Genomic DNA, 52,916 nt, shown 5'->3' with positions numbered 1-52,916 from the left:
TTTTTTCCAAAACGATTGTTTCATGGCAGGGCCTCCAAGCGACGTTTTCAACGTCGTGCGGAAGAAAAATAGGTTCGCCAAACTAAGGGTGAAAAATGTCCATTTTATTGACAGAAGTTCACTATCCGCTAAATATAGAGTGCAATCCGCCAAATAACTTAGTCAATCCGCCAGTATAAGTTAATCTAATAGAATGTCAGTATCTTCACTAGAATTATTGTTTTTAAGTTTCAGAAAATCATTTAATAAAAATAATCCTTCTTTTTGAAGGTTGAAATTCAACTCGTATTTACGATGTCTGTTTTCACCTTGGTGAGGAAAGTTAGCTTTTTTAAAAAGTTTCTGAATGATATCTGGTGAATCGAGTCGTAATAACTTACGAGCTTGTCTATTCGTTATAAACTGCGAAAACAGTAATGTGTACTCTATAAAGGCTCTCATATGAGCTTTTGGGTCTGAGTTTTTACAATGTGGACATAGCCAAGTCCCGAATGGCCGTTGCATCGGTAGTTTCATACAAGTAGGACAGATGACTCCATATAGAAGTTCATTCGGCATAATCCCTAATTGTTTTAACATGTTTGAATGAAGAGGCGTATTTAGTTTAATTAGGGCTGACTGAAGTTGTTTGATTGCCGTTTGACTAATTGTTGAATTAGGATATTTTTTAAGAATCTCTTCAAATTTTTGCATTAATTGAAATCCATAAATGATACTGTCGTCTCGGTCATCAGATAATCTGGCATTTTGGTTTACGAAAACGATTAATGATTCAACTGGAACGTGCCCAAGTCCTCTATTGTGTAAGAAAGATTTAAATTGATGCAAGTGTGTGTTTGATTGGAGGAGAGGGTCTTGGTAAGACTTTTCTTCAAATTCTGTTTGTTGATACATTCGTCCCTTCTCATGGTTGAAGCGAATGTGACCAGTGAGATTTTTCACCTCAATCATAAGGAAAAAGTTAGCTGATAATAAAAGTGTGTCTATTTGGTAGAAAGTGTTTATAAACGGAAGGCGCAAACTGTGAAGGATAGATCGACTTTTTTGGTCGATAAACTTTAAATAGTAATCTAAAGCGAGCTCGCCTTTATACCCTGAATAGTAAGTTAATATTTCATTATAAACTGATTGGAGGTTGGGGTAAAGTTCGGAAAGCCTTAAATAAATACTAATCGCAGATAAAAGATTCAGTGGAACTTCGTGATCTTTAACAACCATATGTGCACCTCTTTTTTGCTATTAATATATATTGAATTATATTTAATGTCAAAGTATGGTAAATCAAGTTTTCAGCTTCGTTTTGAATGATTTTTATCTTGATTTAGTTAGAAAATTTGATTAATAAATACTGAACCAAGGTTTACATAAATTTTTAATTCGCCACTAATTGGGATCTTGGCGTCATCAACGCTTGTCTATTTCCCCACACTCACTTATACTGTTATCTAAACACTACATAGGAGGGGAACGTTATGCAACGTAAGATGTGTAAAGGGAAGATTCATAGAGCAACCGTGACTGAAGCGGACCTAGATTATGTCGGCAGCATCACGATTGATTATAAGTTAATGAAGGAAGCGAATATTAAGCCGTACGAAATGGTACAGATTACGAACGTTCGTAATGCCACGCTTTGGAAAACTTATGCGATTCCAGCGCCTGAAGGTTCGGGTAAAATTTGTTTGAATGGACCGCCTGCTCACCTGTTCTCCCCAGGGGATATCGTGATTATCCTAAGCATGGGCTTATACACGGAAGAAGAGATCAAGGACTTGAAGCCGAAAGTTGTCTTTGTTGACGGTGAAAACCAGATTACGAGTGTTGAAAAACATGATCTACACTGGCCAGAAGGTGTAGAAGTAGAGTAATAGTGGAGCCTTACACGATTAAAAGTGTAAGGCTTTTTTCTGCTATAATAGAAAAAAAGCTAAAAGTCGGGGGAAGACAATTGAAAGTAAACATCAAGTGGTTGGCTTTGGGTATGGTCGTGAGTGGGGCATTATTAGTTGGAATGCTGATGATCAGAAGTCAACCAGCTGATAATCTACAAAGCTATGAATATAATATGAAGCCGAAATCGTCTCTAGTGTCTTCGGTTGCGATTTTATCTGAAAGTGATGTCATTACTACGGAGCCAATCGTTAATCCAAGGCAGGTCTATACATATGAAAATATGGTCGAGGATATTTATAGATTAACGGACCGTTATAATGGATTAGTCACTAACGAAGTGATAGGTGAGTCGGTTGACGGACGTGACATTTATGCTGTGCGGTTGGGGTATGGTGAGCGGGAAATTTTTATTCATGCTGCGACACATGCTCGTGAATGGATTACGACGAATCTCGTGATGAACCAGATAGATTCATATAGTGCGGCGTTTGTTAATAGTGAAAAGGTCGATGGATTTGATGTGCGTGAGTTACTGCAAAAAGTATCTATTTATTACGTTCCAATGGTTAACCCGGATGGTGTGACGTTGGTACAAAAAGGGGCAGATGCGCTTAGCAATAGTGAGTATTTGCTAAAGATTCACGATGGTAATCCTGACTTTTCTCGATGGAAGGCGAATGCGAATGGTGTGGACTTAAATCGTAATTATTCAGTAGGTTGGGAGCAGGCACACGCGGACACTGGTGAGCCTGGTTTTCAAAATTATAAAGGGCCTTCACCGATGAGTGAGCCAGAAACGCAGGCAATTGCAGCGTTTGTGAAGAATCATAATTTTGAACTGGCGCTCGCATATCATACATCAGGTGAGCTTGTCTATTGGGGAAAAAATTTACCTGAAGATCTTGAAGACGTTAGTTATGAATTAGCTACTGTGTTTGGAGAGGAAACGGGATACCCTTTACATCGCGGAGGATCTGGGGGAATGTTTTCCGATTGGTTCGCGCATGAAATTGGAGCGCCAAACTTAACACCTGAGATCGCGCCTTATGCAGGGCCGGGGCCAGTACCTTTAGAAAACTATAACCGAATTTGGCAACAGAACTTTTCAATGGGTTTATTAATGGCTGATTATATTTTAGAAGATACAAAAAAGTGATTCGCATGCACGAATCACTTTTTTGATGCGTAAATTTAGGGGGAGGTTATGTGTTACTTGTTATATTCCCGATTTGATGGGGGTTAAACATGATTAGACATAATTTTTTAAGCCCTCGTTCGTTCATTCGTTTTCTTAGTCTGCCAGATGGTAAATGAAATTGAAATCACCGTTAAAATCAAAAACGTTAATGAGATTGGTCTGGTTAAAAAAAGCGTCCAGTCTTGATCAGTCATGAATGCGCGTCTCAAGTTTACTTCTGCAATAGGCCCAAGAATGACACCGATAATAGCGGGGGCCAATGCAAATTTATACTTGGTAAATAAATAACCAATGATTCCCATGGCGAGTAAAATATAAAGGTCGGTCACTCGGTTATTCAAGACGTATGCACCAATTACGCAAAGGACCAGAATAATGGGAACGAGTAAATGCGTTGGGACTTGCGTGACTTTTACGAAATATCGCATACCGATAAATTGGGTGATGAGCATACCGAATGATGCTATGAAAAACGCTACGAAAATTCCACCAACAATACTTGGTTCATCTACAACGAGTAAAGGTCCAGGTGTAATGCCGTGCACCATTAATGCAGATAGCAATACAGCTGTAACAGCAGATCCTGGTATTCCTAATGCTACTGTTGGGATTAAGTCACCGCCTACAGTTGAATTATTGCCTGCTTCAGACGCAACGACGCCTTCTTCACATCCTGTCCCAAATTTATTAGGATCTTTTGACCATTTTTTTGCTTGATCGTAAGCTACGATGTTGGCGATGCTACCACCTGCGCCAGGTATCGCTCCAATAACTGCGCCAATAACCGAAGAACCAAATAATGTGCCTGGTTTCTTAAGTACTGTTTTTAGTGTTTGAATCGGTTTAAGTACAAAACTGACTTCGGATGCATTTTCTTTTTGTTTGGCTTCTAAATCTTTTTTCATTTCACTACGCTCAAGCGACTCCATTAAACGTGAAATGGCAAACATACCGATCAATACGACAAGGAATGGAACGCCAGCTCTTAAAACTTTTAAGTCAAATGTAAAACGTGCAAATCCCATGATTGGATCGGCACCGATGGTTGAAATTAGTAAGCCAAAGAGTCCGGCGATTAGACCTTTAATAATGGAAGACCCTGTAACACTGGCAATAATGGTTAATGCTAAACAAATTAAAGCGAACATTTCCCATGGGCCGAACTTCAATGCAAATCTAGAAATTTGAGGAGCAATCGTCACTAAAATAAATAAGCTGATGATAGAACTAAGGAATGATGACCATATTCCAATAGATAGCGCCTTGCCTGGGTTCCCTTTTTTCGCCATAGGATATGCATCAAACGTTGTTGCCACCGATGAAGGGGTACCAGGGATTCCTAATAGTGCAGCACTGATTAGACCGCCAGACATACCTCCGACAAATACACCAATCATAGCTGCAATACCAGAGACGGGATCCATGCCAAACGTTAGAGGTAGGGTTAACACGATGGCCATTGCCACAGTAAAGCCTGGAATTAGACCTGCGATGACCCCGAAGACTACGCCTACAAAAATGATTATTAATATATCTAACCTGAAGATTTCGCCAAAACCTAGAAATAATAAATCAAACATAATTCAATCCTCCTCTTAGAAGAAAACTCCTGATGGGAATCTGACTTGTAAAACATTCTGGAAAAAGAAATATAAACCGATTGTTAAAATTACTGCAATACTTGAGATGGTAATAACGTCTTTCTTCTTCCTTGGTCCAATGACTAATGCTGTTATGATCATAAATGCAATAGATGAAATGATGAATCCTATAATTTGAATCAAAATTATGTAAAGGAATATCAAACTAAGCGTGATCAGTACTAGTTTGTGCTCGCGATAAACATCTAAAAGTGTCTCTTTAATATTGGCTGACTGTTCTTTATTTTGATTTTGTTTTAATAAATGAATAGATTGCTTAATAACTAGAATCAGAGAAAGAAGCCCTAATAAAATGGCTATGAATTGAGGGAATGATCCTGCATCAAGCTGAGATTCATTCATCGATGGCAGATCTCCCGTTTGCGTATAAATTAAAATGGAAAGTAAGACTAGCAGGAGTCCTAGAATTAGTTCACCCAATTTGATTCCTCCTAACATGGAATAATAGAGGAGCTTTAAGCCCCTCTATGGTTAACATTATTCAGCTGAAATTTCTTCAATAACATCACTGATTACTTGGTCTTGCTGATCTAAGTATTCTTTATATTCTTCCGTGTTCATGAAGTTGACGCTCGCTCCGACTTTCTCTACAGCTTTAATGTAATCTTCATCGTTAGCTGTTTCTTTTAAAGCTTGTTCCAGCTTTTCAATAATTTCAGGAGGTGTCCCTTCAGGTGCTACGTAACCACGATTGATACCCATCGTTAAGTCATAGCCTTTTTCAACAAAAGTTGGTAAGTCAGGTGTACGCTCTGCACGTTCTTTTGTACCAATAGCAATAAACTTCATGTCTCCAGATTCAACGAAATCATTTCCAGAAGGGTAGTCGACAATGGCTGCATCAATATGGCCGCCAGCCAGGGCTTGAATAGCTTCTGCAATTCCTTCATAACCAACTAAGTTATACTGGATGTCTAATTCTTTACCGATTTGTTCAACCCAAACTCTTGGAATACCAGCAACAGTACCACCGAATTGAATTTCGTTTTTTTGTCCATACTCCACAAATTCTTCTAAAGTATCAACACCTAGGTCATCTGATACAGCTAAAATTTGATCAGATGAAGACATCGAAGCGATTGGTTCGAAGCTATCATAATTGATGTCCGTTACATCAGAATGGTGTGAAACTAAAAGACCTTCGTGAATTTGACCAATACTATATCCGTTTGCTTCTTTATTAGATAGTTCTTCTAAGCCAACTGTACCTCCAACGCCAGGGACGTTTACTGGAACAAGGTCAACACCAACATGTTCCGATGCATGATCTGCTACCAGTCTTCCCTCGATATCACTTCCTCCGCCAGGCGACCAAGGGATGGTCATTTCAATTTCTTGCGATGGGTAATCCTCAACTGATTCTTGGCTACCTCCACCGCAGGCTACCAACGATAAAGTTATGATAGACAAAAGTGCAGCTGTTAATAGACGCTTTGATTTCTTCATTAGATCTCTCCTTTTATTATTTTATGTAGTAAAGGTTTTCTAACAATTTTGATTGTTTCAAATATTATAATTGACACACATTTGTTAGTCAACCATGTTTTTTGCTTTCTTTTAGAAAATTTATATATGAAAAATAATTCTTTTTGTAAAATATTTTGATGAAAGCGTTAACAAAAAGTATTAAGGTTAACGAGCCATAGCGATAATTAACTATTTTTCAGTACGTTATTCATTTCTATTGTGTTATGCACATAATGTATAATGAAATTATTTATATTTACTTTTTTGTAAATTATCAGATGATTTTAATTACTTTTTGTGATAATATGATTATCAATTAAGACTATATTGTACTGAAGGGGAGATAATGATGGTTCAATTTGATCCGATGTATTACCCTTATGCATCTCGCCGAAATGCGGTTTACGGTAAAAAGGGAATGGTGGCCACGTCTCAGCCATTAGCAGCTGAAGCGGGGCTTGAAATAATGAAAAAAGGTGGTAATGCCATTGACGCAGCGATTGCGACAGCAGCTGCTTTAACAGTGGTCGAACCTACATCTAATGGAATTGGCTCGGATTCATTTGCTTTAGTCTGGGTGGATGGAAAAATTCATGGCCTTAATGCAAGTGGTTACGCACCGAAAAATATTTCAATCGAAAAGTTAAAAGAACAAGGCTATGATGAAATGCCTACATTTGGCAAAGTGCCTGTAACGGTTCCGGGTACACCAAAAGGTTGGGCAGAACTGTCTGATCGTTTTGGAAAACTTCCTTTTAAAGAGTTATTTGAACCAGCGATTCGCTACGCTGAAGAAGGTTTTCCATTATCACCGATATTAGGTTTTCACTGGAAGAGTGCTTATAAGAAGTTTAAAGAAATTTTTAAAGATGAGATTTTTGAAGAATGGTTTAATGTATTTGCGCCGAATGGTCGTGCACCTGAAATCGGTGAAATGTGGTCATCACCAGGGCATGCACGTGGTTTACGTCAAATTGCTGAAACAAAGGCAGAGTCCTTTTATTCTGGGCAAATTGCAGATGAAATTGATGCGCTGTTCAAAAAGCATGATGGTTTTTTAACAAAAGAAGATCTATCAAGCTATCAACCGCAGTGGGTTGACCCTATTAAAGTGAATTATCGTGGCTACGACGTGTGGGAGATTCCACCGAACGGTCAAGGAATCATTGCTTTAATGGCGTTGAATATCTTAAAGGGATATGAGTTTAAGGAAAAAGATAGCGTTGATACGTATCATAAGCAGATAGAAGCTATGAAACTATCGTTCGCAGACGGACTTGAATACATAACGCAGCAGGATAAAATGGCCGTTGCAGTGGAAGAGTTACTGTCGGAAAAATACGCTGATGCGCGTCGTGAGTTAATTGGAGATGAGGCGTTAGATCCAATACCTGGTGAACCTCAACGTGGAGGAACAGTTTATTTATCAGCAGCTGATGGTGACGGGAACATGATCTCCTACATTCAGAGTAACTACATGGGCTTCGGATCTGGTGTAGTCGTGCCTGACACTGGAATTGCGATGCAAAACCGTGGTCATACGTTCTCACTTGATTCTGAACATGTGAATTCATTAGAGGGCGGTAAGCAGACTTATCATACGATCATCCCTGGATTTTTATCAAAAGGAGATCAAGCAGTTGGTCCATTTGGTGTGATGGGTGGTTTCATGCAACCACAGGGTCATGCACAGGTCGTCATGAATATGGTTGATTTTGACTTGAACCCTCAAGCCGCACTGGATGCGCCACGTTGGCAGTGGATGAAGGATAAAACAGTGAAAGTTGATCCGTCATTCCCGGAACATTTAGCCCAGGCGTTGCAACGTCGTGGTCACAAGATTGAGCGAAGTCTTTACCACGCAGAGTTTGGCCGTGGACAGATTATTCTGAGGGATCCGGAGACTGGAGTTTTATGTGGTGGTACTGAACCAAGAACGGACGGTCATGTATCCGTTTGGTAATTATAAAAAAGCTTCCTTCGCTTGATTGCGAGGAAGCTTTTGTTTCACTTTGGTTGTGCTGCAAGGCTGTTTATAGCTTAAGGCCTGTACGGCTTTTGAAACGTCTAAGAAGAATATGACTCTCAACTCGCGTAATTCCGTCTAAGGCATATAGCTCTTCGTTAATAAATTTTTCTAATTCGTTAAAGTCTTCAACTAAAACGTGTGTATGTAAAGTACTTGGTCCCGTCATCTGATAGCAGCTTGCGACCTTTGGGTTTTCGGCAAGTTTTTCTGCTACATACACGAGGTGGGTTGGGTCACAATCCACATTAAAAAAGGCAGAGACGCCTTTGCCGACTTTTTCTGAATTAATAACAACACTAAATTTTTCAATAATGCCAGCTTCTTTCATTTGGTTAATTCGATCCCGGACCGCAACTCGGGATAAGTCGAGCTCCTTAGCTAAGTCAACATAAGACATTCGACCTTCATCACTAAGGATGTTTAGAATTTTTATATCTGTCTCTGTAAGCTTCATACTTTTTCACCACTTTTATTAAATAGAATATATTTCACATTATAGAAGAAAAATTCAATTATGTCACATTGATGTTTGAAAAATTTGACGATTAATAGGATGTTAGTGGGGTGATCATCATGAGTTTGTCGTTACAAAAGAACATATTTATAGGCTTTTTCCGTTCGGGAATGTTGGGGTTCGGTGGTGGACCATCAACCATTCCTTTAGTACATAAAGAAGTAGTTGAAACTTATGGGTGGATGAGTGAAGACGAGTTCGGCGATGTATTAGCAATTGGGAATACGTTACCGGGTCCTATTATGACGAAAATGGCAGGGTATATTGGCTATCGTGTCGGCGGTTTAGTTGGAATGGCAACGGCTCTCGCGGCTGCGGTTCTGCCGACTGTGTTAATAATGATTACGTTGATCGGTGTCTTGGTAGCTTATCGAGACACTGCTGTTGTTCAGGGGATGACACAGGCCATTGCACCAGTTGTAGGTGTGATGTTGTTTGTTTTAGCTTATTCATTTATTAAAAAATCAAAAGCTGATTTAGGTTGGCTGTGGGCTGGCGTGCTGGCTGTGGTGAGTTTGGTTACTTATGTTTGGCTGAATTGGCATCCGGCGATCTTAATTGGAGCGTTGATTTTGTTTGCATTATTAGGAAAGCGTAGGGAGTCATCATGATGAGGGGGAGAGCAGTATGATTGATTTGTGGTATTTATTTTTAGCTTTTCTTATACCTGGAATCGTTGGGTACGGAGGTGGTCCAGCCTCCATTCCGTTAATTGAACATGAAGTTGTTAAAAACTACAGTTTTTTAACGACAACTGAATTTGGTGAAGTGCTGGCTTTAGGGAACGCGCTACCAGGACCGATCGCGACAAAGATGGCAGGCTACATAGGATATGATGTAGCGGGAATTCCTGGAGCCATTGTAGCTTTGATTGCTACGGTCGTCCCATCTTTAGTTGCTATGATTATGTTACTCGGATTAATTATGAAATTTAAAGATTCACCGCGCGTGAAACGTATGACTGCGTTGATTCGGCCGACAATAGCAATACTTTTATTTGTTTTAGCCTTCCAATTTTTTGATACATCCTATGAATCTGCTGGGGTGGTGCAGACTGCTATATTAGTAGTAGCTAGCTTCTTGCTTTTGGAAAAATGGAAGATCCACCCCGCCTTCGTTATCGCAGGTGCTCTATCTTATGGAGCGATTTTTCTTAGTTAAAGAAATAAGGATGCCCCTTCGCAGTGGCGAAGGGGCTTTTCATATGTTAATTGAGCGCTCATGGGAATAAATGAGCGCTCACGGGAATAAATGAGCGCTCACGGGAATAAATGAGCGCTCACGGGAATAAATGAGCGCTCACGGGAATAAATGAGCGCTCACGGGAATAAATGAGCGCTCACGAGAATAATTGAGCGTTCACGGGAATAAATGAGCGCTCACGAGAATAAATGAGCGCTCACGAGAATAAATGAGCGTTCACGTGAATAAATGAGCGCTCACGGGAATAATTGAGCGCTCATGGGAATAATTGAGCGCTCATGGGAATAAATGAGCGCTCACGGGAATAAATGAGCGCTCGCGAGAATAATTGAGCATTCACGAGAATAATTGAGCGCTCACGAGAATAATTGAGCGCTCACTAGAATAATTGATCGTTCGCGAGAATAATTGAGCGTTCACGGTAATAATTGAGCGCTCACAGAAATTCAATCCAATCTACAACTCTTTTAAACTATATACCGTTCCTTTCGTGGTTCCATAGGACTTTAAATGAGATAATAATCTTTTGGTCACATGCCTACTCGGACTACCCAAAAACTCCGTAGCTTCCTTATTCGTAATCGTATCTCCAAATATCTCGCGGTATTCTATTAATGCTTGGATGTGTGCATTTGGGTCGGAATGGTTGCATGGTTTGCAGTGCCAGCTGCGGGCTTCGCGGACCATCATTCGTTTTTTGCATTTGGTGCACCAGACCCCGTTTCGAATCATCACACGATCAATGTTAAATCGCTCTATAATTTTACGGTTATAAGGTTTGTGATGTTGAGCGAGGGTTTTACCGAGTGACTCGAGTTCGGAAATGCTTAAATAGTTCTTCTTGTAATATTTACGTAGTTCTGGGATTCGCTTCAATAAGCGTTGGGATAAGATTAAATCGTTTGTTTTTCCTTCAATTTGGAGAATGCCTTTAGGGTTGGAAAAAACGGTTAAGGTGTGAATCGGAACTTGGGGGTAGTGTATAGAAAGTAGGTATTTCAAGAGTTGATGCCTCTGAACCCGGGCTTGAGCAACGGGGTCATCAAATCGCTCAATCACCCCATCCTTTTTCTCGCGGGTGAGGAGACCGCTATCTACGTCATATCGTATTAATCCTGAGTAATTTTTCACTTCAATAATTAAGAAGAAGTTAGGAAATAAAATTAGTGTATCCATTTGGAAAAATTGATCGCCGTTATTTAATCTAAGCCCGTGCAAGATTGGAAATTCCTTTAAATCTAGCAAACCATAATAGTAATCTAGAGATTGTTCGCCTTCATAACCAGAAGCTTCACGAACAAGTAAATCGTTTAATTTTTCCCTGAGGGTGCGTGTTGCATGATATCGTGGGAGTAAACATTCGAGTTGAGTCAGAGTTGAAGGTTTCGTTCGAGGTAATAATACCACTTTATAATTTCCTCCTATATTTTTTGATAATATTATAATCTTTAATTCAAATAAAAACCAGTAGGTGACGACCTACTGGTTTCCGCTTATTTTAATCTAAAGTTTTCACTTAATGAACGAGCTAAAAATACTGCGAATTGTTCACGTGTAATTGTAATTTGTGGGCCAAATGTTGTTTTTGTGATTCCAGCAGCTATGCCAGCATTATATAAACGCACGATTGCATCTGAATACCACTTATCAGCAGTAATGTCGCTAAAAGGGTGCCCTGTTGGATCAGAAGTAAAGTTATAAATTCTTTCAAGTACAACGGCCATCTCTGCACGAGTTAAAGTTTTATTCGGCTTAAAAGTACCGTCTTCATATCCGCCGAAAAACCCTTCATCAACAGCTGCAGCGATATGATTATAATATTGATAGTCCGTAGAAATATCTGATAGCTCTGGGTCAGGCCTATCGGTTAGTGGCACATCGTTAGCACGATTAAGTAAAATCGCAGCTTGCCACCGAGTCAGCTCCTGGCCCAATCCAAAATTGCCATTTCCAACTCCCTTTAAAATTCCTCGGTCATTCAAATAATAGATAGCTTCCTCCGCATAATGCCCAGAATTAACATCTTTAAATTTAACCGTTAAGTAACTTGAAGCTGCATAACCTTTTGTTCCATCACTTAATGTAACTGGGTACCAAACGAAGTGATTTTTCTTGTCCGCTGCCTCATCATATTCAAACTTTCCACTTATTGTAGCGACTTCACCTTCACTCAACGTACCAACTTTTAAACTATCTTTCGAAGCGGACTCGCGAATATTTAGGTCCGTTGTAGAAGTTACTGAATTTCCTGCCGCAAACTTATGTTTAGTTTTCGTTAAAGAAAGGTCGAATTGATACTCCATCGTTACAAACTCAATATTATCGGTCGAATCAGTATCATATTCAAAATCTTCTACTGTAAAAGAAAGAGTCTCTAACTCTATTAAGCTAAATTCTTCAACTATATCAAAAATCTTCTCTTGATAAGCATCTGTATTACGTTCGCCTGATTCCTGGTAAACCGGGCTATTTACTGGTTTTGTTCCGTTATATGCCATCACAGCAAAATACCAATGTTCTAGAATGTCTCGATGACCATCATTAATTACGGGCAAATCATTGCGGCTAAACATATCATTTAATGTTTTAACGCCAGATTCAATATTGTAAACGATATCTGTTTTAAGTCGTTCTTCATCAAATTCACTTCGATTAGTAATCTGCATGACTCCGATCCCATTGTCCTTCGTCACAATCGCTTCACCGTTTTCATCAAAATGTCTCCAATTTCCACTTTCACCTTCAGCGATCGCTTTAACAATTTCAGGTGGGACATTGTATTCAAGTGCTGTTTCAGTTAATAAGCAATTCATAGTCTGCATGTCTGGATTTTCACCATCAATCTGTTCGTAATCACAAGCCTCACTGATACTGCTCTCAGCTGCTAGATTAGTAGGCAATAAAACCACCACTAAAACAACTATTAATGAAGAAATAAATACTCTCATTTATGTATTTCCTCCTAATTACTAAAATTTTCTATTAAAATCTTAACACAGTTTTGCCTAGTAAATATAGGAAAACATGCTCATTTTCAATTGTTACACACCTGTAATGTTATATAGCTTGTTAATATGATAGACTACTAGAAAATAAGGTTAGGAGGATTGAAGCGATTGAGAAAAATTTCATCACTTTTAGTAGTTTTACTTCTTGTTTCAATGGCAACTCAAGCAATGACCATAGCAGCATCTTCTAATCAAGATGAACTCGCAAATACAGCAAAAAAATACATAGGAATACCATATAATTATGGAGGCACGACAACAAGTGGCTTTGACTGCTCCGGTTATATTGGCTACGTGTTTGATCAATATGACATTGATTTACCACGTACGACGAGTCAGTTAGCTCAAACGGGAGAATCTGTTGCAAAATCAAACTTACAAAAAGGGGATTTAGTCTTCTTTAATACGTTTGGTTCTGGCGTATCTCATGCAGGTATATACATAGGAAATGGTGAATTTATTCACGCATCATATTCAAGAGGGGTTACAACAGATAACCTTTACTCAAATTATTGGGCGCCAAGATATTTAAGTGCCAAACGTGTAATGGAAAAAGAAGAGGAATCTGAGGTTGTTCAGGCTTCTTATGAAAAAGAGCGTGAATTAGGCCCAGGCGAATATACTGATGTTAAAACAAATCACTGGGCATATGATGAAGTAAAAGTATTAAGTCAGAATGATATTATCCATGGTATCGGTCAGGATGAATTTGGGGCTGACTTAAATCTAACAAGAGCACAAATCGCAGCATTAATCGTTAGATCTAATGATTTCAATACTCAAGCAACTAACAGCTCATTTGAAGACATAAAGGATAAGTGGTATGCAGAAGAAGTTGCGATTGCAGAGCAGGCAGGATTATTTGATCACATCGATGGATCTCAACTAAATCCTGAAGAACATGTAACGCGAGAAGAAGTAGCTATCATGGTAGCAAACGCATTTGATTTAGATGCGACAACTGCAGATAACTTCACGGATGTTAATCCGACATTAGATAGCTATGAATCCATTGTAGCTTTAAAATCTGAAGGTATTGTGCAAGGGTATACAGATGGTACATTCCGACCAGATAACTCAATAAGCCGAGCTGAGTTTGCCTTAATCCTATATAAATTGATGAATTAAACTCCCCCTTAAGTCAAAGAAGACCAAGCGAAAAGCTTGGTCTTCTTAGTTTTTTATACCTTTATTTGTATGACCATCCAGTTAATTCCAAAGTATTTAGAATTTTATGAAAAATTCCATTGACGAAAATTGTAGAATTTATGTATACTTTGAGTAACATAATTTTAGTGCATTGTTATTAGTATGGTCAAGTTATAACTAGTTATTTTTCACTATATGGAGTGGTTGAGGTTATGCAAAAAGCAGGTATTGATTTGAGTGAACAACTAAGAGAAGCGATTGCTCAAGACCAATTTGAACTCTATTATCAGCCTAGACTATGTTTAAAGTCTGGAAAACTTGTTGGTGTAGAGGCATTAATTCGATGGAACCATCCTAAAGAAGGGTTAATTATGCCAAATGATTTTATCCCCTACGCTGAAAAAAATGGTTTGATTGATGAAATTGGTGATTGGGTCTTTAGAGAGTCATGCGCTCAATTAAGAGCATGGTTAGATCAAGGGGTAAATGATCCAATTACATCTATTAACCTATCACCTCAACAACTTTACCAAAATGACTTAGCAAAAAAATTCAAACATATAATGGAAGAGTATAAAGTACCACCTCATTTAATCGAAATTGAAATTACTGAGAATGTTATGATGGCCGTTGAGGAAGTTCAGCAAGTCATTAAAGACATAAAAAAACTTGGTGTTCATCTTAGTTTAGACGATTTTGGAAAAGGTTACAGTGCGCTTAGTTATTTAACCACTTTACCATTTGATAAAATTAAAATCGATAAGGCATTTGTTTTTAAATCGACTGATGATAAAAACGATGAAACCATTGTTAAAATGATTATTGGTATGAGCCACCAGTTAGGTATTAAAGTTGTGGCAGAAGGAATTGAAAAAGAAGAACATTTAACTTTTTTGCAACGCAATTTGTGCGATGAGGGTCAAGGGTTCTTTTTTAGCCACCCTATTCCTGTTAAAGAAATTCTTGTCCAACAAAAAGAAGTTGAAGAAAAAGTAAAAGAGTTCGGGATTTCAGAAATTCAATCTAATAAAAAGGAATTAGAAGAAGCCCTGAATGTAGCACGACAAGAATTAAAAGAAACGTTATCTAAGCAGCAAGGGTTAATTTTTAAATATAAGAAAATTGGTAATAAATTTATACATACAATGTCAGAAGGCGAACTTTTGAGCAAAATGAACATACAACCGGAAGAGGTCATAGGTTACGAACTTTTTGATTTTATGCCAACCGAAGTAGCTGAAAGAAAAACACCTTATTATGAAAGAGCTTGGAATGGTGAGAATCCTGTAATTTATGAAGGTATTACTAATGGTGTTTATTATACAGCTTCATTAAGGCCAGTGATTAAAGGTGGAGAGGTTGTTGAGGTGATTGGTTCATGCATTGACATTTCTGAACGACGTGAAATTGAACAATCATTGGTAGAAACAAAGAGAACTTTAACTTATGTATTAAATCATGTGTCTGATTATATTATTGTTTTAGATAACTCAATGAATATGACTTACATGACCCCTTCATTTAAGAAAGTTTTGGGCTATTTACAAGCAGGGGTGACTGATAAAAGTCTTTTTGACATCGTTCCTGAAGAATCAAAACATAGAGTACATCAAATATTTGACAGCGTGAAGCAAGAGTCAAAGGTGCAATTTTTTGACTTAGACATGTTAACGCCTAGTTTTGAACGTAAAAGTTTTAAAGTTAAACTGTCACCGATTGTTAGTAAGGGAACTGATCATACTTCTATTATTCTATTTGCTAAAGAGAAAGCTGAGAGTTAAGTAAAGCTCTCAGTTTTTTTACTTTTGGCCCCTAAACACAATGGAAAATCACCACTACACCAATATTTTCTAATCATTTAGTCATATATTTGTTGTTTTCCACATCCTACTATTTTCTTAAAATCTACAAATAGTGACAAAATTTGGTTAAATCATGATAGACTAAGAAAATAATAGATTTGTTAAAAACTCTTCATAGGTGGGGGAACAACAGGAATGAGAAAACAATTTTTTAGAGGATTAAGTGTTTTTATCGTTTTAGTTTTGGTGGGGAATGTTTTAGCAATTGGAAGTTTAGCGGAAACAAAATCTTATGAGGTTACTCCGGGAGTTGAGTATGAGTTAGATGAAAGTCAAGACTCTCAATCGATACGTATGATGGAGCTCGACCTATCTCAGTCTCATTTAGATTTAGATTTGGGTATGAATGACAATTACCCTTCAGTCGATCAGTTGTCTGATTTAGCTCGAGAGATTAGTGAACCTGGTTATCGAGTAGTCGGAGGGGTGAATGCGAGTTTTTTCTATACAGATTTTGAACGTCCTACATATCTTATTTCAAAAGATGGTAAGTTATTAAATTTAGGGACAGTAGCAAGTAGTAGTGGCTATATGCAAACACCGAGTGCCTTTGGTATGAGTAACGATGGAGAAGGCTTAATCGGAACGTTTGACCTTGACATTGAATTTAATGCCAATGGAAAAACCATAACAGTAGATAAATATAATAGTGAACGTGGCGCGGGAGAAAGTGTATTATACTCTCCTTCAAATTATCATTACACGCCTGGAACGAATAAATGGGGCGTTGAAATCTATGTACATAAAGTCAGCAAGAACATTGAAGGAAATGAGATGGAATTAGGAGAGGTAATTACAGGACAAGTTAAGGAGATTCGTCCATACATGACTGATCCTGCACGTAATATTCCAAGTGATGGGTATGTTATATCTGTACATGGTAATTCTGATATCGCTGAAGGGTTAGAAATAGGCGATACAGTAGATTTGAAGTTAGATACTAATAATCAATGGAAAGATACGCAATATGTGATTGGTACTGGCCCTGTTTTATTGCAGGGAGGCGAAGTTGCCTCTGATATGATTCCGAGTAACTATGTAGCGAGGGCTCAGGCACCAAGAACTGCCATTGGTGTTAATCAGGATGGATCTAAAGTTTACCTTATAACAGTTGATGGCCGCCAATCAGGTTACAGTGATGGAATGAGTTTAATAGATTTTGCTCAGTATCTGAAAAGCAAAGGAATCTATCAAGCTATTAATCTAGATGGCGGAGGATCTACCACGATGGTTGCTAGAGAATATGGTGATGTGTATCCGTCACTTATGAACCGCCCATCAAGTGGTTATGAACGTTCAGTAATCAATGGTTTGTTTGCTGTAGTTAACAAAGAGTCTGGTATACCACACAAAATAGGTGTAGAACGCGATGAAGAAGGAAAAGTAGTCATTGGAACGGGCTTTTCTTTTGATGTTAATTACGTGTTAGATGAGTACTATCATCCAGTAGATTATGTTGATTCTGATTTAAGCTTTAAAGTTGAAGGGAATATAGGCCGCTTGGAAGGTCAATCTTTCATTGCGGAAGAAGCAGGTTCGGGATCAATCGTCGTATCTATGGATCAAGCTGAAAAAGTTATTCCAATCGAAGTTATTCAAGCACCAGATGAAGTGAAACTATCGCCTGATGCCGTTCAAGTTGGCTATGATAGAAATCTAACATTTGATTTAGATGCTCAAATGGCTGATGGTTCCCCTGTAATATGGGATCCAGGGTTAGCTGAATGGTCGGTAACTAATAATATTGGAACTGTTAATGATCAAGGTGAGTTTACATCGGCGTCACTCAGTCAAGATGGAGAGGTCGTTGTATCAATCAATGGCATCACCTACACGTCGGATGTCATAGTTGGTGGAGACGATCGTACTGTCGATTCTCTTGAAGGAGATCTGAATTGGTTTGCAGGCAGTGAGCAAGTTGAATTGACACAGAGCTCTGAGCAAGCGGCGATAGGTCAGCAGTCGTTACAACTAGATTATAATTTCGGTGATGGTGATACATTCAAAGTAGAATATAACGGTGATGAAATTAAAGACCAGCCTGAACATATCGGTATGTGGGTCAGAGGAGATTTAAGAGATCACCAATTAGGTATTCAAGTAACTAGTGAAGATAGTCAAACACATCAAATTCCATTTACTCAACAGAATTCTCAGCAATGGAGTGGATGGCAGTATGTTAAAGCTGAGTTACCAAAATCTCTAACGTCTCCATTTACAATCGATCACATATTTATGGATAAAGGTGCTAAAGGTTCTGTAGGATCGGTAAACATGGATGAAGTGGTACTATCATTCAACAATCAAATACAATCGTTTAATCAACTTGAAAATTATGATGTTGTTCCACAAAGTAAAAAGTGGAAAGTGACATTTGACCGTTCGATTGATCCAGAATCGGTTCATGAAGATTCAATCTTTATCGAAAATGTAGATGGTGAAAAACAAGACGTATCATTTGAGTTTAATGATAAAAATACGGTAATCACAATAACAGCAAACAACTATCAAGTAGGCAATTTTTATCAGCTTGTGATTAATGAGCAAGTAAGAGGACAGAACGGATTTAATAAATTAGGGAAAACCTATAAACTATTTAAAGTTGAATAATGATAAAAGGTCTGCCAATAAGTTGGTAGGCCTTTTTTTATGTCATAATCGTAGTTCTATAATGAGATTTATTTAGAACATTGTCGAATTATGGATAATAAAAAGGTAAATTAACCTAAATAAAGTGAAAAATTTGTCGATAAAAGTAAGGAGGTTATTAATTTTATACTATATTTTTACAAGGAGTGATTTTTTGAAGAAATTAGTTTTTTTGATTTTTTCTATTGTGTTTTTATTTGGTTTAGTTACACCTATTAGTGCAAGTGCATCATCTGTATCCATTATTATTGATGGTAAAGAACAAACTTATGATCAGCCTGCAATAATAGATAATGGTAGTACGCTAGTACCGATGCGTGGGATTTTTGAAAGTCTTAATGCATCAATCGGTTGGGATCAAGAAACAAAGACAGTTACTGGGGAAAAAGGGGACATTTCAGTTCAATTAACTTTAGGTAATAAGAAAGCCTTAGTGAATGGTCAAGCTGTAGAATTACATGTGCCTGCAAAAGTGTTAAATGGACGAACTTTAGTTCCTTTAAGATTTATTAGTGAATCTCTTGGTGCAAAAGTAGGTTGGGACCAGGAGACAAAAACGGTTACAATTAAAAGTGGAGATGCTGTTGTAACACCAGCCCCTAAAAAGAAACTCACAACATCAGAATTAGTTAAGAAGGTAGATGAACAAGTTGTCACCGTCGAAACTGATATTACATACGGTAGTGGTGTTATAGTTGGAGACGGATTAATATTAACTAATGCACATGTTCTTGAAGGTTATACAAATGGATATGTAGGCTTCACGAATGGTGCAAAGGTAGGTATTACTGGTATTGTTGAAATAAATAAAGAGAAAGATCTAGCTTTAATAAAATTAGATACTTCTATGGGAATTAATCCTGTTTCTTTTGGCTCTTTTGAAGATGTTGGTAAGGGTGATGATGCTGTTGCAATAGGCAGCCCGTACGGTTTAAAAAATACTGTTTCTACGGGTATCATTAGTAATGTTTATAATGAAGATGGTTTTAGATTGATTCAAACATCAGCACAAATTGAAGCAGGGAGTTCTGGCGGCGGATTATTCAATATGTATGGTGAGCTAGTAGGTATTAACACTTTTGCAATCGACAGTTCTGGTGACTTGAATTTCGCTATTGCTATTGATGAAGCTTTAGATTGGAAAAAGTACTTTACAATGAATCATAGTAATATTCCTGTTAAAGAAAAATCTGAACGATTTACGTTATGGAATGGTATTAGTTTTGGTATGACAATGGATGAAGTTAAAGAACTAGAGACAACACCTTTCCATGAGGAAGGAAATATCATTGCGTTTCCATTCGCAGAATTCTATGATTATCCTGTTCATATAGAATATACTTTCTCAACAGAAGGTTATTTACAAGAAGTTGGGATCTACTTCATAGAAGGAGTAACAGATTTAACTAAACAACAATTGACAGAACGATATAATGATATATATAGCCAGTTAAGAGAAGATATCGGTTTTGATCCTATAGATTCTTTAGAAGGTTGGACAGAATCGGGTAATTATGAAGAAGCAATTTATGATTATTGGTATGGTCAATATCCATGGGTTTTCCTCGTAGCTGGTTATAATGTTGATGACAAAGCTAACCAATTAAACATTACTATTTCTATTGAAGATTCCCAATAAAAAGTAACACTAGTCCTTGACTTTATTTAGAGTCAGGGGCTATTTTTTTATTAAAATATAATCTATTAGTCATGTTTCAATTTGTCGAAAATCTGTTTATAATGGAATAAACTAGAATAATAGATACATAAGGAGCGGTCCAATTGAAAAAACGTTTTTTGGTAATTGGAATAGTTTTGTTAATGGCTATTGGAGTAAGTTCTGTTGTTATAGCAGATGCGAAAGATGAATTTACTGATGTTGATGAAAATACATCACATTATACCCATATAAATAGCTTATATGAACAAGGGATTATTAATGGGTACCCGGATGGCACTTTCAGACCCGATAAAGGTTTACGTCGAGTAGAAGTTGCTATCATGATTCATTTGGCACTAGGTGCACCTGAAGGGAACGTTAGTGATATGACTTTCACTGATGTGCCAAAGTATGCGCAGGAAGCAGTAGCTGCACTTACTGAAATGGAAGTTATTCATGGCTTCTCTGAAGAAAAATTTGGTCCTAATGAGCTGGCAACTCGAGCTCAAGTTTCTAAATTCTTAGTATCGTCATTTAATATTAGTACAAATGTTGGTGACCAAGGTTTTACTGATATCAATGATGATCCAATGCTAAGTGATTATATAAATGCTATCAGTGCTGCAGGGATAGCTGATGGTTACCCAAGTGGTGAGTTTGGTGTGATGGATAATATGAAAAGAAAAGACTTTTCTGCTATGTTAAGTAGAACTATGGAGTATGATAATTCACCTAACCCAGAGGTTATTGATATTGAATAAGTTATAAAAAATTCCCCTAAATTTTTTAGGGGAATTTTTTGTGTAAGATGAATGGCCTTTAAACTATAAAATATAAACCGACGATTAAAATGTAGTATATGACGTATAAGAGTATCGCAAATTGCCAATTCATTCTTAGCCCAACACGAACAGAGTTAGAGTTTGTCAGGTTCCCAACCATGAGGTTCGTGGCTGAAAATGGTGATACAAGAATGGTCATCATCCAACCAACGAGTAATCCTACGCTTAGGATTAAATGATCCTCAGCAAATAATGGGGAAGAACTCAATGTAATCGCGAGTGCTGTGTTTGTAATAATCGGATGAATGCCGACAAATGATAAGGCGTTCACGATTAAGGCAATCAACGGAATGATCATCAGGACATGTGTGATTCCCGTTGCTTCTAGTAAATAAATAATCCACTCACTCGCACCTGCATTTAATATGGCGACACCGAATGCGCCAGCTGCTATAAAAAGTGAGAGCTCATTACCCATTCGCGGAAGGCGGTCTTGAGTGTAATGAACCCATTCCTGAATGAGCTCTTTCGGATTCAAATAGAACAATGTCCAGATAGTAGAAACGATGATTGCGATAATTGGAATAATGGTTAAAACCGATAAGTCGACATTGTGTTCAATGGTCATCGTTAATACGGTCATAACTACGATAATAACGACTAGCTCAATTAATTTTTGCTTTGCTTTTATTATAGAGCTTTGATCAATTTCTTCAATTGATTTTAATGGTACACTGGATTTTCCCATCGTTAAAATTCCAAGAGCTATGCCGATTAAGGCAAAACTAAACCCAATAGGAAATAACTCAACCCAAGTTATATCAAAATATGAAAGAATAAGTGCAATTGAAATAAAGTATGGCGACCATAAAAAGGCCATAGAAAATCCTCGAATTAAAGCACGTAACCGTGTGTCTTCAAATTTCTCAAAAGAAGATGTGCTGGTTAGATGGTAGAGGATCGGAATAGTCCCTAAGTTCATAACTGAACCAATTCCCATGATTGAAACCTTTAAGTAAATATAAAGCTGACGTGATGAGCTTATGTAATGATTAAAAATGATATCCATATAATCAAGATATTTTCCAGTGCGAATCGGAATTGAGATTAGTGGAACAAAAATAAAAATAGCTAATAAACCCACATTTTCATTCATTCCGTTAAACATAGCTAAAAGGCCTTCTCCCATTAGAAAAAGGACTGCTGATATAATTAGTAAAGAACTAATTAAGATCATGGGTGTTTTACTTAAATAAGGAATAAATGAAATAATCGTGATTGTAGCAAATAGACTCACTAAAGTAGGGAAAATTGGGTGTTCAATAAATTGTGAGACTAAATAAATCAATCCCATTAGCAATGCGGCAATGGGTCGGATGAGAATAAAATTCATGATGAAACTCCTTTAATCAAATCTATAATCATTATAAGTTTGAATGATAAGTCTGTCATGTTTCGACACTTAAGTAAGGATGGTGCATGAATTTAGGTAATTATGACCTTTCTATATTTAACAACTTTTTTCCTTAACTCCAATATATTAGATTAACGACATATATTGGAGGTTTTTTTATGCCTAAAATTCCTGTCATTATTGATACAGACCCAGGGATAGACGATTTAGTCATGTTAACCGTTGCTTTAACTTCTGAATTATTAGATGTACGGTTAATTACGACAGTTGCCGGTAATCAAACTCAAGATAAAACATACCAAAACGCTTTAAATTTTGTAAATTATTTAAACAAAGATGTACCAGTAGCCCGGGGATTGGATAAGCCATTTTTTAATGAGTTAGAAACAGCCCCTGCTTTTCATGGTGAAAGCGGAACAGGACCAGTAGAATTTCAGAATGTGCCCCTCCCTGTTTATTATCAGCCTGCCATTACTGTGATGTATAATGAAATTATGAGTTCTGAAGAACCAATTACTATTGTAACAACAGGCCCTTTGACGAATCTAGCTGCCCTCATTTTGGCTCATCCTGAAGTTAAATCTAATATTAAGAGAATATCAATTATGGGTGGAGCGGCAACCGGTGGAAATGTGGTCCCCACTGCAGAATTTAACATGTATACAGATCCAGATGCAGCTGCGGTTGTATTCCAATCAGGGATTCCTATTATTTTAAGTAGCTTAGACGTAACACGTCAAGCTTATTTAACTGAAGGTGAACTAAATCAGATTAAGGAAATAGGAACGGATTTAGCGGTTAAATTGTATGCTATGCTTAAATTTTATCAAGAAGCGGCGATGGGTTCACCGTTTCAAGAACCTTTCTTTGAGGACGTGGTCCGCTTACACGATTTAAGCGCATTAGCTTATGTGATTAATCCGAAATTATTTAAAGGATCATTTTATTATGTCACGATTGAACGTACGCCAACGCTTACGGCTGGCACGACGATAGTTGATTATATAGATACATTCGGTATGTCTCCTAATGCATATGTATTATATGAAGTTGATCGAACCGCCATTGTTGAGATGTTAATGGAAGCAATTCATGAGGTATGAAACTAAAGTGTTATAAAATACCAAAAATTTCGACAAATTATGGTATAATATGACAAGGGGAGGTGAAAACATGCGTAAATACTTAACTTTTGATAAAATGATTCTGCCTATCATTATTCAGATTATTTTCTGGATTGGTGTAGTCGCAACAGTAATATCTGGTATTTTAATGATGATCGGTGGAGAAGTGTTGCTCGGTCTTTTGACGTTAGTATTTGGACCATTGGTTGTTCGTATATATTGTGAATTAATAATTATTTTCTTTAAAATGAACGACACTTTAACAGAAATTAAAATGGGACTTCTTAAGCATAAGGACTTATAACATTTTATTTTTTACTTCCCTGGGCTGTTTTTATAGAGCCTAGGGACTTTTTTTTGTGTTTGCGATAATTGTTTCTTTCTAGTATAATGCCAAATTGTGTGTTTGAGTTAAAAAAGGAAGGAGCATTCGATGAGTTTTTCCAAACTACTGGAGTTAGAGACAGGTGGCGTAAGTCAAGAGGAGCGCCAAGAGGAATTGGAAAATATGGAGTTTCAAGTGTTTCGGATGCGTGAAAATATGAAAGAAATCTCAAAGAAATATGAGATTGTCGGTATAGATCAAACGAAAAAAGACAATTGGGTCATCGTATTTAAGCATGCAGGTGATGACACGGCTCAGTTAATGGTTAATGATTGTGAAGCGGCTTTTCGAGGCGATTGGGACTCTTGTATGCAGTTGGAGTTTAAAGGTGAAAATACGATTCATATTTCAGATATTAAAGGACCAGAAGATAAAGGTTACGGTTCCATTTTAATGAATCATTTAAAAGATTTAGCAAAAGAAAAAAATTATCAATATATTACGGGTGATTTGGCCAAAAGGGACTGGGATCACCTGGATCGATTAGAACATTTTTATCGAAAACACAGCTTTTATGTCGATATAGATCCTAACAATCAAGTTGGCGAAATTATTTGGAATGGAGACCTCATTTAAGGGAGGTCTTTTTTTATTTGTGACGAACTATTAAGAGGTGCCAACCTTTAACAACCATTGTAATCGAACTCATATTTCCTAGTTGATGCACATAGAATCAAACGGAGGTATGTCAATGAAGAAAGTATTACTTGTCTTATTGATGATGTTGTTGTGGACAAGTCCTAACGCCACATCAGCTGAAGAAACAAACGCTGTACTGGTTAATGATACGACGATGGTACCTATGCGTGATTTATTTGAATCTATTGGTGCGGACGTTACTTGGAATCAAAAATTGAAACGAGCTTCAGCCACATTAGATGAAACTAGACTTGATTTGAATATCGATTCTCGCTTTGCTGTAAAAGATGGAGAGCTCATTCAAATGATCCAAGCACCGGTGCTGATTAAAGGTAAAACCTATTTACCTCTTCGTTTTGTCACTGAGAACTTCGGAGCAGAGGTTGAATGGAATCAGGAGACCAGAACGGCTCACGTGTTTTTAAATGAAAAACATCTTTCCTATCCAATCGGAGATGTCGTTAAGCTCATGGATGACTACACATTAGATGATAGTATGATTTATGAATATACTAACGACTACTTTACCCACATTGCCAGTAGTCAAGGGAATGGGTATTGGTATTTTTACAGTCAGGACGGAGAGATGCAAACCTATCAATATTTAATGAAAAATCAACTTCTCATCTTTGGAATTCCACAATCAGATATCCTTTCTTATGATTTAAAGTACCCCATCAAGGTTGGACAGAAATGGGAACAACCTGCAGCTTACGATGAACAATCTATCCAGTATGAAATTACAGATATTCTTGATCAATATGAAACGAAAAACGGAACTTATAATCATGTCGTTGAAGTGACGGGTGAAGATTTTAAATTTTATTACGCAAAAGATATAGGTATGGTTGAATCAAAGAGAATTAGTGATGGAATGATTGTCAGTTATATCAAATCCATTAAAAAACATCCCGAACATGTGGTTATTGAAAGTAGTCACTACTTACCAGAAGAAGGTTATGTCTATACCTATAAAAATTATGAAGGAAAAACAGGTGCGGCTCACGCCAAGCGTGAAGAGAGCGAACGGGGTGTGGCCTATTATTATCAAGATTTATATCATGAACATCAATTTTATCTAGATACACTTCTAACTAAGAGCTCGGATGGTTATGGTTTTCATTATGGCGTTGAGTTAGATCATCCCCTTCAAAAAGGTGATCGCGTCGAAACAACTTATAATTATGGCGGGTTAGAACCAGAGTTTCATGATATTCAAAAAGGCTATGTAGAAGTTGTATCAACTGATGAAAAAGTAAATGCAGCTGGTATGGAATTTGATGAAGTCGTTGTGGTTAAGAATACAATTCCTGATGGTTATCCGCCTCATTTCAGCTTTGCTGATGCTTATTTCTTACCTGAGGAGTATTTATCGAGCAATGAACCTAATGCTGTTTATACTTATTTTGCAAAGGGTTACGGCATGATTAAAAGTGAGTTGGAGTTTGATTCAGGAAAATTAATGACTTTATATGAATTAACTGATGTGAAAACTTTTTTTGAATAAAAGAACTCGCCGTAATTGGCGAGTTCTGTTTTTGTGTTTATTCTTTTAGATCTTTTCTAGCTAAGTACCAGTCAACCACTTCCAGGCTGTCATCTTTTTCGCGTTCTTCAGCTTGCTGTAATGAAGCAGGTGGTGGAACGATTACTTTATCACCCGGCTGCCAGTTCGCAGGTGTAGAAACTTGGTGTTTAACTGTCGTTTGTAGGGCTTTAACTAAACGCACAATTTCATCCATGTTACGTCCAGTTGTTAATGGATAATAAATAATCGACTTAATAACGCCTTTGTCATCAATAACAAATACTGCACGGTTAGTTTCTGTTCCACTATCGTTTGGATGAATCATTCCGTATTTGGTTGCAACATCCTTGCTCATGTCAGCAATCACTGGGAATTCAATTTTAATGTTGAAATTCTTCTCGATATTACGAGCCCAAGCGATATGCGATTGGACACTATCGATACTTAGTCCAAGTAATTCTGTGTTCAGTTCACGAAGCTGTGGGTAAACTTCCTGAAAAGCAACAAACTCTGTTGTGCAAACGGGTGTGAAGTCAGCCGGATGTGAAAATAACACCAGCCATTTCCCTTTGTAATCATCTAATTTAATTGGTCCGTGAGTTGTATTCGCTTCAAATTTTGGTGCTTGATCGCCAATGCGAGGTAAGCTAACCAGGTTATTATTTTCTTCTGACATTTGAGATTCCTCCTTAACTTATAATCCCTATAAGTTTACTATGTTTTATCGTATTCATAGAATAACAAAAATGAACCTACTTTTAAAAATGTTTTGCTTTATTTTTAAAAAATTTCTTAATTGGTTTTGTCTGCAATTATTAGTTTGGTTTTAGTTGTGGATTCTTTTCAATGTATAAAGGTGCGTTTTCCGGAAAAATGTATCACCCCACTTTTTACCTTTAGTTACTATATACCCGCTAACACATTAACAGACACTAATAATTATGAAGTTTTAATGGCATATTAAGACCATAATTTTTTAGAGGAAGGTGATTGTATGTCAAATGAAGACAAAAGTCAGCACGGTGGTGGCAGACCTGAGATGATTGACAACGGAGTCATTGTTAAACGTAAAGGTGATGATTGGATTGTGTATTTAATTAATCATGAAAATGATTACGAAACCTTTGCGACTGAAAAAGAGGCATTGGAACGAGCAGATGTTATATCAGATGAACATGAATCGTATGTACAAGTGTTGGGTGAAGATGGCGATATTAATGAAAATTTCACCTATGATGATGTGACATAAAAAAGCAGTGGCAATTTTGCCACTGCTTAAACTTTACCCACCAAAGAAGAAATCGACGATGTTGCCTGCTTTTGAAGAATCACGGTTATAAAATTCTGAGTAACCACAGTTTTTACAATAGATGACTGTAAAATTATTGCTTTGAACATCAAACATTTTAGAAAGACCAGATCCTGTCATGGATACTTTCTTTTCACCTACATCGTATTGTCCGCATTTAATGCAACCGTCTGCCATTTAAAATTCCTCCTTTTCCTTCCAATATACCCTTCTATGCGTTGGTATAAAACGTTTCTACAATACAGTTAAGAAAATTTTTATCTAATGATATTAGTTTAACCATGTTTGCATTTGGTTAAAAAAGGAATAGGTATAATAACATACTAAGGAGGTGCCTAACTATTGCCATTTGATCGAACAGATTATCCGAGTTCCTTGAAGAATTTGAATGAAGCGACAAGATTAAAAGCCATTGAGATTATGAATGCGATGTTAGATGAAGGCTATGATGAAGATGAAGCGATTCCAATTGCGACGGAACAAGCTAAGGAATGGTATGCTAATGCGAATGGGCAAGAGAGACAAGAGATGCGAGATAAATCCGCAAAAGAATTAAAAAAACATGATGATCACAACAGCAGACCGGAGTTAATGGATAAAGGTGTAAAAGTCTTTAAACAAAAGGATGAATGGGCTGTAAAGACTAAAACAGCTAAACGACCATCTGATTTATATAATAAAAAAGATGATGCCATTGAACGTGGAAAAGAAATTGCGAAAAATAAAGAAACATATTTAGAGGTTTATGACCAGGATGGAAATGTGCAGGATAAATTTGATTATAGTAATTAAATAAAAGTACTTGAGTCTGTGCTCAAGTACTTTTACATAATGCTTATTGATTAGTGGCCGATACCGAAAAATTAGTATCCGATAAATCGATTTAGTGACCAATACTGCTGAATTAGTGACCGATATTTTAACATTTAACCAGTGCGAAGTCGAATGCATCAATCGAAATGTTACTGTTCACTACTTGATTCGTCAATAAGTTAGTTGAACCATCATAATCTTGAGGTAATGAGACGTTTAAGGTGTGTGCACTATTATTAATCACGACTAAAATTCGCTCATCAGAATTACAACGCTCATACATGACATAGTTTTCATCATTATTAGTTTCCACAAACCTAAATTGTCCTTCGCCTCGCAACAATGGTTCTTTATGTCTTAAAGCAATCATTTCCTTGAAAAACTCCAGCATGTCCTGATCCTGCTCATCTTCATCCCATACCATACACTTACGACATCCAGGGTCTTCACCACCGGTCATAGCAATCTCGTCACCGTAATAAATACAAGGCGTCCCGATAAATGTTAGCTGAAATAAATACATAAGTTTGGCTAAGTTTTTATCACCGTCAGTACGTGTCAATACTCGTGGGGTATCATGACTGCCTAGTAAATTAAAGGCGACTTCATTCACATTCTCTGGGTAAGCTGCAAGCACGTTGTTAATCTGATTAGCAAACTGCTCGGAATTAATGGATTGTCTTGCGAAAAAGTTCAACGTAGCTTCAGTAAATGGATAATTCATAACTGCATCAAACTGATCCCCTTGAAGCCAAGGCATCGAATCATGCCAAATCTCACCTAAAATATAAACGTCTTCTTTTACGGATTTAACCTCTTGGCGGAACTCTCTCCAAAATTGGTGGTCAATTTCATTGGCTACATCTAAGCGCCAACCATCGATATCGAACTCTTCAACCCAATATTTTGCTACATCTAAAAGGTATTTTTTAACCTCTGGATTTTCTGTGTTCAGTTTAGGCATTTCTGGTACAAAAGCAAACGTGTCATAGTTAGGCCGTGGCTCAAATTGTAATGGAAATTCTTGAATGTGGAACCAGTCGGCGTACTTGGATTGAGCACCATTTTCAAGCACATCTTGAAATGGTTCAAAGTAATACCCACTATGATTGAATACTGCATCGAGCATAACCCGAATTCCCTTTTCGTGACATTTCCCAATTAACTCACGGAACTTGTCTTTATCTCCAAACTGCGGATCAATTTCAAAGTAATCAATCGTATCATATTTGTGATATGATTTCGCCTTAAATATTGGAGTGAAGTAAAGTCCATTAATACCTAGTTCTTCTAAGTAATCGAGGTGGTCAATGACTCCTTGAAAATCTCCACCGAAAAAGTTAGTAGGGGAGGGAACCGAACTGCCCCAGTCCAGTGTTCCTTCAGGATCATTACTTGAATCACCATTACCAAAGCGTTCAGGAAAAATCTGATACCAAATGGTGTCTTTGACCCACGTTGGTGCATCAAACACGTCAATAGGATTTAAAAATGGAACTTTGAAAAAGCAAGGCGGATAGTTTTTAGGGACTTCATTATAGTAGCCTCGCTCTGTAAAAATAACTGGTTTTGCATTTTTATTTTCTGTTAATGAAAATACATAGTGTGTTCGTCGATTGATTGTTTTAATAGCGGCAAACCAATAATCATACAGCTCGTCTTGATAGGCTACGTGCATGTTTTTTTCATAAAGGTTCGGTTCTTCATTTGTCCAGTCAAATGGGTCCCCGTAAACTAACGTCACTTGTGATAAGTCATTTTTCTTTGTACGTAATTTAATATGTAATGTTTCGTTATCGTAAGGGTAAGCATAATTGTTTTTCGGACGATGGTCGATCGCTTCTTTTAACATAATTTGTCTCCTTTTATCTAAAATTGTGCAATCGTTTTCATTTGAAATCATCATGGCATATATAATCTGATCGCGCAAGAAAATTTTATTTTCTGAAAAATCTCTAAGTGCAAATGCGACTAGGTCAAGGTTTGTGTCTTTTGATAAGCAGATAGGTACTATAATTATAGAAAAATAGTGTTGCAATTTTATAGATTTGCCCAGTATAATATATTTAAATCGTGCAAACGTTTTCATTACATACACACAGCAATTGTAATCGCTTACTTAATGAACCGTAATGCAAACGGTTGCGTAAATTTTGTGTCACACAACATATTAAGGGGGATTTTTTCTTATGAAGAAAAGCTTGTTATTAATCGTGGCTCTTATGGCTTCACTACTTTTAGTGTTAGCGGCATGTGGGCCTGATCGTGAATCTTCTGATAGCGATCAAACAGAAGAGAATGATAATGAAAGTAACAGTAATGAAGAAAATTCTGAAGATGAGGGTTCTGATGCGGAAGCAGAAAAACCTGAGGAATTATTAGTTTGGGCTGACAAAGAGAAAGCTGTAGGTATTGAAGATGCAGTAGCGGCTTTCGAAGAAGAACATGGTATTAAAGTAAATGTTGAAGAACTTGAAATGGCTACGAAGCAAAAAGAACAGCTTCGTTTAGATGGTCCTGCTGGAACTGGTCCTGATGTTATTACTATTCCACACGACCAAATTGGTATGCTAGCAACTGAAGGTTTAATTGCACCATTAGATGTTGAACAATCTGTACTTGATATTTATACAGATTCTTCTCTTCAAGCAATGACGTTTGAAGGTGAAGTTTACGGTTTACCAAAAGCGACTGAAACACCAGTCTTTATCTATAACAAAGAGCACTTAGATGAAGCTCCGGAATCATTTGATGAACTTTACGAGTTTGCTCAAGATTTCAATGACGGTGAAAAATATGCATTCTTAGCATTATGGGATAACTACTATTTCGCACATGGAATTCTAGCAACTTATGGTGGTTATGTGTTCAAAGATAACGATGGTACGTTAGACTCTACTGATATCGGTCTAAACAATGAAGGTGCTGTAGAAGGTGCTGAATACATTCAAAAATGGTACGAAGAAGGTTTATTCCCAGAAGGTATTATTGGAGAAAGCGGTGGATCTGCTCTAACAGGTCTATTTGATGATGGTAAAGTAGCTTCAAAAATGGATGGTCCATGGTCAGTACAAGGTATGCGTGAAGCAGGTATCGACTTCGGTGCTGCTCCAATGCCTAAACTACCAAATGGTGAGTATGCTCAAACATTTGTTGGTGTGAAAGCATGGAACGTAAGTGCTTATTCTGAAAACCAAGAGTGGGCAACTAAGCTAATCACTTTCTTAGCTAATGAAGAAAACTCTAAGAAGCGTTTCGAAGTTACTTCAGAGATTCCTCCAGTAGCATCATTAATCGAAGACCCGATAATTGCTGAGAATGAAGTAGCAAAAGCTGTAGCTATTCAGTCTCAGCGTGGTGTGCCAATGCCAAATATCCCTGAAATGGGTCAGGTTTGGGGACCAATGGCAACTGCACTTCAGTTAATCGCAATGGGGGATCAAGAGCCTAAGCCAGCATTAGATGATGCAGTTAAAGCGATTAAAGAAAACATTAAAGCAAGCCAGAGTGAATAATAAATGAGTGGGTGGTACTTTATGTACTGCCCATTCCTATACATATTAAAATAAGCGAATGCACATGAAGTTCGCTTTTCTATTTTCCCTCTACAATGAGTTGGAAAGGGAGTATATAAGATGGACATAACTGAAGCTAAAACCAATCATAAAAAAATAGCAACTTATTTATCCATATTTCCTGGTGCTGGACAGTTCTATAATAGGCAGTTCATTAAAGGATCGGTGTTTTTATTTTTAACGATTATCTTTATGTCAGCATTTTGGGACATTATTGATATTGGGTTATGGGGGATTGTCACATTAGGTGAAATTCCTATGGAAGACCATTCGATCTTTCTATTAGTACAAGGTATCATCGCTCTATTAGTGATAGCAATTGGAATTACCATTTATGTCATTAATTTAGTTGATGCCTACCGAAATGGTAAACGCCGCGACCTTGGGTTTGAAAAGAATTCAATACGTCAGCAATATCAAAACTTAATTGATACAGGCTTCCCTTATTTAATGCTTTCTCCAGGATTCTTTTTGCTTATTTTTGTTGTTATTTTTCCAATTTTATTTGTGATTTTATTATCATTCACAAACTATAGTATATCTAATTCTCCACCTGCCAAGTTAGTAGATTGGGTAGGCTTTGATAATTATATTGATATTTTTAAAATGGATACATGGCGACACACATTTTTTAATGTGTTTAAGTGGACCATTATCTGGACGTTTGCTGCGACTACATTACAAATTGCAGTAGGTATTTTCTTAGCTGTTTTAGTTAATCAAAAAGAATTAAAGTTCAAGAAAATGATTCGTACCATTTTCATTTTACCTTGGGCGGTTCCGGCATTTGTATCTATCCTAGTATTTGCTGGTATGTTCAATAACACGTTTGGTACGATTAATAACGACATTTTAGCCTTTCTTGGAATTGGTCCAATTTCTTGGATGACTGATCCATTTTGGACTAAGTTCGCATTAATTATGATTCAGTCGTGGTTAGGTTTTCCTTTTATATTTGTAATGGTAACGGGTGTTTTGCAGTCCATTCCAAATGAATTATATGAAGCAGCTCAAGTTGACGGGGCGTCCATGTGGCAAAAGTTTAAAAACATTACATTTCCAATTGTGATGTATGCGACAGCTCCCATCATGATTACACAGTATACGTTTAACTTTAATAACTTTAACGTCATTTTCTTATTCAATGGTGGTGACCCGGCAGTCGTTGGTCAAAACGGAGCTGGTGCAACGGACATATTAATATCCTGGATTTATAAATTAACCTTAGAAGTTGGTCAATATGGGAAGGCCGCTGCGATAACGATGATGTTATCATTAGTGGTTATTACAGTGGCGATTTGGCAATTTAGAAGAACGAAGTCATTCCAAGAAGAGGACATGATGTAATATGAACATGAAAACTCAAAGATTAATAAGGTTAACATTATCATATTTTGCAATTGCAGTTGTGACGATGATCATCTTATATCCGGTACTGTGGATTATTGGATCATCATTAAATCCAGGTAATAGTTTATCAGGTTCGAGTATGTTTCCTGATGATGCAACGTTTAAACATTATAAAGAGTTATTTAATACCGAAGAAAGTGATTACTTGATTTGGTATTGGAATACGTTAAAAATCTGCTTTTTAACAATGGTTATTACAGTAACGATGATTGCGTTTATGGCTTATTCATTCTCAAGGTACCGTTTTATTGGACGTAAATATGGTTTAATGACATTTTTAATCCTTCAAATGATTCCAAACTTTGCAGCGTTAATTGCCATTTATGTCTTGGCAGTTGTGACCGGTTTAATCGACACCCACATTGCATTAATTTTAATTTATGTCGGTGGGCTGTTGCCGATGAACACATGGCTTGCAAAAGGGTATTTTGAAACGATTCCCAAAGAGCTGGATGAGTCAGCTAAAATGGACGGAGCAGGTCATTTCCGTATTTTTTGGACGATTATTCTGCCACTTGTTAAACCAATCTTGGCGGTGATTGCGCTATTCGCTTTTATTACGCCATTTACGGATTTCATCTTAGCTAGAGTGATCTTAAGAAGTACAGACAATTATACATTGGCTGTAGGTTTATATGATCTTGTCGCGAATAATTTTGGGGCTGAGTTTACGAAATTCGCAGCAGGTGCGGTATTAATCGCCATTCCAATTTCAATTTTATTCTTATCTTTACAACGATACCTCATTTCAGGTTTGACTTCTGGTGGTACCAAAGGATAAGAGTTTACCAGATTAATTGAGTCCCGGCTTTCCTCCCCTTTGTTAAATATGGCTCTTTTATAGCTTAATGTTGAAAACAAAGAAAACAGATATTACTAAGAAAAGCGAAGGGCGGCGACTCCTGCGGGAACAGCGCGAGCCGAAAATCACGCAAAACGAACGGCAGTGAGTTTTGGGAAGTTGAGGCCGTGCCCGCGGAAAGCGTCCGCCTGTAGCGATTCGCAGAATTACTGAGCCAAGTTTTTCAGCCGGGACTATTTTTTACATAACATAGAACATTCGTAGAGTAGGTGAGAACATGCAAGATACGAGCTTTGCCATTCATCCAGGTAATAAAAAGAAATTAGAACATACAACATTTCATGATATTGGTAATGTAAAAAGTGTTAATCAAAAAGAACACATCACAGTTATAGAAGCAGAAGAAGGATTTGTTAACATCTTGTTTTATCGTCAAGATATTGTGAGAGTGGTGATGAATCCTCACAATCCCCCTGAATTAGAGGGGAGTTATGCGGTTGACGTTGAACCGAGAGTGGTTGATTTAAGCTTTGAAGAAAATGATCAAGAGATTACTTTGTCCTCGAAAAGTTTAATCGTGCGAGTACAAAAGCAGCCATTAAGAATCTCGGTCTTAGATGTAGATGGAAACAATCTTGTGTCAGAAACAGAAAAAGGTATGGGTTATAACAATGAAGGTCATGTGGTTTGTTTTAAAGAAGCGAATCAAGATGACCACTACTACGGTTTTGGTGAGAAAACCGGCTTTTTGGATAAGCGTGGAGAGAAGTACACGATGTGGAATAGTGATGTGTATGCCCCTCATAACCCTGAAACGGACCCTTTATATGAATCAATCCCATTTTTTATGACATTAAGACAAGGTCGAGCGACAGGTATATTCTTTGATAATACGTTTAAAACGACTTTTGATATGCGTATAGAGCAGTCAGAGACTTATAGTTTTAAAGCAGAAGGTGGACAAATTGACTATTACATCTGTGCGGGACCAACCCCTAAGGACGTCTTAGAGCAATATACAGAACTGACAGGACGAATGCCATTACCACCTAAGTGGGGACTAGGCTACCATCAATCTCGTTACAGCTATGAAACTGAAGCTGAAGTACGTGAGCTTGTGAATCATTTTATAGAAAAAGAGATTCCGGTTGATGCCATTCACTTTGATATCCACTATATGAATGGGTACCGAGTGTTTACCTTTGATCATGACCGTTTTCCAGATCCGAAAGGCCTTATTTCTGATATGAAGGAAAAAGGTATACGTACAGTGCCAATTGTTGACCCTGGCGTAAAAGTCGATGCAGAATACTCAACTTATGTGGAAGGTGTAACGAATGATTTATTCTGTAAGTACGTAGAAGGGAACATATTCTATGGAGACGTTTGGCCAGGAAAAAGTGCATTCCCTGATTTTACAAAAGATGAGACCCGAGAATGGTGGGGTAAAAAGCATTCGTTTTACACAGACAAAGGGATCGAAGGAATTTGGAATGACATGAATGAACCTGCTGTGTTTAATGAAACAAAAACGATGGACCTTGAAGTTATGCATGACAATGACGGTAATCCGAAAACGCATCGTGAGCTTCATAATATATACGGATTACTTATGGGTGAGGCAACGTATGACGGGATGAAAGAATTGCTTAATGGAAAGCGTCCATTCTTGTTGACTCGTGCAGGCTATGCAGGTGTTCAAAAATATGCAGCTGTATGGACTGGGGATAATCGCAGTTTCTGGGAGCATTTAGAAATGGCGATTCCGATGTGTTTAAACTTAGGTGTCTCTGGTGTGACTTATACTGGACCAGATGTAGGTGGTTTCGCGCATGATTCTAATGGTGAATTATTAACGCGTTGGACACAATTCGGAGCTTTTACTCCGTTTTTTCGTAACCATAGTGCCATTGAGTTTGCTTATCAGGAACCTTGGCAATTTGGTGAGAAATATGAGGAAGTTGTGAAAAAGTATATTCAGCTACGTTATAAGTGGCTCCCGCACATATATAAGTTATTTAAGGATGCCTCGGAGACTGGTGTGCCAGTTATGCGTCCATTGTTCTTTGAGTATTCAAATGATGAAGAAACCTATCAGCTATCAGACCAGTTCTTAATAGGGTCGAATGTATTAATCGCCCCAATCTTACGCCCGGGTGTAAAAGATCGCGTTGTCTACTTACCTGAAGGTGTTTGGTATGACTACTGGACAGGTGAAAAGTTTGAAGGTGGCAAACGAATGATTGCTCACGCTGAACTTGATACGTTACCGATTTATGTGAAGCGCGGTGCGATTATTCCTGAAGCTAATGTGAAGCCATCTACACTACATGCTGTTGATGAAATGACTGTGCATATTTATCCTTCTGAAGATGAAGTGTCGTATCAACTATACGACGATGACGGTGAAACATTCGAATATCAGGACAAACAATTTTTTGCACTTGATATAGTTGTTCAACGTGATGACGATCGCGTTGTGATTGATACGTCGTTAGTGAATAACCAATATCAGCCTAAATGGCAAGAGATTACTTATAAAGTCCATGGTATTTCTTCAGATGTTCAAGTGGTATATAATGGAGAGAAAATAAAGGATGCAGCCGAACATGAAGGTTATGTATCTTTCGTTAAGTCTTGGTAGTTTGGGAGTTTAGAGGGGAGTAAGAGACATGACACCGACGATAAAAGATGTAGCTAAATTAGCTAAGGTATCGCCGTCGACTGTTTCGCGAGTGATTGCGAATAATCCTAGAATCAGTCCAAGGACAAAAGAAGTTGTTCGTGAGGCGATGAATGAGCTGGGCTATCATCCTAACTATACGGCTAGAAGTCTAGTAAGTCGAAATACACAAACAGTTGGCCTAGTGATGCCAAGTTCAGGGGATAAAGTTTTTCAAAATCCATTTTTTCCTGAGGTTATTCGAGGGATTAGTACAAAATCTCATGATAAAAACTATGGTATTTATATGACAACAGGAAATTCAGAAGAAGAAATTGCTCAAGGTGTATTTGATATGGTCCAAGGTCGTCGGGTGGATGGTCTTATTTTGCTTGCTTCTAAAGTGAATGATCCTATGCTGGATTACTTGCTTGAGAGAGATTTCCCCTTTACATTGATTGGTAAACCGCATGAAAGGGAATCTCGTATTACTTACGTTGATAATGATAATGTTAAAGCGTCATATGAGGCGACCATGCATCTAATTCAGCTAGGTCATAAACGAATTGCTTTTGTCGGTGGAGGTATGGAGCTGGTTGTAACCAGAGACCGCTTGAATGGCTACTTGGATGCCTTAAAAGATGCAGGAATCGAGCGTTGTGATGATTATATTGTTCACCATGAATTTTTACGCGAGGGTGGGCGAGACGCCATGTATGAACTGATGTCTTTAGAAAATCCACCAACTGGCCTTGTTGTAACCGATGATGTAATGGCGTTTGGAATTGTAAATACACTTGAACAGATGGGTAAAAAAATTAAACAAGATATTTCAATGGTGAGCTTTAATAATGTAATTTTTTCTGAACTTGCTAACCCTTCATTAACGTCAGTTGATATTAATATATTTAAACTGGGATATGAAGCGGCACAATGTCTGTTTGATCAGATTGAACAACCGAATTTATTGCCTCGTCGTATTGCCATCCCACATCAATTAGTGGTTCGGAATTCGTGTGGAGAGGCTTAGATGAAGCGTCTACCTTAGGGTGGACGTTTTTTTTAGTAGGTACAATTGCTAAGAGCGCGATTAATTTTGAATTGTCAGCATAATATTTTTCTTGTATTATGAAACGTAAACGATTACGTAAATGGCGTGACGTTTTAATTTTGGATAGTTTATGTAAACGATTAATTTACTGATTTGGCAGGGTGGAATGCGAATGGTCAATATGACAATAAAAGAAATAGCAGAAATTCTTGGAGTATCTACAGCAACCGTATCAAGAGTATTAAATAAAAGCGGTGGATATTCTGATAAAACTGAAAAGCGTGTGCTGAGCGTATTAGAGAAATACAATTACCAGACAAACGTAATGGCTAAAGGGTTACGCACGAAATCAACGAAAAGTGTCGCAGTGATTTTACCTGATATGGCTAATGAATACTTTGCGAAAATCGCATTAGCTATTGAGAATTATTTAATGCCAAAAGGATATTCAATCAATATTTACAACACGAGTGCAGATATTAATAAAGAACAAGTCATTTTACGTGACCTTCAATCAAGAGGTGTCGATGGTATTATTTATATTTCCGGTGATCAAGGTCTTCCAAATGAATCGTTAAAGCATAATATACCTGTTGTCTGTGTCAATCAATTAGAGGATTTAGGACAGGAAGTAACGGTGATTGAATCTGATAATAATCATGGAGGCTACTTGGCTACAGATTTGCTTTTAAAAAATGGTTGCCAAAATATCCTGTTGCTAAGAGATGAGCGCCATATTATCCCGGTTGATGAGCGCCAAAAAGGTTATGAAAAAGCACTTAAGGAAAATCATAAACCTGTTAAAGATGACCTTATTCGACGTATTTCATTTGATGTGACAGAAGCCCAAAGAAGCATTGAAGAGGTTATAAAAGAAGGAATTATGTTCGATGCTGTCTTTGCCAGTTCCGATCTTCTCGCAATTGGTGCGTTAAAAGCGTTGCAGAAAAAAGAGCTAAAAGTTCCTAACGATGTACAGGTGATCGGTTTTGATAATGTAACATTTAGTATGTATAGTAATCCATCTCTTTCTACCATTCATCAGGATACGCAAGAATTAGGGACTCAAGCTGCGAAATATTTATTTGATTGGATGGAAAAGAGCATTCTACCTTCTCATTCCCGCACAGTGATTCCAGTTGGGCTGGTTAAGAGGGAAACAACAAAATAAACCAGGAGGTGCCTGTGTTGAATCAAGTAGATTTTAAAAAGAAAGCAGCGGGAGAAAAAGCAGCTGAATATATTCAAGACGGAATGGTTATTGGACTCGGCTCTGGTTCGACAATGTACTGGATGTTAAAGGCACTTGGCCAAAAGGTCCGGGAAGGCTTAAGCATTCAAGGTATTCCGTCGTCTATTAAGACTGAAAATTGGGCCAGAGAATTTGGTATTCCTTTAACTAATTTTGAAAAAGTAAACCGTCTAGATCTGGCGATTGATGGGGCTGATGAGGTTGATCCTCACTTTAATTTAATTAAAGGAGGAGGCGGTTCCTTATTGAGGGAGAAAATAGTAGACCAGGCAGCTGATCATTTTATCGTAGTGGTCGATGACAGTAAGCTTGTCGATGAGTTAGGCGCCTTCCCATTACCTGTAGAAGTGGTTTCGTTTGGCTGGCAACTGGTGAAATATCGAATCGAGCAATTAGGTTGTCAGGCTGAACTAAGAAAACGTAACGGTGAGGTTTTCGTCACAAACAATCAGAATTATATTTTAGACTGCCAGTTTAATGTGATAAAGAAACCTGAAGAACTGCATCACAAACTAAAACAAATGCTTGGTGTTGTTGAGACGGGGCTATTTTTCAATATGACAGATAGAGTCATTATTGGGAAAGACAATGAAGTCAAAATTCAAGAAAGATCGTGAGGTTGTGAAGTGTATGAGTGAAATTGATGTATTTACTATAGGTGAAACGATGGTTTTATTTCAGCCTGAACAAATGGCACCGTTGGACTATGTGAGCCATTTCCCAAAGAAGATTGGTGGTGCTGAATCAAATGTAGCTATCGGTTTATCCAGATTGGGTCACTCTGTTGGCTGGTTTAGCAAATTAGGTGAAGATCCATTCGGACGTTTTGTATTAAAAACGATTCGTGGTGAAGGTGTGGATGTTTCAAGATGTCGTTTTACGACTGATGCGCCTACTGGATTACTTTTTAAAGAGCAATTATCACCTAATGATGTTAATGTTTATTATTATCGTCAAAATTCTGCAGCCAGTTTAATGACAGAAAATGACCTTGATGAAGATTACATAGCTCAGAGTAAGATTCTGCATGTAACCGGCATCACGCCGGCATTAAGTGAATCATGCTATCAAGCGGTAATGAAAGCGATTGAGATTGCGAAGAAACATGGGTTAAAAATTGTGTTCGACCCAAACTTAAGATTAAAACTATGGTCAAAACAAAGAGCTAAAGACGTGTTAAATGAAATTGCAGGTCAGGCCGATGTTATTTTGCCAGGTCTCGATGAAGGGCAATTTATGACCGGGAAAGAAAATATCGAGGATGTCGCAAAATCATTAGCACGAAGAGATGACCAGACTGTTATTATGAAGCTGGGAAGTGAAGGCGCATATATTCATACTAAAGATGAGAAATCCTACGTACCAGGATTCCCTGTCAAACAAGTGGTTGATCCGGTTGGTGCCGGGGACGGTTTTGCAGCAGGGATTATTAGTGGTTTATTAAAAGAAAAGCCTTGGCAAGACGTGGTGAAACGTGCTAATGCTATTGGCGCTATGGTAGTGGGGATGAGAGGCGATATTGAAGGACTTCCAACGAATGATTCAGTCAATCAGTTTATGAAACCAAATCAAAATCAACGTGATGTTAAAAGATAAGAAGGAGTGTCAGGAATGAGTCAATTTAAAGTGGTTGTAACAGACTACAATTATGATACATTTGAACCGGAAAAAGAAGTATTTAACAAGATGGGAATTGAATTAAATTTTGAGCAATGCCAAACAGAAGATGACGTCATTGAAAAATGTCGTGATGCCGATGCCTTGCTTAATCAATATGCCCCGATTTCTCGACGGGTAATAGAAAATCTGGACAATCTAAAAGTTGTCGCGCGTTATGGTATTGGTGTAAATACTGTTGATTTAGAGGCAGCAACAGAGAATGGGGTTGCGGTAGGTAATGTAACCGATTATTGTTTGGATGAAGTGTCTGATCATGCAATGGCCTTATTGTTATCAAGCGTTAGAAAAGTGACTCAGTTGAATAATGATGTTAAAGACGGAAACTGGGATTTCAAAATAGCCAAGCCAGTGTATCGTTTGCGTGGACGGACATTGGGACTTGTCGGTTTTGGTAATATCCCACAAACACTTACTACGAAAGCCCAGGCTTTTGGTCTTAATGTAATTGCGTATGATCCGTTTGTACCGAAAGAAGTTGCTGATGAGTTGAGTGTTCGTTTAGTTGAAATAGATGAACTTTACGAGCAATCAGATTACGTGTCAGTCCATTTGCCCCTGAACAATAAAACAGAAAAAATGATCAATCTTGATGCATTTAAGAAGATGAAAAAAGAAACATTTATTATTAATACATCGAGAGGTCCGGTTATAGATGAAGAAGGATTAATTGAGGCGTTGCAGACGAATGAAATTGCAGGCGCCGGGTTAGATGTGCTTGAACAGGAGCCTATTGATGCTGATAGTCCATTACTTAAGATGGATCAAGTGTTAATTAATCCACATGCAGCCTTTTATTCAGTAGAAGCTGAAGCAGAGTTAAAGCGTAAAACAGCACAAAATGCAGCGGATGTATTATCAGGTTATTTCCCTGATTATCTGGTAAATAAAGATGTAAAAGAAAAAGTAAATTTGAAGGAAAAGTAGTTAGCGAATCTACCCTCATCTGTATAAAGGTTGGGGGTAGGTTTTGTTTTATTTCAAATACATTTATGCATGGTCACTTGAGTGGTATAATTAGTGGCGATGAGGTGAACTTCTATGAATTGGAAACTGCAAAAGGATATATTTATCAGCTTTTTTAGGTCAAGCATGTTGGGGTATGGTGGGGGACCATCAACGATTCCCCTTGTACATAAAGAAGTTGTTGATACATATAAGTGGATGAACGAAGATGATTTTAGTGATTTATTAGCTGTGATTAACACGCTTCCTGGTCCTATGTTAACGAAAATGGCTGGGGCAATCGGTTATCGGGTGGGCGGTTTTGCAGGTATGATGGGTGCGTTAATTTCATCCGTGTTGCCTACCGTCCTGATTATGATTTTCTTAATCGGCTTTTTAATTAAATTTCGTGAGTCGCCGGTCGTACAGGGCATGACACAAGCCATTACACCTGTAGTAGGTGTTTTATTACTGCTTTTAACGGTTTCATTTGTAAGAAAATCTAAGACTGAATTAGGATGGATGTTTGCCACGCTACTCATAGGACTGAGCGTGCTTTTTTATGTGGTATTAAATGTTCACCCGGCAATTATAATCGTAGTGCTAATCGGATTCGCACTTATTAAAAGAGCACCAAAGCAAAATGGTGGTGAGCAATCATGAAAGAACTTTGGGAGATCTTTTTAGCATTTTTTATACCTGGAATTGTAGGATATGGCGGGGGCCCGGCATCAATTCCATTGGTAGAACATGAAGTCGTTAAGAACTATGGGTTTATGACAACTACAGAATTTGGAGAAGTGCTGGCGCTTGCTAATGCTTTACCTGGACCGATAGCTACAAAGATGGCAGGTTATATTGGGTATCAAGTTGGGGGAGTAGCTGGATCAACAGTTGCATTAATAGCAACGATTGTTCCTTCGTTAATTGCAATCATTGCTTTATTAGGGCTGTTAAATAAGTTTAAAGATTCACCTAAAGTCAAGCAAATGACAGCTTATGTTCGTCCAACGATCGCAGTACTTCTTGGGGCGTTAGCATTTCAGTTTTTTAATTCATCGTATGCATCTGCCGGTGTTATTCAAACCATCTTTTTGTCCGTTGTTACATTTATTTTACTGGAGAGATTTAATGTTCCTCCGGCTTTTGTTGTAGCTGGTGCATTAGTTTATGGAGCTGTATTCTTATCTTAAAGGTAAATATTTCAATTAAACTATTTCTTAAATCCACCGATAATTTATATAAGTAGTGCAATTGTTCTAACAATTACACAGCAAAACATAGGGAGAGGTGGTTTTTTGAACATTTTTAAGTCAATTAAGGCAAAATTAATGATCATCATGCTTTTATTATTAATCATTCCATTAATTATTGTCGGTTTTATTGGTTACACGAACACTGAGGTGCTGGAGAAATCAATCATTCCAAAGCATGTGCTTGAAGAAGCAGACAGTGATTTTGAACAAACATTTGAAACCTACGAACAACTACTTAATCAAATTACTCAACAGAAACAATTGCAATACGAAACATATTCATTCCCCGAGGGTACGGGTGAAGAGTATGGTCATTTACCAAGTGTGAACGATCCAGCTCAAGTTGATTTTTATTCGGATTATCTTGCTGAGGCAAATAGTAGTTATGAATACATAATGAACTCGTATTTAGCAACTGAAGAGGGTGCAGTATACTTTGCTAATGTACCTCCAAGTAGCGTTGACTTATCAAACTTTGACTCACGTCAACGTGGATGGTATAAACAGGCCCTGGAAAATGAAGGAGAAGTTATTTGGACTGAACCGTACTTGGATAAAATAACTGGCGGTTCCACGATTACACTTGCAAAAGCTGTAACGAATGAAGATGGGGATGTTATTGGCGTTTATGGGATGGACTTCAACATGAGTGCCTTAGCTACAACCCTACGAAATGAGTCATTAATTACAACATTGATCATCTCTGGTATTGCTGTGCTGATTGGTACTATTGTTGTTATTTTATTTGTAAGACGAATGACTAGTAAATTAAATGAGGTTAAAGGCGGATTATCAAGTGTTGCAGAAGGTGATTTGTCACAGCCAGTTATGATTAACAGCAATGATGAATTAGGAGAGCTAGCAGATAGTTATAATCGCATGATAGAAAATATGCATGATTTAATTTCAAATGTCATTGAAACTTCTGAACAGGTGGCAGCATCATCTGAAGAGTTAAGTGCAAATGCTGATGAAACAACTCGAGCATCAGAGCAAATTTCAAGCTCTATCCAGGAAGTATCAAACGGTAATGAAAAGCAAGTTGAAAATGTAAGTCAATCAACTAACTTTGTGGCAGATATCTCTCGAAACATTAAAGATATCTCCAATCGAACAGAGCGAGTAACAGAGTCGTCAATTCATACAACTGAAAAAGCCTCTGAAGGTGAGAAAGTTGTTAACCAGGCAGTTGACCAAATGGAGAGTATTAGTTCGAATGTGACAAACATTGGCGATGTTATCCATAAATTAGATGAGCGTTCTAATGAGATTGAAAATATTTTGCAGATGATCAACGATATTTCTGAACAGACGAATCTACTAGCATTAAATGCTGCGATAGAAGCTGCGAGAGCAGGTGAGCATGGTAAAGGCTTTGCCGTTGTAGCAGATGAAGTGCGTAAATTAGCAGAGCAATCAACGGAATCAACTAATCAGATTTCAAAGATTATCTTTGAAATTCGTGATCAAACGAAATACGCGGTTGAATCTGTAGAGAAAGGTGTTATTTCTGTAGATGAAGGTCGAGAATTGGTTAACCGTGCAGGTCAATCATTCGGAGAAATTTCTAATGCAGTAACTGAGGTTTCTAATCGAATGAAAGAGGTTAATCATTCAATTGAAGAAATTGAAGAGCGTAATGAATCCCTAGTTTCATCAATGGAAGAGTTGAATAATTACACTGACAACACTTCAGGGTTAGCTCAGGAAGTAGCTAGTGCGGCTGAGGAACAGACGGCATCAGTGGAAGAAGTGACTTCTGCGAGTACGGCATTAGCTGACATGGCACAGGAACTTCAAGAGACAGCATCTAAATTTAAATTGTAATTTTATCGAAGGCAGTCCCGTTATGGGGCTGTTTTCTTTTTTGTTAGTACTAAAATTGAAATAGCCCAATAGATCTGAAAAATAAACCAATAGAAATCACAAAAAGACCAATAGGACAGGCAAGCAAAGTAGTCACAAGCCATCATTCGACCTGAAGGTGCACCAAACCAAAATGTTATCCTTTCATGTCGAGTGATATTAATCAAAATTCTACAATATTTCCAAGGAAATATCTTTTTGTCGATATAGAGGAGGTATTCTTTTAATTCATATCACTGTTTCGCTATAATAGGAGAAAAAAGGAGGACTTACATATGATTAACAGCTTGCAAGATCATATAAAATTAAACAATGGTGTCGAAATGCCGGGCTTTGGTCTAGGTGTTTACAAAGCAGAAGAAGGACAAGAAGTAGTTAATGCTGTTCGAACTGCTATAGATCATGGTTATCGTTTAATCGATACGGCTTCTTTTTACGGTAATGAATCTGGGGTTGGTGAAGGATTACGTGAAGCAAGTGTTAAGCGTGATGAAATTTTCGTAACGACTAAAGTCTGGAACGATGAACAAGGTTATGATGAAACGTTAAAAGCATTTGAACAAAGTCTAAATCGTTTATCGCTTGATTACCTGGATTTATATCTTGTTCATTGGCCAGTTACCGGAAAGTTTAGAGAAACCTGGAGAGCCATGGAACGATTATATGATGAAGGTGTTATTAAGGCGATAGGTGTGAGTAATTTTCATGTCCATCATTTAGAAGACTTAATGGTCGCGGCGAACGTTAAACCAACTGTTAATCAGATTGAGTATCATCCTCATTTAACTCAGAAAGAAATGAAAGGATATTGTGAGCAGGAAAATATACAGTTAGAAGCCTGGTCGCCTATGAAGCGAGGCAGACTGTTCGAAGATACTACGATCAAAGAAATTGCTGATAAGTATAATAAGACTCCAGCACAGGTGATATTGCGTTGGGATATTCAAACTAATATTATTACTATCCCTAAATCTGTCAACCCGGATCGAATTAAATCGAATGCTGATATCTTTGATTTTGAACTAACTGATGAAGAAATTTACTCGATTACGGCATTGAATCAAAATGAACGTACAGGTCCAAATCCTGATACGTTTGTATAAATAAAATAAACCAAAAAGGGAGGTGGAACGGGGGAATGAAATTACTATCGTTTCGTTACCGTGAAACCGAATATTGGGGAGTGAAATATGAGGAAGGCATTTATTACTCTGATCAATTAATGACTCATTTCCCGACATTATTATCTGTGATTGAAAATTATGATCACTTAAACCTGAAAAAGGATTTAAATAAGTTCGTTGAGTCTGAAAGTATTGAAATATTACCACCCATCTATCCTAAGAAGAACATCATGTGTATTGGGAAAAACTATAAAGCACATGCTTATGAGATGACGACTCATAATCCAGATTCGGTACCTGAATACCCTGTTGTATTTACGAAGTCACCCAATTCGATTATTGCACATGAAAAAAATATTATGGCTCATGCCAATTTCACCAGTCAGCTGGATTATGAAGGTGAGCTGGCTGTTGTTATTGGTAAACTTGGGAAGGATATAAAAAGAGAAGAAGCTCAGGATTATATTTTTGGATACACTATCTTAAATGATGTGACAGCCAGAGATTTACAGAAGAAGCACCAGCAATTTTATCGAGGAAAATCCTTAGATACATTTGCACCACTAGGGCCTTATATTATGACGAAAGATCATATTGAAGATCCGCAAAACCTCAAAGTCCAAACGTACGTTAATGATGAGTTGAGGCAGAATGGGAATACGAAGGAGATGATTTTTCCGATCGATGAATTAATCGAAGCGTTATCTGAAGGCACTACTCTTGAACCGGGAGATATTATAGCAACAGGTACTCCAAGTGGTGTTGGTAAAGGTTTCAACCCGCCCAAATTTTTGAAAAGTGGAGACACAATAAAAATCTCAATAGAAGGTATTGGAGAATTAGTAAATCAAGTGAAATAAAAATGGTAGCACGTTAACGATGCGTGCTACCATTTTTATATTTAATTTAATTGATTAAAAGTGTCTTTTAATTTATCGTAGAGTTCTTTGTAAATAGTGAATTGTTTTTGATAAACCTCATGGTGGTTAACGTTAGGTTCAATCTCTTGTTTCATTGGAATGGACTGTTTGATGTCTTCAAGTTTATAACCCTCTATCGCCATTAATCCTACCCAAGCAGCGCCCCATGCAGAGCTTTGATGACTTGCTGGGATTTTTACTGGTTTGCCGAACGTATCAGCTAATATCTGCAGCCATAATGACGACCGGGCAAAACCACCACTTGCGTAAATCACATCATGTTGATTTCCAAGTCGCTCTAATGCATGTCCAATGTGATATATAGAGAAAATGACTCCTTCCATACTTGCTCTTATGAGATGTTCTTTTTGATGACGCGGCTGAAGCCCAATATAACTGCCTTTCGCGTTGGCATCCCAGAATGGTGCACGTTCACCATTTAAGTATGGTAAAAATAATAATTGTTCAGCACCAGGTGATACTTTTCCTGCTAGTTGATTTAAGTCATCCACACTGTACTGTTTACCATCACCTGATAGAAGATCTTGTACCCATTTCATGACAATGCCGCCATTATTAGTTGGTCCGCCGGTAATCCATAAGTTATCAGTAAATGAATAGGAGAAAACTTCTTGTTTTTCGTCTAATAAAGGCTGGTCAGAAAATTGTCTAATAGCACCGCTCGTACCTATAGTGATGGCTGTTTCACCTGGGTTTATAGCGCCGATTCCCAGGTTGGCTAAAGGTCCGTCACTTCCACCAATGACCAGAGGAGTATGATTGGAGATCCCCATTTTATCAGCAATATTAGGATTCATCTTTGTGATTTTAGTAAAAGGGGACACTGGTTCAAACAATCTTTGTTCTTCAATTCCAGCTTGGACTAATGCCTGTTGATCCCACTTTAAATCGTGGATGTTGAATAATCCAGTTGCAGCTGCCATGGAATAGTCAACAATCTTTTCACCAAACCAACGATATAATAAATATTCTTTTACAGAAACAAAATAATCAGCTTCATGATATGGTTTAACATCATTGTTTTTCATCCAAACTAACTTAGCTAAAGGGCTCATTGGATGTAATGGGGTCCCAGTTGATAAATAGATATTCGGGTGTTTACGATTTAAAATCGAAGACTCATCTGAACTTCGGCTATCTGCCCAGATGATCGCATTTGATAAGGCTTGTCCATTTTTATTGATACATATTAACGAATGCATAGCTGTTGAAAGGCCAATGCCTATTAATTCAGTTCGGTTAATGGATTGTGTGACTTGGCGGACTGCTTCGATTGTTGAATCTTCTATTTGTGTCGGACTCTGTTCTGCCCATCCGTTATTGGGATGAAGGATCGGGTAAGGCTGTTCATTTTCTGCTGCTACCGTTCCATCTCGTTGAAATAAAATGGCTTTAGAGCTTGTTGTGCCGATGTCTAGTCCTAATACATACTTCATTAATGATACATCCTTTATAAGCGTTTTTTGGAAATAGCATTACGCATGCGTTTAACCGCTGCCTTTGAATATTCAAGATTTTTAATATGATAGTTGACATAAAGTGCATCAATAATACTTAACTCAGCAATTCTAGAAGCCAGAGCTTCTGTACGATATTCTGTTTCTTCTGAGACTGTATACAATGCCAAGTCAACAGCCTCAGACAACGGTGATTTAGCAAAGTTTGTAATAGCTACGGTAAAAGCACCGTTTTCTTTCACAACATCTACAACATCTAAAAGGTCAATATTTGCCCCGGTATGTGAAATGAAGAAAGCCATATTATTTTCAGTTAATTGAGAAGCGGCCATTAGTTGAAGGTGGGAATCTGTATAAACGTGTGAATTTAATCCCAGACGCAGGAATTTATGTTGGGCATCCTGTGCAACAACACCAGATCCACCGTTTCCAAAGAAATAAACCCCTTCTGATTTTAATAACTTATCAACTATTGTTTCAATTGTGTCTGAGTTCTGAATTTCCCTGGTTCGTTCAATCGCTTTAATATTGGATTGAAATACCTTTTCAGTCACTTCCAAAGGTGTATCATTTTCGTTAATTTCCTCATGAATATCTTCAATAGGAGCAACAATCTCTGATGCAAGTGCAATTTTCAACGCCTGGTAACCTTTAAAACCTAATCTCCTGCAAAAGCGGAAGACCGTAGCTTCGGCAATTTCAAGGTCATCGGCAACTTGATTGATGGTGGTATGGATAATTAATTGAGGATTCCGCAATATATATGTAGCAATCTTTTTTTCTTTCTCACTAAATTGCGTCATAGAACCTCGAATGCGGTTAAGTACATGTTTGTTAGTTGTGTCATTCACTATAATCCCTCCGACAATTAAATCTATTTATAGTGTATATGAAATTATTTTTAAACTGAAGTAATATTTATGAAAAAAATTTTAATTCATCTCTTGATTAAAGAAAAATTTATTGTATAATCAAAATCAAGAAATAAATTTTCATTACTCAGTTTTTATTTTTATGAAAGGGGTTACCAAATGCAAGTTGGATTAGTTGGTCTTGGGAAAATGGGATACAACTTAGCTTTAAATCTCATGGACCATGGACACCAAGTCGTAGCAAATGATGTAAATACAGACCAAGTCCAAACAATCTCGGATGCAGGTGCAACGGGAACAAATAGCTTGGAAGAACTTGTAACACAGCTGGAAACGCCTAGAACTCTATGGGTGATGGTTCCGGCAGGTGAGATTACCGAACAGGTCGTTAAAGAGCTAGCCGAACATTTAGATGAAGGGGATCGAATCATAGATGGCGGTAACTCCAACTATAAGGAAAGTCTTCGTCTAGGTGAATACTTACAGGAAAAAGGAATTTACTTTTTCGATGTCGGAACAAGCGGTGGAACTGAAGGTGCTCGTCAAGGTGGAAACTATATGATTGGTGGGGACCAGGAACAGTTTAAACAAATCGAGCCAATATTCAGAGACACTGCCGTTGAAAACGGTTATCTTTACACAGGGCCGAATGGTAGTGGTCACTTCCTGAAAATGGTCCATAATGGTATAGAATATGGAATGATGCAAGCAATTGCAGAGGGTTACGAAATCCTTGAAAAGAGCCCATACGATTATGATTATGAAGCTGTCTCTAAAGTTTGGAATAATGGTTCAGTTATTCGCTCATGGTTAATTGAACTAATGGAAAATGCATTTTCTAAGGATGCTAATCTTGAATCCATTAGAGGTGTCATGAATTCTTCAGGAGAAGGTAAGTGGACAGTTGAAAGCGCTATTGAATTTGAAATGGCAGCACCAGTTATTGCAATGTCATTGATGATGCGCTACCGTTCACAAGAGAATGATACGTTCTCCGGGAAAGTTGTTGCAGCCTTACGTAATGAGTTTGGTGGACATGCAGTTGTTAAGAAATAATCAAATTAATTTTAAAATTTTATTAAAGGGGATGTTTTAAGTGAAAAAATTCTTGCTTATCCTATCACTATCACTTTTAGCACTATTTTTAGTTGCTTGTGGCGGTGGAGATGAAGAAGGTACAGACAATCAGAATGGTGAAAATGAAAGCGCTTCAGAAAATGAAGGCGGCGAGAAAACAATCCGTGCAGGTATTGGTCTAAACTCGGATCACCCACAGTACAAAGGATTATTAAAGTTCAAAGAGTTAGTAGAAGCTGAAACTGATATTACAGTTGAAACTTACCACAGTGGTCAGCTAGGTGACGACCGTTCGATGACAGAAGCATTACAATTAGGTACTCAGGAAGTAACTATTCCTTCTACAGCACCTATTGCTAACTTTGTTCCTGAATTCAGCGTATTTGATATCCCATTCCTATTCCCAAGTGAAGAAGTAGCGGATGAAGTATTAGCTGGAGATGTAGCGCAAGGTTTACTTGAAAAATTAGAAGAAAAAGATCTAGTTGGTCTTGCTTACTGGGAAAACGGTTTCCGTGACTTAACAAACAGTGTGCGTCCAGTTGAAACGTTAGAAGATTTTGAAGGTCTAAAAATTCGTACAATGGAAAATGACCTGCACTTAGCAGCTTTTAAAGAGCTTGGTGCTAACCCAACACCAATGGCTTTCACAGAGTTATTCACAGCATTACAGCAGGGTACAGTTGATGGACAAGAAAACCCTTATGCAACAATCTATTTAGAAAACTTCTATGAAGTTCAAGATTATGTTTCAGATACACACCACGTTTACAGCCCGTTTGTTTTCTTAATGAGCAAACAGTTCTACGATGGATTAACTGAAGAAGAGCAACAAGTCGTCAGAGATGCAGCGAAAGAAGCTGGTGAGCACCAAATCAAACTTAACCGTGAAGCTAATGAAAAGTACCTACAATCTCTACAAGATGAAGGTATGGAATTCACAGAAATCAGCGACGAAGAACGTCAAAGAATGGTAGAAGCAGTACAGCCAGCAATTGATGAGTTCAAAGATGATATCGGAGCAGAAACTGTAGAAGGTATCATGGAAGCTGTTGAAAACGCACAAAGTGAATAAATAAGAATAAGCCCCCACCTAAAACTCTTGCTGTCCATGTTGGCGGCAAGAGTTTTGCCATATTGAAAAACACTCTTTTGGGGGAAATTGGTAAGTATTGAGGTGAAGACATGAATGTACTGAGAAAAATTGAACAGCATCTAGAAGAATGGCTTTTAATTATATTCGGTAGTGTAATGACTGCTGTGATCTTTCTACAAGTTGTGATGAGAGAATTTGGGAACTCTTTATCTTGGTCAGAAGAGTTGGGGCGTTATTGTTTTATCTGGCTTGTGTATATTGGGATTAGTTATGGTGTGAAAAAGCAACGTCATATAAAAGTTGACGTGTTACTTATTTTATTAAAAGGTAAATGGAAAATAGTTCTGTCATTATTGGCAAATATTTTATTCTTAGTGTTTGCAGCTTTAGTTGTTTATTATGGTACAGAAATATCTTCAAATCTATTAAGGTTAGGGCAGCAATCCCCTGCTCTGCACATAGAGATGGGACTTGTCTACCTAGCTGCACCAATTGGCATGGGGCTGACGGTGCTGAGGTTATTACAAAATATGTATCATCAAATTATGATGTTGATAGGTAAAGAAAAGATAGATGTGGCAGATGAACGTGAACGTATTATAGAAGAAGAGGAGGAGATGACAGATGACAGTAGCGGTCCTGTTCGGTAGTTTTGCGCTGTTTTTATTACTAAGTGTGCCGATCGGTATAGCGTTAGGTTTATCCACGCTGGTCACAATTGTATATTCTGAATCTGTTCCCATCCTCTTCTTGATGAAAGAATTAATTACATCTCTTGATTCTTTTCCGATCATGGCGGTACCATTTTTCATCCTTGCAGGTGAAATTATGGGTAAAGGTGGTATTTCAGAACGTCTATTTAATTTTGCTAATGCGTTAGTTGGTAGTAAAACGGGTGGTTTTGCTATCGCAACGATAATAACGTGTATGTTTTTCGCTGCAATTTCAGGTTCTGGACCTGCAACTGTTGCGGCAATTGGGTCGATCATGATTCCAGCCATGGTACGTAAAGGATACGATAAGCCTTTTGCAACTGCTACAGTTGCGGCAGCAGGTTCTATTGGGGTTATTATTCCTCCTAGTATACCAATGGTTATTTATGGTGTTACTGGAGGCGCATCAGTAGGTGACATGTTCATCGCCGGGATCTTACCGGGTATTTTAGTAGGTGTAGGTCTAATGACTTGGGCTTATATTTATTCTAAGAAAAAAGGTTATAAAGGAACGATTGAAAGTACAAGCCTAAGCTATGTTCTCAGTACTTTTTGGGAAGCAAAATGGGCTATGGTTATTCCAATTATTATATTAGGTGGTATTTATGGTGGTTACTTCACACCGACAGAAGCAGCTGTTGTCGCAGTTGTTTATGGATTAATTTCAGGCTTTTTCTTATATCGAGAATTGAAATTGAAAGACCTGCCTAAGTTAATTGCTGATTCTTCATTAACTACAGCTACTGTGCTAATTATTGTAGGAACAGCAACTGCATTTGGTAAATTATTAACGATTGAACAGATTCCAAATCAAATAGCTGAATGGATGTTATCACTGACGGAAAATAAAATC

General features: G+C 37.6%; 47 protein-coding genes (1 of these 47 cut by a window edge). 34 read left to right on the top strand and 13 right to left on the bottom strand.

Annotated features, from left to right (window positions below):
* Nucleotides 1-180: 180 nt before the first annotated feature.
* Entirely contained in the window at nt 181-1,218 is a 1,038-nt protein-coding gene (locus E3U55_RS03005; RefSeq protein WP_134338840.1) for a nuclease-related domain-containing protein, read from the bottom strand.
* A 254-nt stretch (nt 1,219-1,472) separates the two neighbouring features.
* Between E3U55_RS03005 and panD the strand changes: the two genes are divergently transcribed.
* Together panD and E3U55_RS02995 are read left to right on the top strand one after the other, a co-directional pair.
* Nucleotides 1,473-1,868 (top strand): aspartate 1-decarboxylase, encoded by a 396-nt coding sequence (panD, locus tag E3U55_RS03000; RefSeq protein ID WP_134338839.1) that lies wholly within the window; start codon nt 1,473-1,475, stop codon nt 1,866-1,868.
* An 80-nt stretch (nt 1,869-1,948) separates the two neighbouring features.
* On the top strand, nt 1,949-3,049 hold the full coding sequence (locus E3U55_RS02995; RefSeq protein ID WP_134338838.1) for a M14 family zinc carboxypeptidase: 1,101 nt from the start codon (nt 1,949-1,951) through the stop codon (nt 3,047-3,049).
* A 107-nt stretch (nt 3,050-3,156) separates the two neighbouring features.
* Here the strand turns inward: E3U55_RS02995 and E3U55_RS02990 are convergent, their stop codons facing one another.
* The 3 genes from E3U55_RS02990 to E3U55_RS02980 are packed head-to-tail and all read right to left on the bottom strand — an operon-like array spanning nt 3,157 to nt 6,198.
* On the bottom strand, nt 3,157-4,671 hold the full coding sequence (locus tag E3U55_RS02990) for a tripartite tricarboxylate transporter permease (protein WP_134338837.1): 1,515 nt from the start codon (nt 4,669-4,671) through the stop codon (nt 3,157-3,159).
* A gap of 15 nt (nt 4,672-4,686) precedes the next feature.
* Complete coding sequence (locus E3U55_RS02985) at nt 4,687-5,172, bottom strand: tripartite tricarboxylate transporter TctB family protein (RefSeq protein WP_194840804.1); 486 nt, start codon at nt 5,170-5,172, stop codon at nt 4,687-4,689.
* Nucleotides 5,173-5,229: 57 nt separating this feature from the next.
* On the bottom strand, nt 5,230-6,198 hold the full coding sequence (locus E3U55_RS02980; protein ID WP_134338835.1) for a Bug family tripartite tricarboxylate transporter substrate binding protein: 969 nt from the start codon (nt 6,196-6,198) through the stop codon (nt 5,230-5,232).
* Between the two features lie 370 nt (nt 6,199-6,568).
* Between E3U55_RS02980 and E3U55_RS02975 the strand changes: the two genes are divergently transcribed.
* The gene (locus E3U55_RS02975; RefSeq protein ID WP_134338834.1) at nt 6,569-8,182 is read left to right on the top strand and encodes a gamma-glutamyltransferase family protein; all 1,614 of its coding nucleotides are present in this window, start codon (nt 6,569-6,571) and stop codon (nt 8,180-8,182) included.
* A 70-nt stretch (nt 8,183-8,252) separates the two neighbouring features.
* Here the strand turns inward: E3U55_RS02975 and E3U55_RS02970 are convergent, their stop codons facing one another.
* A complete protein-coding gene (locus tag E3U55_RS02970) occupies nt 8,253-8,702 on the bottom strand; it encodes an Lrp/AsnC family transcriptional regulator (RefSeq protein ID WP_134338833.1) in 450 nt (149 codons plus the stop codon).
* Between the two features lie 119 nt (nt 8,703-8,821).
* On the opposite strand from E3U55_RS02970, the gene E3U55_RS02965 reads away from it, so the two are divergent.
* Both E3U55_RS02965 and E3U55_RS02960 read left to right on the top strand, forming a co-directional pair.
* Nucleotides 8,822-9,373 carry a chromate transporter gene (locus tag E3U55_RS02965; protein ID WP_134338832.1) on the top strand — a complete coding sequence of 184 codons (552 nt, stop codon included), beginning with the start codon at nt 8,822-8,824 and terminating at the stop codon, nt 9,371-9,373.
* Nucleotides 9,374-9,389: 16 nt separating this feature from the next.
* The gene (locus tag E3U55_RS02960) at nt 9,390-9,923 is read left to right on the top strand and encodes a chromate transporter (protein ID WP_134338831.1); all 534 of its coding nucleotides are present in this window, start codon (nt 9,390-9,392) and stop codon (nt 9,921-9,923) included.
* A gap of 498 nt (nt 9,924-10,421) precedes the next feature.
* Here E3U55_RS02960 and E3U55_RS02955 read toward each other — a convergent pair whose 3' ends face one another.
* Together E3U55_RS02955 and E3U55_RS02950 are read right to left on the bottom strand one after the other, a co-directional pair.
* Nucleotides 10,422-11,372 carry a nuclease-related domain-containing protein gene (locus E3U55_RS02955; RefSeq protein WP_194840803.1) on the bottom strand — a complete coding sequence of 317 codons (951 nt, stop codon included), beginning with the start codon at nt 11,370-11,372 and terminating at the stop codon, nt 10,422-10,424.
* Between the two features lie 86 nt (nt 11,373-11,458).
* The gene (locus E3U55_RS02950; protein WP_134338829.1) at nt 11,459-12,913 is read right to left on the bottom strand and encodes an S-layer homology domain-containing protein; all 1,455 of its coding nucleotides are present in this window, start codon (nt 12,911-12,913) and stop codon (nt 11,459-11,461) included.
* Between the two features lie 168 nt (nt 12,914-13,081).
* On the opposite strand from E3U55_RS02950, the gene E3U55_RS02945 reads away from it, so the two are divergent.
* From E3U55_RS02945 to E3U55_RS02925, 5 genes are all read left to right on the top strand, one after another.
* Complete coding sequence (locus tag E3U55_RS02945) at nt 13,082-14,101, top strand: C40 family peptidase (protein WP_134338828.1); 1,020 nt, start codon at nt 13,082-13,084, stop codon at nt 14,099-14,101.
* A 233-nt stretch (nt 14,102-14,334) separates the two neighbouring features.
* Complete coding sequence (locus E3U55_RS02940; RefSeq protein WP_134338827.1) at nt 14,335-15,903, top strand: EAL domain-containing protein; 1,569 nt, start codon at nt 14,335-14,337, stop codon at nt 15,901-15,903.
* A gap of 216 nt (nt 15,904-16,119) precedes the next feature.
* Nucleotides 16,120-18,594: a phosphodiester glycosidase family protein gene (locus E3U55_RS02935; protein WP_134338826.1), complete on the top strand. Its 2,475-nt coding sequence runs from the start codon at nt 16,120-16,122 to the stop codon at nt 18,592-18,594.
* Nucleotides 18,595-18,787: 193 nt separating this feature from the next.
* Nucleotides 18,788-20,272 (top strand): stalk domain-containing protein, encoded by a 1,485-nt coding sequence (locus tag E3U55_RS02930; protein ID WP_134338825.1) that lies wholly within the window; start codon nt 18,788-18,790, stop codon nt 20,270-20,272.
* A 143-nt stretch (nt 20,273-20,415) separates the two neighbouring features.
* The gene (locus E3U55_RS02925) at nt 20,416-21,054 is read left to right on the top strand and encodes an S-layer homology domain-containing protein (protein WP_134338824.1); all 639 of its coding nucleotides are present in this window, start codon (nt 20,416-20,418) and stop codon (nt 21,052-21,054) included.
* Nucleotides 21,055-21,112: 58 nt separating this feature from the next.
* Here the strand turns inward: E3U55_RS02925 and E3U55_RS02920 are convergent, their stop codons facing one another.
* Nucleotides 21,113-22,468 carry a hypothetical protein gene (locus E3U55_RS02920; RefSeq protein ID WP_134338823.1) on the bottom strand — a complete coding sequence of 452 codons (1,356 nt, stop codon included), beginning with the start codon at nt 22,466-22,468 and terminating at the stop codon, nt 21,113-21,115.
* Nucleotides 22,469-22,647: 179 nt separating this feature from the next.
* On the opposite strand from E3U55_RS02920, the gene E3U55_RS02915 reads away from it, so the two are divergent.
* From E3U55_RS02915 to E3U55_RS02900, 4 genes are all read left to right on the top strand, one after another.
* A complete protein-coding gene (locus E3U55_RS02915; RefSeq protein WP_134338822.1) occupies nt 22,648-23,592 on the top strand; it encodes a nucleoside hydrolase in 945 nt (314 codons plus the stop codon).
* 70 nt (nt 23,593-23,662) lie between these two features.
* Nucleotides 23,663-23,917: a DUF4282 domain-containing protein gene (locus E3U55_RS02910; RefSeq protein ID WP_134338821.1), complete on the top strand. Its 255-nt coding sequence runs from the start codon at nt 23,663-23,665 to the stop codon at nt 23,915-23,917.
* A 129-nt stretch (nt 23,918-24,046) separates the two neighbouring features.
* Complete coding sequence (locus tag E3U55_RS02905; protein WP_134338820.1) at nt 24,047-24,574, top strand: GNAT family N-acetyltransferase; 528 nt, start codon at nt 24,047-24,049, stop codon at nt 24,572-24,574.
* A gap of 115 nt (nt 24,575-24,689) precedes the next feature.
* Nucleotides 24,690-26,144, top strand: a complete 1,455-nt coding sequence (locus E3U55_RS02900) for a copper amine oxidase N-terminal domain-containing protein (RefSeq protein ID WP_194840802.1) — start codon at nt 24,690-24,692, stop codon at nt 26,142-26,144.
* Nucleotides 26,145-26,181: 37 nt separating this feature from the next.
* On the opposite strand, the gene E3U55_RS02895 is transcribed toward E3U55_RS02900, so the two are convergent.
* Nucleotides 26,182-26,841, bottom strand: a complete 660-nt coding sequence (locus E3U55_RS02895) for a peroxiredoxin (RefSeq protein WP_134338818.1) — start codon at nt 26,839-26,841, stop codon at nt 26,182-26,184.
* Between the two features lie 318 nt (nt 26,842-27,159).
* On the opposite strand from E3U55_RS02895, the gene E3U55_RS02890 reads away from it, so the two are divergent.
* Nucleotides 27,160-27,414: a DUF2188 domain-containing protein gene (locus E3U55_RS02890; RefSeq protein ID WP_134338817.1), complete on the top strand. Its 255-nt coding sequence runs from the start codon at nt 27,160-27,162 to the stop codon at nt 27,412-27,414.
* Nucleotides 27,415-27,447: 33 nt separating this feature from the next.
* Here the strand turns inward: E3U55_RS02890 and E3U55_RS02885 are convergent, their stop codons facing one another.
* Nucleotides 27,448-27,651: a zinc ribbon domain-containing protein gene (locus E3U55_RS02885; protein WP_134338816.1), complete on the bottom strand. Its 204-nt coding sequence runs from the start codon at nt 27,649-27,651 to the stop codon at nt 27,448-27,450.
* A gap of 165 nt (nt 27,652-27,816) precedes the next feature.
* Here E3U55_RS02885 and E3U55_RS02880 point away from each other — a divergent pair, with 165 nt between their 5' ends.
* Nucleotides 27,817-28,266 carry a DUF2188 domain-containing protein gene (locus E3U55_RS02880; RefSeq protein WP_134338815.1) on the top strand — a complete coding sequence of 150 codons (450 nt, stop codon included), beginning with the start codon at nt 27,817-27,819 and terminating at the stop codon, nt 28,264-28,266.
* Between the two features lie 127 nt (nt 28,267-28,393).
* Here the strand turns inward: E3U55_RS02880 and E3U55_RS02875 are convergent, their stop codons facing one another.
* Nucleotides 28,394-30,139, bottom strand: coding sequence for a glycoside hydrolase family 13 protein (locus tag E3U55_RS02875; RefSeq protein WP_134338814.1), 1,746 nt, complete (start codon nt 30,137-30,139; stop codon nt 28,394-28,396).
* A 337-nt stretch (nt 30,140-30,476) separates the two neighbouring features.
* On the opposite strand from E3U55_RS02875, the gene E3U55_RS02870 reads away from it, so the two are divergent.
* The 14 genes from E3U55_RS02870 (at nt 30,477) to E3U55_RS02805 (ending at nt 46,767) form a co-directional block, all read left to right on the top strand.
* Nucleotides 30,477-31,802 carry an extracellular solute-binding protein gene (locus tag E3U55_RS02870; protein ID WP_134338813.1) on the top strand — a complete coding sequence of 442 codons (1,326 nt, stop codon included), beginning with the start codon at nt 30,477-30,479 and terminating at the stop codon, nt 31,800-31,802.
* Nucleotides 31,803-31,922: 120 nt separating this feature from the next.
* Complete coding sequence (locus E3U55_RS02865) at nt 31,923-33,209, top strand: carbohydrate ABC transporter permease (RefSeq protein ID WP_134338812.1); 1,287 nt, start codon at nt 31,923-31,925, stop codon at nt 33,207-33,209.
* 1 nt (nt 33,210) lies between these two features.
* Nucleotides 33,211-34,053 (top strand): sugar ABC transporter permease, encoded by an 843-nt coding sequence (locus E3U55_RS02860; RefSeq protein ID WP_134338811.1) that lies wholly within the window; start codon nt 33,211-33,213, stop codon nt 34,051-34,053.
* Between the two features lie 298 nt (nt 34,054-34,351).
* The gene (locus E3U55_RS02855) at nt 34,352-36,718 is read left to right on the top strand and encodes a glycoside hydrolase family 31 protein (protein WP_134338810.1); all 2,367 of its coding nucleotides are present in this window, start codon (nt 34,352-34,354) and stop codon (nt 36,716-36,718) included.
* A gap of 28 nt (nt 36,719-36,746) precedes the next feature.
* Nucleotides 36,747-37,766 carry a LacI family DNA-binding transcriptional regulator gene (locus tag E3U55_RS02850; RefSeq protein WP_134338809.1) on the top strand — a complete coding sequence of 340 codons (1,020 nt, stop codon included), beginning with the start codon at nt 36,747-36,749 and terminating at the stop codon, nt 37,764-37,766.
* A gap of 193 nt (nt 37,767-37,959) precedes the next feature.
* Nucleotides 37,960-38,958 (top strand): LacI family DNA-binding transcriptional regulator, encoded by a 999-nt coding sequence (locus tag E3U55_RS02845; RefSeq protein ID WP_194840801.1) that lies wholly within the window; start codon nt 37,960-37,962, stop codon nt 38,956-38,958.
* Nucleotides 38,959-38,972: 14 nt separating this feature from the next.
* On the top strand, nt 38,973-39,656 hold the full coding sequence (gene rpiA, locus E3U55_RS02840; protein ID WP_323740393.1) for a ribose-5-phosphate isomerase RpiA: 684 nt from the start codon (nt 38,973-38,975) through the stop codon (nt 39,654-39,656).
* Between the two features lie 13 nt (nt 39,657-39,669).
* Entirely contained in the window at nt 39,670-40,635 is a 966-nt protein-coding gene (locus E3U55_RS02835; RefSeq protein ID WP_134338806.1) for a sugar kinase, read from the top strand.
* Nucleotides 40,636-40,650: 15 nt separating this feature from the next.
* Nucleotides 40,651-41,643: a C-terminal binding protein gene (locus E3U55_RS02830; protein WP_134338805.1), complete on the top strand. Its 993-nt coding sequence runs from the start codon at nt 40,651-40,653 to the stop codon at nt 41,641-41,643.
* A 114-nt stretch (nt 41,644-41,757) separates the two neighbouring features.
* Nucleotides 41,758-42,324, top strand: coding sequence for a chromate transporter (locus E3U55_RS02825; protein WP_134338804.1), 567 nt, complete (start codon nt 41,758-41,760; stop codon nt 42,322-42,324).
* Nucleotides 42,321-42,854, top strand: coding sequence for a chromate transporter (locus E3U55_RS02820; RefSeq protein ID WP_134338803.1), 534 nt, complete (start codon nt 42,321-42,323; stop codon nt 42,852-42,854). The genes E3U55_RS02825 and E3U55_RS02820 overlap by 4 nt, the downstream gene beginning before the upstream one ends.
* A gap of 105 nt (nt 42,855-42,959) precedes the next feature.
* On the top strand, nt 42,960-44,744 hold the full coding sequence (locus E3U55_RS02815; RefSeq protein WP_134338802.1) for a methyl-accepting chemotaxis protein: 1,785 nt from the start codon (nt 42,960-42,962) through the stop codon (nt 44,742-44,744).
* 314 nt (nt 44,745-45,058) lie between these two features.
* Nucleotides 45,059-45,886: an aldo/keto reductase gene (locus E3U55_RS02810; RefSeq protein ID WP_153801888.1), complete on the top strand. Its 828-nt coding sequence runs from the start codon at nt 45,059-45,061 to the stop codon at nt 45,884-45,886.
* A gap of 35 nt (nt 45,887-45,921) precedes the next feature.
* Nucleotides 45,922-46,767, top strand: a complete 846-nt coding sequence (locus E3U55_RS02805; RefSeq protein ID WP_134338801.1) for a fumarylacetoacetate hydrolase family protein — start codon at nt 45,922-45,924, stop codon at nt 46,765-46,767.
* 41 nt (nt 46,768-46,808) lie between these two features.
* Here E3U55_RS02805 and E3U55_RS02800 read toward each other — a convergent pair whose 3' ends face one another.
* Together E3U55_RS02800 and E3U55_RS02795 are read right to left on the bottom strand one after the other, a co-directional pair.
* Entirely contained in the window at nt 46,809-48,284 is a 1,476-nt protein-coding gene (locus E3U55_RS02800; RefSeq protein WP_134338800.1) for a gluconokinase, read from the bottom strand.
* A 14-nt stretch (nt 48,285-48,298) separates the two neighbouring features.
* Complete coding sequence (locus E3U55_RS02795; RefSeq protein WP_134338799.1) at nt 48,299-49,159, bottom strand: MurR/RpiR family transcriptional regulator; 861 nt, start codon at nt 49,157-49,159, stop codon at nt 48,299-48,301.
* 177 nt (nt 49,160-49,336) lie between these two features.
* On the opposite strand from E3U55_RS02795, the gene gnd reads away from it, so the two are divergent.
* The 4 genes from gnd to E3U55_RS02775 all read left to right on the top strand — a co-directional run.
* Nucleotides 49,337-50,233 carry a phosphogluconate dehydrogenase (NAD(+)-dependent, decarboxylating) gene (gene gnd, locus E3U55_RS02790; RefSeq protein WP_134338798.1) on the top strand — a complete coding sequence of 299 codons (897 nt, stop codon included), beginning with the start codon at nt 49,337-49,339 and terminating at the stop codon, nt 50,231-50,233.
* 40 nt (nt 50,234-50,273) lie between these two features.
* Entirely contained in the window at nt 50,274-51,329 is a 1,056-nt protein-coding gene (locus tag E3U55_RS02785; protein WP_134338797.1) for a TRAP transporter substrate-binding protein, read from the top strand.
* A 110-nt stretch (nt 51,330-51,439) separates the two neighbouring features.
* Nucleotides 51,440-52,000, top strand: a complete 561-nt coding sequence (locus E3U55_RS02780) for a TRAP transporter small permease (protein ID WP_134338796.1) — start codon at nt 51,440-51,442, stop codon at nt 51,998-52,000.
* A protein-coding gene (locus tag E3U55_RS02775; RefSeq protein WP_134338795.1) for a TRAP transporter large permease crosses the window boundary here: on the top strand, nt 51,975-52,916 show its 5' portion. It continues 339 nt past the right edge of the window; only the first 942 of its 1,281 coding nucleotides appear in the window; it begins with the start codon at nt 51,975-51,977; its stop codon lies beyond the right edge, outside the window. Before E3U55_RS02780 ends, E3U55_RS02775 begins: the two co-directional genes overlap by 26 nt.

The sequence above is a fragment of the Filobacillus milosensis genome (assembly GCF_004402015.1).
GTDB classification, from domain to species: Bacteria; Bacillota; Bacilli; order Bacillales; family Alkalibacillaceae; genus Filobacillus; species Filobacillus milosensis.
The sequence above is the reverse complement of the archived record's forward strand: the minus strand, read 5'-3'. Positions and strand labels throughout refer to the sequence as shown.

Bases quoted from the DNA above. Each gene is read 5' to 3' on its own strand.
- E3U55_RS02900 (WP_194840802.1), top strand. From the start codon at position 24,690: ATGAAGAAAGTATTACTTGTCTTATTGATGATGTTGTTGTGGACAAGT.
- E3U55_RS02830 (WP_134338805.1), top strand. From the start codon at position 40,651: ATGAGTCAATTTAAAGTGGTTGTAACAGACTACAATTATGATACATTT.
- E3U55_RS02990 (WP_134338837.1), bottom strand. From the start codon at position 4,671: ATGTTTGATTTATTATTTCTAGGTTTTGGCGAAATCTTCAGGTTAGAT.
- E3U55_RS02965 (WP_134338832.1), top strand. From the start codon at position 8,822: ATGAGTTTGTCGTTACAAAAGAACATATTTATAGGCTTTTTCCGTTCG.
- E3U55_RS02950 (WP_134338829.1), bottom strand. From the start codon at position 12,913: ATGAGAGTATTTATTTCTTCATTAATAGTTGTTTTAGTGGTGGTTTTA.
- E3U55_RS02800 (WP_134338800.1), bottom strand. From the start codon at position 48,284: ATGAAGTATGTATTAGGACTAGACATCGGCACAACAAGCTCTAAAGCC.
- E3U55_RS02860 (WP_134338811.1), top strand. From the start codon at position 33,211: ATGAACATGAAAACTCAAAGATTAATAAGGTTAACATTATCATATTTT.
- E3U55_RS02875 (WP_134338814.1), bottom strand. From the start codon at position 30,139: ATGTTAAAAGAAGCGATCGACCATCGTCCGAAAAACAATTATGCTTAC.
- E3U55_RS02975 (WP_134338834.1), top strand. From the start codon at position 6,569: ATGGTTCAATTTGATCCGATGTATTACCCTTATGCATCTCGCCGAAAT.
- E3U55_RS03005 (WP_134338840.1), bottom strand. From the start codon at position 1,218: ATGGTTGTTAAAGATCACGAAGTTCCACTGAATCTTTTATCTGCGATT.
- E3U55_RS02820 (WP_134338803.1), top strand. From the start codon at position 42,321: ATGAAAGAACTTTGGGAGATCTTTTTAGCATTTTTTATACCTGGAATT.
- E3U55_RS02835 (WP_134338806.1), top strand. From the start codon at position 39,670: ATGAGTGAAATTGATGTATTTACTATAGGTGAAACGATGGTTTTATTT.
- E3U55_RS02980 (WP_134338835.1), bottom strand. From the start codon at position 6,198: ATGAAGAAATCAAAGCGTCTATTAACAGCTGCACTTTTGTCTATCATA.
- gnd (WP_134338798.1), top strand. From the start codon at position 49,337: ATGCAAGTTGGATTAGTTGGTCTTGGGAAAATGGGATACAACTTAGCT.
- E3U55_RS02920 (WP_134338823.1), bottom strand. From the start codon at position 22,468: ATGAATTTTATTCTCATCCGACCCATTGCCGCATTGCTAATGGGATTG.
- E3U55_RS02905 (WP_134338820.1), top strand. From the start codon at position 24,047: ATGAGTTTTTCCAAACTACTGGAGTTAGAGACAGGTGGCGTAAGTCAA.
- E3U55_RS02970 (WP_134338833.1), bottom strand. From the start codon at position 8,702: ATGAAGCTTACAGAGACAGATATAAAAATTCTAAACATCCTTAGTGAT.
- E3U55_RS02850 (WP_134338809.1), top strand. From the start codon at position 36,747: ATGACACCGACGATAAAAGATGTAGCTAAATTAGCTAAGGTATCGCCG.
- E3U55_RS02810 (WP_153801888.1), top strand. From the start codon at position 45,059: ATGATTAACAGCTTGCAAGATCATATAAAATTAAACAATGGTGTCGAA.
- E3U55_RS02885 (WP_134338816.1), bottom strand. From the start codon at position 27,651: ATGGCAGACGGTTGCATTAAATGCGGACAATACGATGTAGGTGAAAAG.
- E3U55_RS02865 (WP_134338812.1), top strand. From the start codon at position 31,923: ATGGACATAACTGAAGCTAAAACCAATCATAAAAAAATAGCAACTTAT.
- E3U55_RS02940 (WP_134338827.1), top strand. From the start codon at position 14,335: ATGCAAAAAGCAGGTATTGATTTGAGTGAACAACTAAGAGAAGCGATT.
- E3U55_RS02845 (WP_194840801.1), top strand. From the start codon at position 37,960: ATGGTCAATATGACAATAAAAGAAATAGCAGAAATTCTTGGAGTATCT.
- E3U55_RS02870 (WP_134338813.1), top strand. From the start codon at position 30,477: ATGAAGAAAAGCTTGTTATTAATCGTGGCTCTTATGGCTTCACTACTT.
- E3U55_RS02855 (WP_134338810.1), top strand. From the start codon at position 34,352: ATGCAAGATACGAGCTTTGCCATTCATCCAGGTAATAAAAAGAAATTA.
- E3U55_RS02780 (WP_134338796.1), top strand. From the start codon at position 51,440: ATGAATGTACTGAGAAAAATTGAACAGCATCTAGAAGAATGGCTTTTA.
- E3U55_RS02910 (WP_134338821.1), top strand. From the start codon at position 23,663: ATGCGTAAATACTTAACTTTTGATAAAATGATTCTGCCTATCATTATT.
- E3U55_RS02805 (WP_134338801.1), top strand. From the start codon at position 45,922: ATGAAATTACTATCGTTTCGTTACCGTGAAACCGAATATTGGGGAGTG.
- panD (WP_134338839.1), top strand. From the start codon at position 1,473: ATGCAACGTAAGATGTGTAAAGGGAAGATTCATAGAGCAACCGTGACT.
- E3U55_RS02935 (WP_134338826.1), top strand. From the start codon at position 16,120: ATGAGAAAACAATTTTTTAGAGGATTAAGTGTTTTTATCGTTTTAGTT.
- E3U55_RS02960 (WP_134338831.1), top strand. From the start codon at position 9,390: ATGATTGATTTGTGGTATTTATTTTTAGCTTTTCTTATACCTGGAATC.
- E3U55_RS02825 (WP_134338804.1), top strand. From the start codon at position 41,758: ATGAATTGGAAACTGCAAAAGGATATATTTATCAGCTTTTTTAGGTCA.
- E3U55_RS02890 (WP_134338817.1), top strand. From the start codon at position 27,160: ATGTCAAATGAAGACAAAAGTCAGCACGGTGGTGGCAGACCTGAGATG.
- E3U55_RS02895 (WP_134338818.1), bottom strand. From the start codon at position 26,841: ATGTCAGAAGAAAATAATAACCTGGTTAGCTTACCTCGCATTGGCGAT.
- E3U55_RS02915 (WP_134338822.1), top strand. From the start codon at position 22,648: ATGCCTAAAATTCCTGTCATTATTGATACAGACCCAGGGATAGACGAT.